At 69.5% G+C, this 57671-nt stretch carries 49 protein-coding genes, 3 pseudogenes and 2 CRISPR repeat arrays; of the genes and pseudogenes, 33 read left to right on the top strand and 19 right to left on the bottom strand.

Annotated elements, in window-relative coordinates:
- Positions 1–843 precede the first annotated feature (843 nt).
- From ACIOJE_RS28900 to ACIOJE_RS28890, 3 genes and pseudogenes are all read left to right on the top strand, one after another.
- The gene (locus tag ACIOJE_RS28900; RefSeq protein WP_400780061.1) at positions 844–1725 is read left to right on the top strand and encodes a hypothetical protein; all 882 of its coding nucleotides are present in this window, start codon (positions 844–846) and stop codon (positions 1723–1725) included.
- Between the two features lie 568 nt (positions 1726–2293).
- The gene (locus ACIOJE_RS28895) at positions 2294–3187 is read left to right on the top strand and encodes an endo alpha-1,4 polygalactosaminidase (RefSeq protein WP_400780137.1); all 894 of its coding nucleotides are present in this window, start codon (positions 2294–2296) and stop codon (positions 3185–3187) included.
- 106 nt (positions 3188–3293) lie between these two features.
- Positions 3294–4110, top strand: a pseudogene (locus ACIOJE_RS28890) (transposase); the annotation flags it as partial.
- 33 nt (positions 4111–4143) lie between these two features.
- On the opposite strand, the gene ACIOJE_RS28885 reads toward ACIOJE_RS28890, so the two are convergent.
- Positions 4144–6027, bottom strand: a complete 1884-nt coding sequence (locus tag ACIOJE_RS28885) for a DNA/RNA helicase domain-containing protein (RefSeq protein WP_400780059.1) — start codon at positions 6025–6027, stop codon at positions 4144–4146.
- A gap of 891 nt (positions 6028–6918) precedes the next feature.
- Here ACIOJE_RS28885 and ACIOJE_RS28880 point away from each other — a divergent pair.
- The 4 genes from ACIOJE_RS28880 to ACIOJE_RS28865 all read left to right on the top strand — a co-directional run bounded on the left by ACIOJE_RS28880 (position 6919) and on the right by ACIOJE_RS28865 (position 11190).
- A complete protein-coding gene (locus tag ACIOJE_RS28880; protein ID WP_400780057.1) occupies positions 6919–8022 on the top strand; it encodes a bifunctional DNA primase/polymerase in 1104 nt (367 codons plus the stop codon).
- Complete coding sequence (locus ACIOJE_RS28875) at positions 8019–9650, top strand: phage/plasmid primase, P4 family (RefSeq protein ID WP_400780055.1); 1632 nt, start codon at positions 8019–8021, stop codon at positions 9648–9650. Before ACIOJE_RS28880 ends, ACIOJE_RS28875 begins: the two co-directional genes overlap by 4 nt.
- Positions 9647–10051 (top strand): DUF6009 family protein, encoded by a 405-nt coding sequence (locus tag ACIOJE_RS28870; RefSeq protein WP_280686140.1) that lies wholly within the window; start codon positions 9647–9649, stop codon positions 10049–10051. The genes ACIOJE_RS28875 and ACIOJE_RS28870 overlap by 4 nt, the downstream gene beginning before the upstream one ends.
- Before the next feature lie 602 nt (positions 10052–10653).
- Complete coding sequence (locus tag ACIOJE_RS28865; RefSeq protein WP_400780052.1) at positions 10654–11190, top strand: hypothetical protein; 537 nt, start codon at positions 10654–10656, stop codon at positions 11188–11190.
- 55 nt (positions 11191–11245) lie between these two features.
- On the opposite strand, the gene ACIOJE_RS28860 is transcribed toward ACIOJE_RS28865, so the two are convergent.
- From ACIOJE_RS28860 to ACIOJE_RS28845, 4 genes are all read right to left on the bottom strand, one after another.
- On the bottom strand, positions 11246–12091 hold the full coding sequence (locus ACIOJE_RS28860) for an IS5 family transposase (protein ID WP_400780050.1): 846 nt from the start codon (positions 12089–12091) through the stop codon (positions 11246–11248).
- A gap of 41 nt (positions 12092–12132) precedes the next feature.
- Positions 12133–12555, bottom strand: a complete 423-nt coding sequence (locus tag ACIOJE_RS28855; RefSeq protein WP_400780048.1) for a hypothetical protein — start codon at positions 12553–12555, stop codon at positions 12133–12135.
- 2 nt (positions 12556–12557) lie between these two features.
- Positions 12558–13472 carry a DUF6192 family protein gene (locus ACIOJE_RS28850; RefSeq protein ID WP_400780046.1) on the bottom strand — a complete coding sequence of 305 codons (915 nt, stop codon included), beginning with the start codon at positions 13470–13472 and terminating at the stop codon, positions 12558–12560.
- Positions 13473–13978: 506 nt separating this feature from the next.
- Positions 13979–14767, bottom strand: coding sequence for a hypothetical protein (locus ACIOJE_RS28845; RefSeq protein WP_400780044.1), 789 nt, complete (start codon positions 14765–14767; stop codon positions 13979–13981).
- A gap of 313 nt (positions 14768–15080) precedes the next feature.
- Between ACIOJE_RS28845 and ACIOJE_RS28840 the strand changes: the two genes are divergently transcribed.
- Entirely contained in the window at positions 15081–15269 is a 189-nt protein-coding gene (locus ACIOJE_RS28840; protein ID WP_400780042.1) for a hypothetical protein, read from the top strand.
- 99 nt (positions 15270–15368) lie between these two features.
- On the opposite strand, the gene ACIOJE_RS28835 is transcribed toward ACIOJE_RS28840, so the two are convergent.
- On the bottom strand, positions 15369–16367 hold the full coding sequence (locus tag ACIOJE_RS28835; protein ID WP_400780040.1) for a winged helix-turn-helix domain-containing protein: 999 nt from the start codon (positions 16365–16367) through the stop codon (positions 15369–15371).
- Positions 16368–16514: 147 nt separating this feature from the next.
- On the opposite strand from ACIOJE_RS28835, the gene ACIOJE_RS28830 reads away from it, so the two are divergent.
- A complete protein-coding gene (locus tag ACIOJE_RS28830) occupies positions 16515–16898 on the top strand; it encodes a hypothetical protein (RefSeq protein WP_400780038.1) in 384 nt (127 codons plus the stop codon).
- Positions 16899–16993: 95 nt separating this feature from the next.
- Here the strand turns inward: ACIOJE_RS28830 and ACIOJE_RS28825 are convergent, their stop codons facing one another.
- Entirely contained in the window at positions 16994–17368 is a 375-nt protein-coding gene (locus ACIOJE_RS28825) for a hypothetical protein (RefSeq protein WP_400780036.1), read from the bottom strand.
- A gap of 394 nt (positions 17369–17762) precedes the next feature.
- On the opposite strand from ACIOJE_RS28825, the gene ACIOJE_RS28820 reads away from it, so the two are divergent.
- Positions 17763–17933, top strand: coding sequence for a hypothetical protein (locus ACIOJE_RS28820; protein WP_400780034.1), 171 nt, complete (start codon positions 17763–17765; stop codon positions 17931–17933).
- A gap of 311 nt (positions 17934–18244) precedes the next feature.
- Complete coding sequence (locus ACIOJE_RS28815; protein WP_400780032.1) at positions 18245–18883, top strand: nucleotidyltransferase domain-containing protein; 639 nt, start codon at positions 18245–18247, stop codon at positions 18881–18883.
- A 102-nt stretch (positions 18884–18985) separates the two neighbouring features.
- Here ACIOJE_RS28815 and ACIOJE_RS28810 read toward each other — a convergent pair whose 3' ends face one another.
- A complete protein-coding gene (locus ACIOJE_RS28810; RefSeq protein WP_400780030.1) occupies positions 18986–19480 on the bottom strand; it encodes a hypothetical protein in 495 nt (164 codons plus the stop codon).
- A 725-nt stretch (positions 19481–20205) separates the two neighbouring features.
- On the opposite strand from ACIOJE_RS28810, the gene ACIOJE_RS28805 reads away from it, so the two are divergent.
- From ACIOJE_RS28805 to ACIOJE_RS28795, 3 genes are all read left to right on the top strand, one after another.
- Positions 20206–20826: a DUF6939 family protein gene (locus ACIOJE_RS28805; protein ID WP_400780028.1), complete on the top strand. Its 621-nt coding sequence runs from the start codon at positions 20206–20208 to the stop codon at positions 20824–20826.
- Positions 20827–21740: 914 nt separating this feature from the next.
- A complete protein-coding gene (locus ACIOJE_RS28800) occupies positions 21741–21992 on the top strand; it encodes a hypothetical protein (RefSeq protein ID WP_400780026.1) in 252 nt (83 codons plus the stop codon).
- 120 nt (positions 21993–22112) lie between these two features.
- The gene (locus ACIOJE_RS28795) at positions 22113–23345 is read left to right on the top strand and encodes a hypothetical protein (RefSeq protein ID WP_400780024.1); all 1233 of its coding nucleotides are present in this window, start codon (positions 22113–22115) and stop codon (positions 23343–23345) included.
- Positions 23346–23664: 319 nt separating this feature from the next.
- On the opposite strand, the gene ACIOJE_RS28790 is transcribed toward ACIOJE_RS28795, so the two are convergent.
- The gene (locus ACIOJE_RS28790) at positions 23665–23820 is read right to left on the bottom strand and encodes a hypothetical protein (protein WP_400780022.1); all 156 of its coding nucleotides are present in this window, start codon (positions 23818–23820) and stop codon (positions 23665–23667) included.
- Between the two features lie 346 nt (positions 23821–24166).
- On the opposite strand from ACIOJE_RS28790, the gene ACIOJE_RS28785 reads away from it, so the two are divergent.
- Positions 24167–24307, top strand: a complete 141-nt coding sequence (locus ACIOJE_RS28785; RefSeq protein WP_400780020.1) for a KOW motif-containing protein — start codon at positions 24167–24169, stop codon at positions 24305–24307.
- 333 nt (positions 24308–24640) lie between these two features.
- Here the strand turns inward: ACIOJE_RS28785 and ACIOJE_RS28780 are convergent, their stop codons facing one another.
- The 3 genes and pseudogenes from ACIOJE_RS28780 to ACIOJE_RS28770 all read right to left on the bottom strand — a co-directional run.
- Positions 24641–25162, bottom strand: coding sequence for a transposase (locus ACIOJE_RS28780; protein WP_400780018.1), 522 nt, complete (start codon positions 25160–25162; stop codon positions 24641–24643).
- A gap of 96 nt (positions 25163–25258) precedes the next feature.
- Positions 25259–25591 carry a hypothetical protein gene (locus ACIOJE_RS28775; protein ID WP_400780015.1) on the bottom strand — a complete coding sequence of 111 codons (333 nt, stop codon included), beginning with the start codon at positions 25589–25591 and terminating at the stop codon, positions 25259–25261.
- Positions 25592–26650: 1059 nt separating this feature from the next.
- Positions 26651–26816, bottom strand: a pseudogene (locus ACIOJE_RS28770) (transcriptional regulator); the annotation flags it as partial.
- Between the two features lie 6 nt (positions 26817–26822).
- Here ACIOJE_RS28770 and ACIOJE_RS28765 point away from each other — a divergent pair.
- The 9 genes and pseudogenes from ACIOJE_RS28765 to cas2e all read left to right on the top strand — a co-directional run.
- Positions 26823–27139 (top strand): annotated as a pseudogene (locus ACIOJE_RS28765) (short-chain dehydrogenase); the annotation flags it as partial.
- Between the two features lie 921 nt (positions 27140–28060).
- A CRISPR array of direct repeats spans positions 28061–28394; the repeat unit is 29 nt; unit sequence CGGCTGACCCCCGCGGGTGCGGGGAGGAG.
- A gap of 511 nt (positions 28395–28905) precedes the next feature.
- Positions 28906–31731 carry a CRISPR-associated helicase Cas3' gene (cas3, locus tag ACIOJE_RS28760; protein WP_400780013.1) on the top strand — a complete coding sequence of 942 codons (2826 nt, stop codon included), beginning with the start codon at positions 28906–28908 and terminating at the stop codon, positions 31729–31731.
- Between the two features lie 215 nt (positions 31732–31946).
- Complete coding sequence (gene casA, locus ACIOJE_RS28755; protein ID WP_400780011.1) at positions 31947–33548, top strand: type I-E CRISPR-associated protein Cse1/CasA; 1602 nt, start codon at positions 31947–31949, stop codon at positions 33546–33548.
- Complete coding sequence (gene casB / locus ACIOJE_RS28750; protein ID WP_400780009.1) at positions 33545–34372, top strand: type I-E CRISPR-associated protein Cse2/CasB; 828 nt, start codon at positions 33545–33547, stop codon at positions 34370–34372. The genes casA and casB overlap by 4 nt, the downstream gene beginning before the upstream one ends.
- A 48-nt stretch (positions 34373–34420) precedes the next feature.
- Complete coding sequence (gene cas7e / locus ACIOJE_RS28745; RefSeq protein WP_400780007.1) at positions 34421–35593, top strand: type I-E CRISPR-associated protein Cas7/Cse4/CasC; 1173 nt, start codon at positions 34421–34423, stop codon at positions 35591–35593.
- Positions 35590–36435 (top strand): type I-E CRISPR-associated protein Cas5/CasD, encoded by an 846-nt coding sequence (gene cas5e, locus ACIOJE_RS28740; protein ID WP_400780005.1) that lies wholly within the window; start codon positions 35590–35592, stop codon positions 36433–36435. Before cas7e ends, cas5e begins: the two co-directional genes overlap by 4 nt.
- Complete coding sequence (gene cas6e / locus ACIOJE_RS28735) at positions 36432–37088, top strand: type I-E CRISPR-associated protein Cas6/Cse3/CasE (RefSeq protein ID WP_400780003.1); 657 nt, start codon at positions 36432–36434, stop codon at positions 37086–37088. The genes cas5e and cas6e overlap by 4 nt, the downstream gene beginning before the upstream one ends.
- A 59-nt stretch (positions 37089–37147) precedes the next feature.
- Positions 37148–38071, top strand: coding sequence for a type I-E CRISPR-associated endonuclease Cas1e (gene cas1e, locus ACIOJE_RS28730; protein ID WP_400780135.1), 924 nt, complete (start codon positions 37148–37150; stop codon positions 38069–38071).
- 43 nt (positions 38072–38114) lie between these two features.
- On the top strand, positions 38115–38435 hold the full coding sequence (gene cas2e / locus ACIOJE_RS28725; protein ID WP_400780001.1) for a type I-E CRISPR-associated endoribonuclease Cas2e: 321 nt from the start codon (positions 38115–38117) through the stop codon (positions 38433–38435).
- A gap of 86 nt (positions 38436–38521) precedes the next feature.
- Positions 38522–40199: a CRISPR direct-repeat array (repeat unit 29 nt; unit sequence CGGCAGACCCCCGCGGGTGCGGGGAGGAC).
- A 351-nt stretch (positions 40200–40550) separates the two neighbouring features.
- On the opposite strand, the gene ACIOJE_RS28720 is transcribed toward cas2e, so the two are convergent.
- Positions 40551–41945 (bottom strand): endonuclease domain-containing protein, encoded by a 1395-nt coding sequence (locus ACIOJE_RS28720; RefSeq protein WP_400779999.1) that lies wholly within the window; start codon positions 41943–41945, stop codon positions 40551–40553.
- A gap of 193 nt (positions 41946–42138) precedes the next feature.
- Between ACIOJE_RS28720 and ACIOJE_RS28715 the strand changes: the two genes are divergently transcribed.
- Positions 42139–42690 (top strand): hypothetical protein, encoded by a 552-nt coding sequence (locus ACIOJE_RS28715; protein ID WP_400779997.1) that lies wholly within the window; start codon positions 42139–42141, stop codon positions 42688–42690.
- A 101-nt stretch (positions 42691–42791) separates the two neighbouring features.
- Here ACIOJE_RS28715 and ACIOJE_RS28710 read toward each other — a convergent pair whose 3' ends face one another.
- The 3 genes from ACIOJE_RS28710 to ACIOJE_RS28700 form a co-directional block, all read right to left on the bottom strand.
- Complete coding sequence (locus tag ACIOJE_RS28710; protein ID WP_400780133.1) at positions 42792–43169, bottom strand: Tn3 family transposase; 378 nt, start codon at positions 43167–43169, stop codon at positions 42792–42794.
- A gap of 168 nt (positions 43170–43337) precedes the next feature.
- Positions 43338–44009, bottom strand: coding sequence for a response regulator (locus ACIOJE_RS28705; RefSeq protein WP_400779995.1), 672 nt, complete (start codon positions 44007–44009; stop codon positions 43338–43340).
- Complete coding sequence (locus tag ACIOJE_RS28700; RefSeq protein WP_400779993.1) at positions 44006–45289, bottom strand: sensor histidine kinase; 1284 nt, start codon at positions 45287–45289, stop codon at positions 44006–44008. Before ACIOJE_RS28700 ends, ACIOJE_RS28705 begins: the two co-directional genes overlap by 4 nt.
- 133 nt (positions 45290–45422) lie before the next feature.
- Here ACIOJE_RS28700 and ACIOJE_RS28695 point away from each other — a divergent pair, with 133 nt between their 5' ends.
- Together ACIOJE_RS28695 and ACIOJE_RS28690 are read left to right on the top strand one after the other, a co-directional pair.
- Positions 45423–46334: an ABC transporter ATP-binding protein gene (locus ACIOJE_RS28695; protein WP_400779991.1), complete on the top strand. Its 912-nt coding sequence runs from the start codon at positions 45423–45425 to the stop codon at positions 46332–46334.
- Positions 46331–47182 carry an ABC transporter permease gene (locus ACIOJE_RS28690; protein WP_400779989.1) on the top strand — a complete coding sequence of 284 codons (852 nt, stop codon included), beginning with the start codon at positions 46331–46333 and terminating at the stop codon, positions 47180–47182. The genes ACIOJE_RS28695 and ACIOJE_RS28690 overlap by 4 nt, the downstream gene beginning before the upstream one ends.
- Before the next feature lie 200 nt (positions 47183–47382).
- Here the strand turns inward: ACIOJE_RS28690 and ACIOJE_RS28685 are convergent, their stop codons facing one another.
- On the bottom strand, positions 47383–48309 hold the full coding sequence (locus tag ACIOJE_RS28685) for a helix-turn-helix transcriptional regulator (protein ID WP_400779987.1): 927 nt from the start codon (positions 48307–48309) through the stop codon (positions 47383–47385).
- A gap of 105 nt (positions 48310–48414) precedes the next feature.
- Here ACIOJE_RS28685 and ACIOJE_RS28680 point away from each other — a divergent pair, with 105 nt between their 5' ends.
- The 5 genes from ACIOJE_RS28680 (at position 48415) to ACIOJE_RS28660 (ending at position 53965) form a co-directional block, all read left to right on the top strand.
- Positions 48415–49113 carry an SDR family NAD(P)-dependent oxidoreductase gene (locus ACIOJE_RS28680; RefSeq protein WP_396246230.1) on the top strand — a complete coding sequence of 233 codons (699 nt, stop codon included), beginning with the start codon at positions 48415–48417 and terminating at the stop codon, positions 49111–49113.
- A gap of 245 nt (positions 49114–49358) precedes the next feature.
- Positions 49359–50837, top strand: a complete 1479-nt coding sequence (locus ACIOJE_RS28675; protein WP_400779984.1) for an MFS transporter — start codon at positions 49359–49361, stop codon at positions 50835–50837.
- 131 nt (positions 50838–50968) lie between these two features.
- Entirely contained in the window at positions 50969–52048 is a 1080-nt protein-coding gene (locus ACIOJE_RS28670) for a tyrosine-type recombinase/integrase (protein ID WP_400779982.1), read from the top strand.
- Entirely contained in the window at positions 52045–52371 is a 327-nt protein-coding gene (locus tag ACIOJE_RS28665; RefSeq protein WP_400779980.1) for a helix-turn-helix domain-containing protein, read from the top strand. The genes ACIOJE_RS28670 and ACIOJE_RS28665 overlap by 4 nt, the downstream gene beginning before the upstream one ends.
- Positions 52372–52537: 166 nt before the next feature.
- Positions 52538–53965, top strand: coding sequence for a hypothetical protein (locus tag ACIOJE_RS28660; RefSeq protein ID WP_400779978.1), 1428 nt, complete (start codon positions 52538–52540; stop codon positions 53963–53965).
- A 263-nt stretch (positions 53966–54228) separates the two neighbouring features.
- Here the strand turns inward: ACIOJE_RS28660 and ACIOJE_RS28655 are convergent, their stop codons facing one another.
- Together ACIOJE_RS28655 and ACIOJE_RS28650 are read right to left on the bottom strand one after the other, a co-directional pair.
- Complete coding sequence (locus tag ACIOJE_RS28655) at positions 54229–55644, bottom strand: hypothetical protein (protein ID WP_400779976.1); 1416 nt, start codon at positions 55642–55644, stop codon at positions 54229–54231.
- A gap of 234 nt (positions 55645–55878) precedes the next feature.
- Positions 55879–56853, bottom strand: coding sequence for a tyrosine-type recombinase/integrase (locus ACIOJE_RS28650; RefSeq protein WP_400779974.1), 975 nt, complete (start codon positions 56851–56853; stop codon positions 55879–55881).
- A gap of 127 nt (positions 56854–56980) precedes the next feature.
- On the opposite strand from ACIOJE_RS28650, the gene ACIOJE_RS28645 reads away from it, so the two are divergent.
- Positions 56981–57514: a hypothetical protein gene (locus tag ACIOJE_RS28645; protein WP_400779972.1), complete on the top strand. Its 534-nt coding sequence runs from the start codon at positions 56981–56983 to the stop codon at positions 57512–57514.
- The last annotated feature ends 157 nt before the right edge of the window (positions 57515–57671 follow it).

The raw sequence follows: 57671 nt of genomic DNA, 5'->3' as shown, positions 1-57671 counted from the left end.
GAACGAGACGCTGCAGGGCTGGCAGGTGTGGCCGCGGTACGCGGGGAAGCGGCTGTCGCGGCTGGGTGGACAGCACGTGCGGGATCGTTTCCGGGTAGAGCGCGCTCGGCCGTTCGGGTGAGAAGCAGGTCTTCTGATGGCTACCTTCTGTAACCCTATGAGTTACTCGTAGCGATTACACCCGGTGGGCCGCCCATCCCTTGCCGGGGGAATGCGTTGGACCTCAGGAGACAAACATGTGCTCCCGGTCCGGCAGCCGTCGGGCGCCCCCGGTAAGGAGCCAACGTCATGTCGGCTGTCGTGAACGCGACGGCCTTTGGACGTCGACGGTCCCCGTTTGACCGGAGGGGACGTCATGACCTCAGCGACTGACCGCCTGACAGCAGGGCCGGCGGCGACGGACGCGACCGTGCCGGTCGGGGCGGGCCCACCGGGATCGCGGTCACCCCGAACGGCAGCCGCGCCCACGTGGTGAACAACGCGGCTGTCAGCGTGAACGTGATCGACACCGCCCTGAGCAAGGTGGCATTCACCCCAAACTCTCTCTCCTCCTACGTGAGCGACAACGGCGCGAACACGGTGAGCGTCGTCACGACCCCCGCCGGCCGTCAGCCCGAATCAAGGACCCACCGGAGGCGGTGCCGGGGGCTCTGCCATCGCTGACGCACGGACGTTCACCCCCTGCGCCCCCGACAGCCGCAGGCCGGGTGCCCGAACAGGTGCGACCAGACCACACCAGAGGGCTCAAGCCACCACGAGCCTGGTCCCAGCACACCCTCGACCCGTTCCCGGACACGCCGCACGCAGCCCCGTGAACGATCCACTCGACACCAGGGAGAAGCGATGAACCACAGCAAGCTGGCGATCCGAACGCTGGGCGCTCTCGGGGCGGCCGCCCTCATGGTCACCGGTGTGGCCGCCACCCCGGCAGCCGCGCAGACGTTCGTCCCGTGCACCACCGACGCGCTGGCGAGCGCCATCACCAACGCGAACACCTCCGGCGGCACGCTCGCCCTGGCCCCGGGCTGCATCTACACCCTGACCACCCCGCTGCCGTCCATCCAGAACACGATCACCATCAAGGGTGACGGCGCCACCATCACCCGTGGCCCGGCCGCGTCGGCCTTCCGCATCCTCACGGTCGACTCGACGGGAAACCTGGACCTTCGCGAGGCCATCATCACCAACGGTGACGCGACGGGAGGCTTCGGGGGCGGCATCCGCAACGACGGAGTCCTCACTGTCAGGCGCAGCCTCATCCGTGACAACCACGCCGACTTCTCCGGCGGGATCGGCGGCAACACCGGGTCCACCACGCACGTCGACCGCAGCCTCATCAGTGGCAACAGCGCGCTCCACAACGGAGGCGGTCTGGGCAACGACGGCGACATGACCATCGACAAGAGCACTGTCGTCAACAACAACGCGCTCGAGCTGGGCGGCGGAGTGGCCAACGACGGTACGCTGAACGTCTCGCGAAGCTCCGTCTACGACAACTCGGCATCCGGGCCCACGGGTGCGGGCGGCGGAATCGCCAACTTCGGCGGTGCCGGCGCCACCACCACGCTCACCCTGAGCAAGGTCGTCAGCAACTTCGCGACCAACGCCCCTGGAGGCGTCTACAACGACAGCGGCAGCGTCACGCTCAACTTCACCGCCGTGCTCGCCAACAACCCGACCAACTGCTTCGGCAGCCCCACCACGGTCCCCGGCTGCGTGGCCTGACCCACCGAGCCCGCTGTCCGCAGCCTCCACACCTCGCCGGCGGCCAAGACCTTGGCCGCCGGCGTCGATCACCGCCCGGTCCCTGACACCGCCGACAACCAGATGCTGCTGTCCGCCGACCCCGATGACGCGATCACCCTGCTGCGTCTGCTTCTCGCACGGAACCTGGCTGCCCGGTAGCACCGCAGCCGCACTACTACGCGGCCTCGCCGCCCCATCGACGCCCTGCCCGACGAGGCAGGCGATCAGGGGGCACTGCGCCTGACCGCTGCCGCCGCGAAGCGGCCGTGGTTCTTCCGGCCGGGACGAAGGCTGCCGCGCTGCGCTCTTCCACGCCGATGCGGCGCCACTCGACGTTCTCATACGATCAAATCGCGGGCGCACGACGGCGGTTCCGTCGCCCGGCGCGATGCGCCTGATCCTCCCTTTTCCCCGGACATTCCTCGATTCCCCTGTCGTCCCGGTTGTCCCTTCTCGGGAGGAAAGCACCGGGGTGGTCCTTCGTGTTTCCGGCACCGCACGGGGGGAGCTGCCCTGAGGACATGCCCTGTCATCCTGGAGTTCGATGATGCCCGTTGACCATGGTCGATCCCGCAGGTCGCGGGTCAGGATCGCCGCAGCGCTGACGATCTCGGCGGCAGCCGTTCTCGCAGTCTCTTCGTGCAGTTCCTGCGGCGGAACCGCGGAACCGGCGGTGACGATCTCGCCTTCCACGTCCGAGGGAACATCGGCATCGGCGACGGCCTCGCCCGCCGTGACGGTGCCTCCAGTGCACGCCGGGTTCGACTACCAGATCGGCGGGCCGTACCAGCCGCCGGCCGGTGTGTCCGTCGTCAGCCGCGACCACGGGGTGTCCCCGGCACCGGGGATCTACAACATCTGCTACGTCAACGGCTTCCAGGCCCAGCCGGACGCAGAGCAGGAATGGGACCAGGACCTGTTGCTCCGGGACCAGGCTGGCAACGTCGTCCACGACACCACCTGGAACGAGGCGCTGCTGGACATCAGCGCGGACACCAAGCGTCAGCGGATCGCTCTGAAGGTGGACGGCTGGATCGACGAGTGCGCCACCAAGGGCTTCAACGCCGTCGAGCCGGACAACTACGACAGCTACACACGGTCGGCCGGACTGCTGGGCGCGGCCGACGCCGAGGCGTACCAGTCTCTACTCGTCGCGCACGCCCACGGACAAGGCCTTGCCATCGCCCAGAAGAACGCGGCGGAGCTGGCCCCGGACCGGCAGCAACTGGGCCTCGACTTCGCGGTGGTGGAACAGTGCGGCACGTACGGCGAGTGCGACCGTTACACCCACGCGTTCGGCGACAGCGTATTCGACATCGAGTACGACGAGCAGGGCCTCCAGGCGGCGTGCACGACTTGGGGGACCCGCATCAGCATCGTGCGGCGCGACCTCAACGTCGTTCCACCGAGCAACCCCGGCTACCTGCGCCAGACCTGCTGAACCAACCCCGTCACCCGCTCGTGTGCCTGCAGGGTCTGTCCAGTCGCTGGACAGACCCCGGCCTTCGTCTGATCATGTGCTCCGACCAAGAATGCGCGTGACCAAGATGAAGGCCGTGAGGGTGAGTCTGCTGCCAGATGCCGTCCGGAGGGAACCGTCCGCGGAAGCGTCACGTTTCCGGGGCGAGTTCTACGAGCGTCTGACCGCCCGGCGTGACGAGTTGTTCGAGCTGGTGGACGCCGTGCTGTGTGCGGACGGTGCGGTGAAGTCCCCGGTGGATCTGACGCTGTTGCCCGAGCACCGACGTGGGCACGGAGCGATGTACGGCGGCTTACACCACGGCCGGATCGACGTCGGTCGGCTGCGGACCGGGCGCCACCCGCCTGGCCCGGGTCCTGCGCGACCTCCCCGTCGAGCTGGTCGGCCGCATCCGCTCCGACTGTGTCATGCGCCTGCCGAAGCCGCCGCGGATGCACGGCGCCAACGGCCGGGCGCCCAAACACGGCCCGGAATTCCGCTTCACCGAACCGGAGACCCGGCCCGAACCCGCGATCACCACAGCCACCGACACCGCCCCACTACGGTAAAGGCCGAAGCCCAGGCATGGGACCGGGTCCACCCACGGCTCCTCCTGGCTCGACCACGACGGTGAACTACCCTTGGCCGAAGGGACGTTGACGCGGTCAAAGATCGAGTATCTGTCGAAGAACCGGGATGCCCCTCCGGTGCGGTTGTGGTCCTCGAAAACCGGCTCTGCCCCCGCCGATGTGGACCGTTGCTGGCAGGCATCTCTTCACCGCTTCGATCTGGATCACCTCTTCCGCTTCGCGAAGCAGATCCTCGAATGGACCACCCCGAAACTCCGCACTCCCGAAGCGGCGGACCGCTGGACCTGGATCCTGATCGTCGCGCGCCGCGGTCTCGGCGAGGTCCGAGGGCACGTCCTCTTGGCGGTGTCAGGAGCCGGGCAACAGGGAGGCCAGGTAGTCCTGGGTCTCGGGGTCGGTGGAGTAGAGGCGGGTGCCGTGGGTGGCCCGGGTGGCGAGGACGCGGTAGGTGTTCAGCGCGTACCTCAGGTATCGCCGTGGCGACAGCTCCCGCAGTTGTCTCGCGTCGTGGCTGACCTCGGGGTGGGCCTGCCAGCGGCCGTCACGGCGGACCAGGTCGGCGCCGAGGATGACGGCACCGAAGGCGTATTCGAGACCCTGGGCGGTGTAGATGCAACCGACCTGGTCGTGGCCTCCCTCGTCGGTCGCCCAGAAGGGGCGGGGCGGGACGTCGGGGAATCCGGGGACGGGCCGCTCGGCGCGCAGGTTCCAGGGGCGGGCCCAGGAGTGCTCGTCCTCGTCCGGGCCGTGCCACCGGATGGCGACCTCGGGCTCCAGCGGGGGGACGGCCTCGGCGTTCCAGGGCCAGCAGAACCCGGCGGTGATCCGGGCGCTACGGCCCTGCGCCGCATGGTCGTCGACCCAGGCGGCGAGGGCCTGCGGGTCCGGTCCCAGGGCGAGGTCGTAGCCGCCGCTGTTCCACGGTTGCGGGGTCCGGTCTGCGGAGAAGAGGAGGTCGACCCACTGGTGGTAGGCCTGGGAACCGTTGCAGCGGAACTGGGTCTCCAGGTCGACGCGCCGCATCACGGCCCCGGACTCGCGGGCGTGGCTCTCGAGCTCGTCCAGGGTGATGCCTTCGGTGGGACGCACGATCTGACGCTCGTCGAGGAACAGGACCAGGACGCCGACCCGCTCGAGGAGGTTGCGCAGGGAGGCGGGGAAGCCGGAGGTTCGCTGCTCGGGGTAGGTCTCGGCGCGGTGGGCCTCGTCGAGGAGGACGACACTGCTCTTGTCCAGCCCGCTGGGCGGCTGCTGCTTGAACGTCGCGACGAGGCCGCGGGACTCGTCCTGCAGCAGCCGCTGGAGCTGTTTGGTGAGGGCGCCTGACGTGGTGAGCAGACGGGGGTTGCGCCGTTCCATGCGGCACAGCTCACCCATGAGGCGGGCCGCGATGGCGGTCTTGCCGGTGCCGGGGCCGCCGGTGACCACGACCAGGCCGCCGGGACCCTTCCCGCCGGCTTCCTTGACGGCGTCCAGGATCGCGCGGCGGGCACGGTCCTGCTCGCCGACGAGGGGGAACCGGTTGCGGCCCTCGATGTTGTCGGCGAGTCGCTGCAGGGCGCGTTGGGAGGGCCGGTGCTCGCCGGCGAGGAAGCGGTCGATGGCGTCCTTGGGCGCGGGCGTCAGGCCTCGGCAGTGGAGACGGTCCGCCAGTTCGTCGGCGGGGACGCCGTCGGCGATGTCGTCACGGCCCAGCAGCGGGAACTCGGCGCTGGGCGAGTCCGGGGGCAACACGGCACGCAGATGCCCGAGCAGTTCGGCCCCGGCGTTGTGCAGGAGCGCCACGCCCCGTGCCTGGATTCCGGTTCCGCCGACGGCCCAGTCCCTGAGGTAGTGGGCGTAGCCGCCGACCTGCCGGGCGGGGTGCGGCAGGGTCCGTTGTCCGACTTCCAGCATTCCGGGTTCGCCCGGTGCGGGCACGGCCCACGTCCACTGCTTCAGCTCGACCACCACCACCGTCAGCTCGGCGTCCGTGTCCTGGCCGACGACGGCCATGTCGACGCGCTCGCCTGTCCCCGGCAGCGACAGCTCCAGCAGGACGTCGAGGTCTCCCAGGCCTGCGCGCACCAGGGCGTCGAGCAGCACCGGCCAGCTCCGCCGCCAGCTGCCGATCTCTTCCTCACCCGGGTCCATCCCCCGTCGGCTGCGGAAGCGTGCGACGCACTCGTCGACGAACTCCGGCCGGACGCTCTGCCGTGCCGCCTCGCTGATGGTCCCCCGGTGTACGTACATGACCGATGAATACCACCGGCGTCCGACAGTGGGGTCTCCGGGGCTTCCCGATCGGCACGGGCACCCCTGGCCGGCCACTACTCCGAAAGTAACGGAATGTCCGTACCAGAGTCGCTTGGGTCGCTTCGGTAGCTGGCAGGAGCGCTCACGCGCTTCTCGGGGGCCTTTCACCGGTGTCTCTCCCGCTGACAGCGACTGAGCCTCTGCTGAGCGACCCAAGCGACTGGAGTGACCCGACTCCGGAACCACGGGCACGTACGTTCACCTGGGGAACAGACCACCGGGTGCGGGCGCTGGGCTGTGCCTTGGCGGCAGTCACAGCTACTGAAGCGACCCAAGCGACCGAACCGGCGGCTTCACCTCGCACCTGACACGCGCGACACGCCGGGCCCTGACCCTCGAGAGACTCGGTCGCTTTCAGTCGCTGGGCTTCGGTCGCTGGGTAAAACACCAGGTCAGAGCCTATTCACCTACCCCATCAGCGACTCAAGCGACTCAAGGTCCGGTATATGAAGACATTCCCGTGTGCGTGTGCGCGTTATAGACCCGGGCTTCAGTCGCTTCAGTCGCTGTTTGTTGGGAAAATCGGCTTCGACCTGCGGAAACGTCCCCGGACCGAAAACAGCGACCCAAGCGACTCGGTCGCTGCCCCGGGGTTCGGTCGCTCAGTTTCCCCGCAAGTCCCGGTGGTCCGGGACCGTATGTGCTCGCTCGGCTAGTCTGTGTGAGCTATCTTCTGGACTTCGGTCGCTTCAGTCGCTGATCCAGCACCAACCAGTGCTCTGACCTGGCTTTTTGCTGTCAGCGACCGAACGAGCGACTCAAATCCGGGCAGCTACCGAGCTACCGAAGAAGCTGCAGCAGCTACCGAACCAAGGGGAAGGGACCAGCGTGACGGCGCCGAAGGCCGTGGGGAGCGACCGAACGGAGCGTCAGCCGGACGCACTGGCCGTCGCGCGCTGGTGTGCCGCCCAGGGCTGGCCGGTCCATCCGCTGGCCCCGGGACGCAAGACCCCGCCGGCGAACTGCCCCCCCTGCCAGGACTCCCCCCACTCCCCCGCCGAGTGCCCCTGCCCCCGGGTCGGTCGCTGGTGCCATGGCTTCCATGCCGCCTCCACCGACCAGGACATCATCGGGGCCTGGTGGCGGTTCAACCCGGGCTTCGGCACCGGGGTCGCCTGCGGCCCCGCCGGCCTGGTCGTGATCGACGTCGACAGTCACCCCGCCGACGTCCCCGCCCGGGACCGGATCCTGCCGGGCATCCCGATCCACGACCGCGTCGACCTCGACGGCCTCGAGAACGGCTATCACACGCTCGCCCTGCTCGCGGCCCTGCGCAAGGCCCCCGACCCCTCCCAGGACACCGGAACCCTGCGCGTGCGCACCCCCTCCGGCGGCCTGCACATCTGGTACCGCGACGACGCCCACCACCGCTTCACCTGCTCCACCGGTTCCTCCACCGGCCGGGCCCTCGCCTGGCAGGTCGACGTCCGCGCCCACGGCGGCTACATCGTCGCCCCTAGCACCGTCACCATCAGCGGCACCTACACCCCCCTGCCCGGCGTCACCACCCCCGCCCCACTCCCCCAGTGGCTGGCCGAGGAACTCATCCGTACCGGGCACCTCAAGGACCGCCCCAGCCCGCAGCCCACGCCCCAGCCCGCCGTCCCCGACCGTGCCCGCCAGGCCGTGGTCGCCGCGGGCGGCGGCAAGCGCGGCGCCGAACGGGTCCTCGACACCGTCCTCCAGGACGTCACCGACTGCGCCACCACCCCTGAGGGAGCCGGCTTCACCGGCAAACTCAACCGCGCCGCTTACACCGCGGGCGGCCTCGTCTCCGCCGGACACCTCACGCATGCCGCCGCCGAGCGACTGCTCGCCGACGCCGCCCGCGCCGCCCGCCCCTCCCAGGACAGGCAGAGCTCCGCCGTCATCCGCTCAGCCCTCGCCGCCGGCGCCCGGCAGCCCCTGCACATCGGGAAGGCGCGAGGATGAGCGACAGCACCCGCAAGAGGACGGTCTTCGATCCCGTGGCCGCTGCCCAGCAGATCCTGGAGTACCCGCCGGTCCCGGGGCCCTCACAGGCCCCCTGGCACGGCACCGCAGTCCAGGAGAGCCTCCTCGACGCCCCCGCCCCCGCCCCCGCCGCAGAGCCACAAGGACTCGTCCAGCCCCTCCAGTCGGCCCCGGTCGCCGACCGGCCGGACCAGGCCCCGGCGGGCCCCCAGGCGAGCCCGCACGGCCTCCTGCCCGACTCCCTGTCCGACCGCGGCAACGCCAAGCTCTTCGTCCACCTCTACGGACGCGACTACCGCCACGTCCCCGGCATCGGCTGGTACCGCTGGGCCACCCACCGCTGGCAGCTGGACGAGGACGACACCGTCCTGTGGGCCGCCGGCGAGATGGCCGAGAGCGTCGCCACCCACGACCCCCGCGGCGTCTACACCAACGCCGACCTGCGCCGCCACCGCCGCCGGGCCCTGTCCACCTCGGGCATGAACGCCATGCTCGCCCAGGCCAAGTCCGCCCCCGGCATGGTCCTCAACGCCTCCCTCCTGGACGCCGACGCCTACGCCCTGTGCACCCCCGGCGGCGTCGTCGACCTGCGCACCGGCGCCATCGTCCCGCCCGACCCCAAGGTCCACCATCACTCGCGCTCCACCACCCTCGCCCCCGCCCGGATGCCCACCCCCCGCTGGGACCGCTTCCTCACCGACACCTTCGGCGACGACAGGGAAGGCCGCCAGACCCGCGACTTCCTCCACCTGCTGCTCGGCTACTCGATCAGCGGCGACGTCGGCGCCCAGGTCATGCCCTTCCTCTACGGCCAGGGCAAGAACGGCAAGTCCGTCCTCCTGGACGTCATGATCCAGCTGCTCGGCGACTACGCCGACGCGGCCCCGCCCGGCTTCCTGATGGCCAAGACCTTCGACGGCCACCCCACCGACCTCGCCGAACTCCACGGCCGGCGCATCATCGTCTGCTCCGAGCTCAAGCCCGGAGACCGCTTCGACGAGGCCCGGGTCAAGCTCCTCACCGGCGGTGACAAGATCAAGGCCCGCCGGATGCGCCAGGACTTCTTCTCCTTCGAGCCCACTCACAAGCTCTGGCTCCTCGGCAACCACCGCCCCGAGGTCGGCACCGGCGGCTTCGCCTTCTGGCGCCGCATGCGCCTCATCCCCTTCGAACGAGTCGTCCCCGAGGAACGCAAGATCGACAACCTGGCCCACGTCCTCGTCGCCGAGGAGGGCCCCGGTATCCTCGCCTGGCTCATCGACGGCGCCCGCCGCTACTTCGCCGGTGAGAAGGATCTGGCCGGACCCCAGGCCGTCCAGACCGCCACCACCGCCTACGCGGAGACCGAGGACCACGTCGGCCGCTTCCTCAAGGAGGCCTGCCTCACCGGGGAGGGCATGCGTGCCGAACAGTCCCAGCTCTTCGGTGCCTACACCCGTTGGTGCGGCTTCGAGGGGGCCAATCCCGTATCCGGCCGCGCGTTCGCCGCACGAGTCCGCGAGACACTGGGTATGACCTCTCCCAAGGAGATGGTCCTGTCCAACAGCCGCAAGTACTACCCGGGCATCGGCCTGATCACCGACGACACAGAGGAGCAGAACGCGTGAGCGCGCTGATCGATCCGGCCGAGCTCGCCCACGAAACCGACCTCGTCTGGCTGGAGGACACCTCCGACCTCGACTACGTCCGTCAGTCGCTGGACCGGCTCACCACCCGCCGCGGCCGCCCCGCCTACCACCGCGACGGCCGCATGGTCGGCTACGCGATCCTCGGCCCGGATGCCAGGTCCTCCCGAGCCTCCGGCACCTTCCGCCGCCGCGTCTTCTGGCTGCTGCCCCACGACCGCGACCAGGACCCGGACGGCCTGTACTCCACCGGCGCCCCCTCGGAGGCCGTTGACCCGCGCACCGTCGCCCCGGGCGTCAAGGGCTACAAGACCGAGCGCTCCGAGGGCGGCCCGGCTTCGCCGGCGATGCTCGAGCTGGGGATAACGCTTCCGAAGGCCTGAGGCCCGCTACGTACGGTGGGGTGCGGGCCGACAGGACCCTGGTCTGCTCGGCTGGGCCGGAGATCAGGACACCGACCGCCTCGGCACGCTGGGTCATTGCCGGGCGCTGCGCGACCCGCTCCTCGCGGATCGTATGCGGCACCTGGGTACGGCCGCGCGGCGACGACCGGACCTCCGTGCCGTCCCGGTCGGCCGTCGCCGCCAGCGTGCGCGCCGCCGTGGACTCCTTGCTGAGCCGGTCGACCTCAGCCTTCAGCGCCGCCACCCGCACCCGCAGGCCGTCCAGCTCGCTCGTGTTCCCCATGGTTCAGGACCCTCCCCGAAGGTGCTGAACCCGAGCAGGCCCGACGTAAACCGGTTCAACCTGTCGAAACCGTCGTGGAGGTTGATTCGGAGCCGTACGACGTCCAGTGGGCGCCGAGCCCTTCGAGGAGGAGTCGGGCAGGGCGCTCCGTCAGTGGCTGTGTTTGAACTTCCGATGCTGGTCAGGGCCCTCGTCGCTGGGCCTGTAATGAAGAGCCGTTCGGATCGCCGTCACGGTGATGGCGATCCGAACGGCTCCTGGGCCGACCGGGTGGAGGCGCGGGTGGTAGGAACATGCGGTGACGTTCTACGAGGACATGAGTCCTTACACCTACTGGAACGGTGGAGAGTCCTTCACCGACATGACCACGGGCTACCGGTCTCTGACGTTCGAGCCCCCGTACGAGCGCTTGAACGTCGGCTGGTTGTCGGGCGATCAGCCGTGGGCCAGCGGCGTGGTGCCGACGGGCTTCATCGAGGCGCTTGAGGCCGTCCTTGCCGTGCAGGCCGTCAACGAGATGCTGGGCCTCCACGAGTGCGAGCTCTGCCCGCCCTCGGACAAGCAGCCGCCCGAGTCGTACGAACCGCGGCCCGGACATCAGCGAAGCAGCGTCGGTACAGGTGAGATTCGTATCCCGGACAGGCACGGAAGAGCGTTCGCCGCTCCAACACTCATCGGCCACTACGTCATCGACCACGGATACAAGCCGCCCAAGCCCTTCATCGAGGCGGTGCTCGCATTCGATCCGAGCGGCCACATGCCCGCACGATATCCGTGGGTTCACTTCCCCTGGGTCCCCGAGGACGCGATCCACTACGACGCTTCGGTCGAGTAACCCGTAATTTGTCATACCCGGCTCGGACACACGCTTCCAGGATTCCGGGCTCGTCTCACGCGGCGAGTGCGGCCCGGGGGCGTGCTGTCGTTGCCGCGGTGCGGGTGAGGCGTCGGAGCATGAGGGTGATGGCGCTCCACGCGAGGTGGGCCTCGGCGTGAGCGGGCAGCCTCTCGTAGTCGCGGCAGTTTCGGCGGGCGCGCATGAACCACGCCAAACTGCGCTCCACGACCCACCTGCGGGGCAGGACGATGAAGCCCTGAGCGTCAGGGGGCCGTCTGACGATCTTCAGGGTGATGTGGAGTTCCTTGTCGGCCCAGTCGACGAGTTCGCCGGCGTAGGCGGAGTCGGCCCAGACGATGGTGATCTCGGGATGGGCGGCGTGCAGGCGGGTGAGGAGTTGCCGGGCGCCGTCGCGGTCGGCGACGTCGGCCGGGGTGACCAGGAGGTCGACCAGCAGGCCGCCGAGGTCGACGGCGAGATGCCGTTTGCGGCCCGTCAGTTTCTTGGCCGGGTCGTAGCCGCTGGTGGCCTTGGGCACGGTGTCGGCGGCCTTGACCGACTGGCTGTCGACGACCAGGGCCACCGGCCAGGCGCTGCGGCCCGCGCGCAGGCGGATCCCGCGTCGTAGCAGGTCGAGGATCCTGGGCAGGGTGCCGTCCTTGGCCCCGCGGGCGAAGAACCCGAACACTGTCCGCCACGGGGGCGGGAAGTCGGCGGGCAGCGAGCGCCACTTCGCGCCGTTGTCGACGATGTAGAGGATCGCGTCGACGATCTCGCGGCGCGGGTGGGCTTCGGGGCGGCCGCCCCGGGCCGTTTGGCAGGCCGGCACCGGGAGGAGGGGTTCGAGCAGGACCCACTCGGCGTCGGTGGTGTCCGAGGGGTAGCGGCGCTGACGCACTTCGGATACCGCCTTCCACCCGCGGGTCGGGATCAGGACGATCAGCGGCCGCGGCCCTCGCGGGCCAGGATGTGCAGGGACGCCCGGACGCCGCCGAGCTGCTGCAGGACCAGCTGGACGTACTCGTCGTCGGGGAACAGCGCGGCGTGCGGGGAGACGGTGGCGCTGATCAGGCGGGTGATCCGGGTCAGCTCGGTGAGGAACTGGGCCTTCTCGAACGCGATCAGCTCGGCCGGCTCCTCGCTGAACTTGAAGCCGTCGCGGCGGGTCCAGATGAGAGGGGCCATGTGCTCGGCCGCGGTGATCTCGCGGACGTAGATCAGACCGCGGCGGACCTGGCTGGCGTTCAGACCGGTCGCCGCGATCAGCTGCCTGGTGGTCAGCCCGGCGGGCCTGGCCTCGCGCAGCGCGACCCAGACCTGGTCCGCGCAGACGTTGGTGGCCAGCCGCTTGCGCCCGGGCACGGCTACTCGCCCCGCAGCAGCGCGGCCAGGGCCTCGTCCAGGCCCGCATTGCCGGTCGTGACCGCGGACTCCACCCAGTCCGACGCGCCGCGGACCCGGGCCAGGTTGCGCTCGACGGTCGCGCGCTCGTCGTCGGTGAACACATGGCCCCGCAGGGACGGGACGATGCGGCCGATCTGGGCGACGAACGCCGAGCACGCCCCGATCAGGTCGACGAACTGCATCGTGGACTGGATCTGGTGCAGCAGCGGGACCGGCGCGTTCACCGCCTCCGCGGCGGTGACATGGGTGACCTCGGCCACCTGCTGGGCGTGCTCGACCTGGGCCCGGTTCACCAGGTGGCGGGCCGTGGTGTCGGTCATCGCCTTGAACGCCACCGAAGGCCGGCGCAGCAGGTCGGTGGCCACCTGAGCGGCGACCGTCTCGTCCGCGACCAGGTCGTGGACCTGCTCGATCTTCTCCTGCACCGTCACCGGGGTGTCGACGTGCCAGCCCAGCACCCGCTTCGCGGAGTCCGGCGTCCACCGGCCGGCGCCGGTGCGCTCGTCCATCGGCGGCGCCAGGATCGTCTCCAGGCGCCGGTCCTCCTCGACCGACGCGAGGATCTTGTGGACCGTGTGCGACACCCCCACCTGCCGGTGTCCGGCGGGCCAGCGCGAGGACGTCCAGCGGTAGGTCTCCACGGTCTTGTAGGTCAGGCCGATGTCCGCGGCGAACCGCTCCAGCGCCGACGTCACCGTGGACAGGCCCTCCACCAGCGAAGGATTGTGGCCGCCGACCTGACGCATCGGCGCGATCTCCAGCGCGATGTCCCCGATCCGGAACTGGCACCGCCTCATCTGCTCGACCAGGTCGCGACCCTCCGCGACCAACTCGTCGTACCGCTGGAGCGACACCGCCCCGACAAGCTCCGACACGTCAACCACCCACCCCACCGGCCAAGGGCACGGCACCGGCTGCCGACCGACAACCCCCAGCCCGCAGCCAGAATCAGGGCCGACACGCCAACGCCGGAACGGAGCGCGGAAGCACACCCGCGCAGAAGCAGGCCGACGGCATCACTACGGTTGCGAGCCCTCCACCGCACGCCCCGACCGCAGCCTCCACGCCCTCGTCCGGCACCGCCCCGAACAGAACACCGCCCCCGCCACCCGCTCCAACCCCACCGTCCACGACACCCCGCACACCGGACAACGCGCCACCACCGCCGCCCGAATCGCGGCCACCTTGACACGCGAACGCCGCACCGACCGCCAATGCGCCGACCGGCACCTCGACGAACAGAACACCGCCTCCACCCGGACACCAGCCCTCAGCCGGCCACCGCACGCCGGACACGACCGCCCCACATCACCGGACACCCCGGCAGCGTAGAACTCCCCGAACCAGTCGGTCTTGTCATGCTCGACTCAGACACAGGCTCTCAGGCAGGAACGTTGTTGATGACGGCCTCGGTCAGCGGAGAGAGCTGCTTCGCCAGCTTGTCGAGGTCTGCGGTCCGACCATCGGACCACTGGGCCATACCGACGAGCATGCCGTGCCCGTAGGCCGCGAAGCCCTGCACGAGGCCGCTGTCGGCCGGCAACTGGCGCAGGCCCGAGTCCTTGGGCGGGATCTGGACGGCGACCTCGTAGGCATCGGGGTGGGAGCCCAGAAGGGTCATCAGGTGCGCGATGTCGCCCTGGTCCTTCATCGTGAACAGCGCCAAGTTGTACTGGTTGCCCTCGGCATCCTTGTACAGCGCCAGGTCGACGCCGAGACAGCCGCGGCCCTGTGTGATCAACCCGGCGAGGGTCGGCGCCACGGTGTCCGGGCCGGTGTAGTTCGGGTTCGCCACGTCCGCCACCAGCGTGTACCCCTGCACCAGCGCCGGAAAGACGGACAGTGGGATCGCCGAGGCCGGAGCGTCGGATGCCGCCGACGAGGCGCCGATCGGCGGCGTCGCTGCGTGCGGCGAGGGAGCGGACGATGTCGGCGCAGCAGGTGCAGGCGCGGCGGCCGGTGCCGGGCCCGACGGCCGGATCACGTATGCCGCCGCGCCTGCTGCTACCAGCAGCGCAGCGGCCGCCGGAAGCAGCAGCCGGCGTCGCGAGTTTCGTCGCACGGGCTGGCGCGCCCGTTCGGCGGCACTCGGTTCCCGTACCGCGTTGTTCTTCTCAAACTCCTTGACGAACTCTTCCCACAGGTCGTCACCGGATTCACGCATGCTCACAGCTTCTACACCTTAATGATCACCGCCACCGCTGGGAAGACCCGCCCCTTGCCGTTGCTGGTGAAGGTGCTGCCGAACCGGATGGTGCAGACGTGTCGCCAACCAGCACGGGGTTCGACTCGGGGGCGAACCGGCGGCGCCTCTCGTCAAGTGCTCGCGTCCTCCGACCGGATGACCCCGCGTCACCGACACGGAAGTGGAGCCAGAACCCGGGTTTGGGCAGCAGATGTTCACCGCTTCGGACAGCACCGCTGCGACTGGGGTATTCGAACAGGGGCTGAACTGTCCCCGCTGGTTCGGAGCGGAACGCGCCGTGCAGGCACCTTTCACCCTCGGCTGCGACGACGTCTTCGAGTTCGTCAACGCCTACGGCGGCCTCTACGTCCTCCTCGGCGCCCAGGACCGGGAGTTCACCGTCGACGGCACACGACAGCCCACCCCCGGCGGCCGCGGAATGGCCTTCGACCGCAACCCCACGTGTGCGTCGACGGCGGCACCCTGACCACCGGCGTCCGCCTCCGCACCCACGTCGCCCTCGACCACCTCACCGGCACGCTTCGCCCCAGGACATGACGGTCGGCCGGCCCCGGTGCCGACGCGCTCAGCCGTACACGGCGGCCAGGTCACGGCCGCGTTGGCTCAGTTGGTAGTAGACCCGGTGCTGTTCCCGGGACTTCAGGACGAAGCCGGCCCGATGCAGGGCGGTGAGGTGATGGGAGACGGCGCCGGGGGTGAGCCAGTGGCGGTGGGCCAGTTCGGTGGTGGTGCGCGGGGTGGTCAGGTCGCGCAGGATGCGGCCTCGGGTGCCCGCCATCTGGTCGGCGGCGGGTCTGCCCGCCGGCCTGCCGCCGTCGTCGGCGCCAGGGTACGCGGGGTAGGAGATCACCGCCTGCTGCGGGCCGGCTCCGGGGAGCGGGTCGATGGCCACCGACAGCGAGCCGTTGAAGACCGATGGCGCGAGGATCAGCATGTCGGTTTCCGGTACGTCGATGTCGAACGGGACGTCGATACGCAGGTGGTCCCCGTGCCAGCCGATGCGCGGGTCAAGGCCGGGGAAGACGTCCGCGAGGCCCTGCCGGGACATGGTCCGGGCGCGGCGGGCGATGTCGCATTCGATCCGGCTCTGCAGCACGGACCACTGCCGGGCGATCGCGCCGTCCCACAGCTGCGCCAGTTCACCGGCCGCCCGTTCCGCGAACGACGACTCCCCGCGCTCCAGCGCGTTCAGCAACTCCCGTGGCGCGCCGGCGGGCGGGGCGCGCCGCACGGCCGGTTCGTGCAGCATGAAGTCGAGTTCCCGGGCCAGCCGGTCCGGACTCGTGGTGGCGACGGCGTGCAGTTCGCTGTCCAGCGATCCCTGCGCGACCGTCGGACGGGGCAGCGTGAAGTCCGGGATGTAGTGCCAGTGCCCGGCGAACAGCCCGCTCAGCACCGTCAGCCGTCGCTCCCGCAGGGTCTTTCGAAGCCGCGCGCTCAACTCCCGGGCCTGCGGCTGTACGGGGCAGTACTCGAACATCACCCCCTCGATCAGCGCATGCAGCGGCGAGACCACGAATCGCGTGTTCGCCCAGCCCTGCGCCCCCATGCCGATCCTGATCACGGCCGCCCTCCCCCGAATCGCCACCGCCCCGGTGCACACACTAGGCCGCCGCCGCAAGCGCATTCGAGGAAATCGAAAAGACTTTACCGGCCTCCGGCGCCGCCGCTTCCATGGGTCCACCGGCCAAAAACCACGGAGGGAACAAGCATGGGCATCGGCAAGAAGACCAGGTTCGGCCTGGCCGCCGCGTTCGGCACGGCCGCCATCCTCGCGCTGGGCGTCAACCCGGCCTTCGCACAGGAGGGCAATTTCACGGTGGGCAGCGGCTCCTGCGTGGCCGTCGAGGAGATCCAGCTCCAGTCGACCAGCACCGGGTGGCACGACCTCATGGAGAACAACCCGATCCAGGCCTCGGCGACGGACCCGTACTGGTGCCGCTTCAGCCTGATCGACAACGGCACCGAGGTCTGGCACTCAAGCGGCGCCGGCTCCGGCTGGTGGGCCGACGGACCCGGGCACAACATGCAGGCGTGCGTCGAACGCTGGTACAACGGCACCCGCCAGACCCACACCTGCGGTCCGCTCAACTGAGCCCGCGTGCCCGGCCATCGCGCCCCACACCCGATGGCCGGGCACCGGCACGTTCAGCGCTGCATCACCGCTGTATCACCGGCGGTTCAGCCGACTCACGGCGCTGGTCGGCCCGAACGGCGCCTGGCACCCGGGAAGCGGACGCACGCCTGCCGCCCATTGGTGAACTGGCGCAACTGTCCTGACGGGTGAACGTCGGGGCGGGCTCCCTGGCAGCAGAGCAGACGGCCGTCGCGTTCCAGCTGCCGTCGAGCCTGGATGAGACAGTCGAGATAGTCGGTCCCGCTGATCTCGGTGAGCGAGTCGCCGTCGAGGAACGCGATGAGTGCGGTGGAGGGCTGGCCGACGTAGATGGTCACAGACTGAACCAGGCCATCGCAGTCCACGGTCTGAAGACCGACCACTTCCGTCCACTGCGGCTGGGGAACGTTGCTGTCAGAGGTTCTGTCCTGCTCGAACCGGCTGTTCATGTCGACCGTGATCGTTGCAGGAAGGAAGCTCGGGAAGCGCTTGCACAGCCAACAGGACGTGCTTGCGGAGGAGCTGGAAGCCCGCGCGGGTCACCCCCGAAGATCGTCCCCGTGCGGTACCGGCCGGTCCACGGCGGGCCCAGCGGCGCCTTCCGCCGTGCGGGCAGCTGGGCGAACCACGCCACGCTCGGCGTTGTGCTCGCTCGGGATGCCTCTCCGGCCCTCTCCCCCGCCGCCTGCCGGGATCGTTCCCAGGATCCGACCGGACGAATTTTCCGCGGAAAATTCGGTGGCGTCGGGCTGCCGGCATCACCGGTGTCCAGGCCGTCGAACCGGCTGCCCGGGACCGCATCCCGCGGACTCGTCCGGGTCCGACCGCGGCAGCGGGCTACGCGTGAGCCTGGCCTTCGACCCGGCGCACGTCGGTACCGGCTTCGTCTTTCCTGCAGATCTCGTCGACCTGAACCTGCACGACCCGGACTGCCCCGTGCCTCCCGGGACGGGGCAGGTCCTGATCCGGGACCACCGGAGCGGCCCGGAGGCAGCGGACGTGCTGTACCGCTGATCCCTGCCGGGCCGGATGAGCCCGGTTGTGCCAGCGGCCTCCGGATTTTCCGCAGAAAATTTCGCTACCAGGAGATCCGTGGACGGCTCAGCGGTCCGGACCGTCCGCAGCTCGTCGTCGCGCCGTGGGGCATCCGCCCTCGAAGGCAGCTCTGGCAGACCCGGATTTTCTGCGGAAAATCGGAGCCGGCGGAGCCGGGCCCGTCGGGCTGTGCCATCGAACCGTGGCTGGTGCCACCGAACGTCGATGATCAGGTGCTTCTGCTACTGAAGAGTCGACCGACAGAGCGGGGCCGGCAGTAGGTTGTCACGATGACCGACTCTCTGCCGCCCGGCGGCGTTGTGCTCGAAGCGGACGAACTGGATGCCCGGTGGGCGGACGCATGGCGGCCGGAACGGGTCGCGAAGCGCTTGGACGGGGTCAGTGTGACCTGGTGCGTCGCAGCCGGTTGGGCGCTGGACTTGTTCCGCGGGAGGCAATCGCGGCTGCACGGCGACCTGGAGATCGCGGTGCCGACGGCGGGATTCCCGGAGATTCGGGACCGCTTCCCCGAGTACGTGTTTGACGCGGTGGGTTCGGGGCGAGTCTGGCCGGCGGCGGGCGCCGGGGCACTGGCGGCCACGCACCAGACCTGGCTGCGTGATCCGGGAAGCGGGCAGTTCCTGTTCGACGTCTTCCGCGAGCCGCACGAAGGCGGGACCTGGATCTGCCGGCGGGACGAGAGCCTGCGGCTGCCGTACGACACGATCATCGAGCGGACAGCCGACGGGATCCCCTACCTGGTGCCGGAGCTGGTGCTGCTGTTCAAAGCGAAGGCGGCGCGGCCCAAGGATCAGGCGGACTTCGACGGCGTGCTGCCGCTGCTGAGCCAGGCACGCCGGGACGTCCTCCGCGGGTGGCTGAAGCGCGTGCACCCCGGTCATCCGTGGCTGGCGGAGCTGGCGGGGTAGTACTTGTTGGACGGCCAGGCGTAAGCGTCCGGAGGAATCAGGTATTCCCAAGGATCACGCTTCAGGTCCAGCTGAAATCGGGCCCGGTCACGTCTCAGACCGTCAGCGGACGCTCCACTCGCCGCTTGGGAGGCAGTCGTGCATCGTGCCGGCCCAGTCGTCGAACGGCGCGACGAGGAACGCGCGAGTCAGGAGGACGTCCCCCGCCCGCTGCGCGCGCAGCATGAAGCCGGGTTCGTCCGACACCGCGTCGCCTTCGGTGGACACCGCAGGACTCATGCCGTGCTCGGCCACGTAGTCGAAGACCCGCTCAGCGAGCTCGGACGGCACCTGCCCGACCAGCCGGAGGGTGTCCAGCCACACCTGCGGACCCTGCAGGGCGTCGACGGCCACGCAGGCCAGAATGCCGGGCTCCCGGTAGGAGAGCGTGACAGCTGGCAGCCATGCGGGCGCGGTCGACGCACGGAAGTCGGCCCGCTGGGTCAGGACGCCGTGCCGTGGCTCGGCCTGGAGCGTGGGGCTGGTGACCCCCCGGGCTTCCATGGCGGCGACCGTCTGCTGGTGGCTCATGCCGAAGCGCAGCGGCCCCACGTTCACGAACGGCGTGTAGTCCCAACGCGCCCGCCCGGTCTCGTCGACAACCTGCCACCCGCGGCATCAGCTCCCTTCGTCCTGTGCCCCGCTCGGCATCGAGGGCTCAGAACCCTGCAACCCGTGGCATGGAGTGCCGCAAACGGATGGCCGCAGTACCCGGCCGACCATTCCGGTCAGAGTGTCAGCGAAGCAGGGTAACCGCGGTGGTTCATCTCGGGGCGACGAGGTGCCGGTTGCGGGTCGCGTCTTCCGGGGACAGGGGGCACGAAGTCGCCGGCAGGGTCGTCGAGGCGGACCTCAGCTGCGGTCCGGTGGCACGGGACAACCGGGTCACCTCGACGCAGCCCAGCCGCGTATGCGCCCAGACCCTGTCCGCTCCCCCCGCCGGTGACTCCGTAGGACAGCGCCCCGGCCGTAGACCCCTTCTCCGACGGGCCCCGGATTTTCCGCAGAAAATTCTCCGCGCGGACCGCGGTCACTCCCCCGGCGGACCCCGACCGGCACCGAGAGGTACGCCAGGTGCTCCGGCCTCCCCTCGATGTCCAGGGGGCGCGGCGTCGAGGTAGCGGGCGCACTCTGCGTGCGCCTCGATGGTGATGAAGCCGCTCGAGTTCTCGAAGTCGACGAAGACTGGCGTCGACGGCCACAGGAACACGCGCGCCGAGTGCTGGTCGGCGGTGCCCGCTCCCATGGGCAGGGCGGGATGTCAGTGGCATCGGGGATGCTCGGTGGCTGATGTCATCAAGCCAGGGGGCCTCCAGGTGTCGATCCGTATTGCCAGCCGTCGCCGTTCGGTGGCGTCACTGACCGCCGCGTTCCCCGGCGCGGAGATCATCGACGTGACCTCCAAGGCGCCGGACCCGTGGGTGCGGTTGAGCCCGTTCTATCCGCACGGCGGCATCCCGGTCCCCTACAGCGACGGAGTGACCAGCCAGTCGGTGGAGGGGATCTGGCAATCCCTCAAGGTCTTCCACGACTCCGACGTCGACCCCGCGAAGCTCGCGGTCACCACGATGAAAGGGCTGAAGCGGACGGTGCGCCGATACGGCACCGTCCGCGGCCACCGAGCCGGTCTGCTCGGCGATCGGCTGCTGCCCTATGAAGCGGCTCGGCGCCGGATCTACCTGCCGGCCTATCGGTGGATCCTCGAGCACCGCGTCGCCGATCTGGTCGAGCTGATCAGGAACGAGGAGAACGTCGTGCTCCTGGACTACACCACCAACGGGGACGTCAACGATCCCGCCAGCCCGCTCTCCCACGCCGCGCTCATCCAGTTGCACATCGAAGGGCGCTGGCCCAGTGAAGACGATGCTGAGGCTTCCAGCGGGATCACCGGTCGAATGCCATGAGTGGTCCGGCGACGGAAGCGTCGGGTGGGCGGTGGGTGCCGTGGGCTCGCAGCCGTGGTCAGGAACATGTTGACCCGCTGATTTTCCGCGGAAAATTCTGGAAGGGCTTATGGCAGCTGAGGCTGGGGCCGCGGTCCTCCCCGGTCGGCCTCACCTCGCCGAGTCGGGCGCGATGGCTGACCGCACTGGGCGATGGGAGCCGACGACACTGATTGCCCGGCACTCCCAGGTTCGGGGAGCCTGACTCCCTGCCGTCTCGAATTTTCCGCGGAAAATCCCGTGGGCCGAGCAGAGCCAGTGCCGATTCGTCCGGCCACTGAGCGACAGCTCAGGAGAGTGCCCCGGACAACCGGCTGCCCGTCCTCGGAGCACGGCCTACGGTCTCCGTCCTCGCCTCGGTGGGCCCAGGTTCCGGATCCGGACCCAGTTGTCTCGGTCGGTCAGGAAGGCGGGCACGGCAGTACGAGATGTTCAGGCCGGGGGAGTCGGCCCTGACTTTGCGGGGACAGATCCTGCGCACCTGGACTTCAGCGCCTCGGCCAGCGTGCCGCAGGCGCCGGGGACGAGGAGTGTCCGGCCGCGCGGGCCTGCGGCCTCCAGGAGGTTTGTCGAAGCTCCTGAAGAAGCACCGCGTGAGGATCCTGCCGAATGGTCATGATGACGGCCACGGCGGCGACGGCGCCGAGTACCCAGGGAAGTCCGCTCCCCCGACGGCTCCGGATTTTCTGCGGAAAATTTCCTGCAGGCCCTCGGCGAGCTGCGGCAGGTTCGATCAAGCATGCCCGCGCCTCCCTTCAGGTGCCGAACGAGCCCATCCGCACCGGACGGATTCGATGTTCCACCGTCAGTACCGGCCAGGTTCCCTTCGCGCGATACTGAACGCAGTTGGACACGATCGGTGGGGGAGCGAGCGCGTGGACGACGAGCAGACGGTACAGGGCGTCTCGAACCGCATCATCAACAGCACCGTCCACGGTGACGTGTACCAGGCCGCCAGCCTCTACACCGTGTACCAGCACGTCGTACGGACGGCAGCCACGTGGCCGCACCTGGTGGGGCGGATCCCGCCGCAGGCCACCTGCTTCCAGGTCCGCGGCGAGTCGGAACGCCTGGTGCGCGCACTCGACCAGGGCGGGAACACGGTTGTGGTCGCACCGGCGGCCTGAGTGGTGGTGGGCCTGGGCGGGGTCGGCAAGACCCAGCTCGCCGCCCACTACGCCTGAACCCGCTGGCACGGCGGCGAGCTGGACGTCCTCGTCTGGATCACTGCGGCCACCACCACGGAGGTGGTGGCCGGTTTCGCGGCGGCGGCCGCCGAGTTCCTCGGCACCGGCACGTCCGATGCCGAGCAGGCGGCACGGCAGTTTCTGGCCTGGCTCGAACCGGGGCGGCGGCCGTCCTGCCGCTGGCTCATCGTCCTGGACGTGGCCGATCCGGCCGACCTCACCGGGCTGTGGCCGCCCGCCAGCCCACAGGGGCGGACCCTGGTCACCAGCCGGCGCCGCGACACGGCCATCACCATGGGCCGCCGAATCGTTCCGGTCGGAGTATTCACCCCGGCCGACTCCCAGTCCTACCTCACCGGTGCCCTCGCCGCCGCCGACCGACAGGAAACCGACACCGAACTCGCCGCCCTCGCCGACGACCTCGGTCACCTCCCGCTCGCGCTCTCCCAAGCCGCGGCCTACCTCATCGACACCGGCCTGCCCTGCAGCACCTACCGCGCCCTGCTCGCGGACCGCGCCCGTACGCACGCCGAGGCCGCCCCCGACCGACTGCCGGACGACCAGCCCCACACCGTCGCCGCCGCCTGGGACCTGTCCATCGAACGCGCCGACTCCCTCCACCCTCCTGGCCTGGCCCGCCCCGTGCTCAGGCTCGCCGTCTTCCTCTCGCCCAGTGGCATCCCCGAAGCCGTCCTCAACAGCCCTCCCGTCCTCGCCCACCTCTCGGCCGACCGGACCCCGACGCCGGAGTGCGCGCCCGGTACCCAGCGCCCGGTCGGCGCGGAGCACACGCGGCTCGCCCTGAGAGCCCTCCACCGTCTCAGCCTCATCGACCACCTTGCCGACAGCCCCCTCGAGAGCGTCCGCATTCACCAGCTCGTGCAGCACGCCGTCCGGGACACCCTCACTGCCCCGAGTTCACCCGCACCGTGCAGGTCGTGGCCCGACGCCCTCACCGCGGCATGGCCGGCTGAGGACCACACCGACCGGGACCTTGCCGCCGTATTACGCGCCAACACCACCACGCTCAACGGCTGCGCCGGGGACCGGTTCTGGGATCGGCGGGACGGCGCTCCCTCGGTCCCGTTCCGCAGCGGACGCAGCCTCATCGAGGCAGGTCTGAACCGGGTGGCCGTACACCACTGGGCCGAGTTCACGTCAACCGCCGAGCAGCGCCTCGGGGCCGACCATGGACACGGTCATCGCACGGATCAACCTGGCGGTCTCCTCGCGCCAGGCCGGACAGCTCTCCGACGCCATCGCCGTCGGGCGGCGCGCGGCGGCCGACAGTGAGCGCATCTTGGGCGGTACTCATGATCTTTGGATTTTCCGCGGAAAATTCCTTGTGCCCGGGTGCGGCCGCGACGTGTTCGGCCTGCACAGGAGTGGGCGCGTGAACCGAGACGCCAGCACAGCGCCTCGGCCCGAGCCCCGTCGGATACCGCAGGATTTTCCGCGGAAAATCGCGATGCGTAGCCGGGCAGGGAGGCAGCGTGATCCGTGAGGCCGAAGAGCACCGTGCGGATGATCAGGGCGGACATCCGGTACCTCAAACCGTGTTCGGCTCCGCTGGCGGGGCCGGTGCACCTCTGACGCTGGACAGCCTCAGGTCTCAGACGTCATGGCGCCAGCGATCGGCGGTGAACCGGAACAGCGCAACCTCCGGGTGGAGCGGCACCACCTCGGTGGGGCCCAGATCCCAGACCCGGACCCAGTCGTCTCGGTCGGTCAGGAATGCGGGCGCCGTCCGGCCAGGCTTCGGCTTCATCGCCAGGCAGTATGAGACGTTCAGGCTGGGGGAGTCGGCCTTGGCATTGCGGGTCGGATCCTGTGCACCCGGACCACTGCCACCTCGTCCCACCGCAGCCGATCCAGCAGGGGCACCAAGGTCTGATGTCAGCCGGCCTGGATACCCGCTTCCGAGGACATCGGTGAGACCAGCAGAAGATCACAGGCTTGGACTGCCTGTCGGTGCTGGCGCGCGCTCGCCGAGCGACGGGATGGAAACAGCCCTGGCGCGGGTGACGAGTAGGTGGCAACGGGATCGGTGGTACCCCACGCCACGCGACGGGTCGGCCCGACGGTAAGTTCGCTCCGCCAGCAGCGGCCAGCGAATGAACCACCCGAGAGGAGAGGTCACGTCGCACGAGGCGGATACCCAGGTTGGTGATGCGGTAAGGGTCACGGGCGGTCCGTTCGCAGACTTCACGGGATCCGTGATAGCCATCGACTCCGGCAGGGGCGCGTGTCGCTGACCGTGGACATCCTCAGCGATTCGTGCACTATCGATATACCCCTGTCGGATGTTGTGAGGAGTGCCTGACTCTCGGTCAAATCCACCAAGTCAAAGTGGTCGGTCACAGCCACAGGAAACGGCACGAGGGGTGGAGGAGCGCGGGAAGGGCCGTCAAGGCCCGGGGCCGGCGGCAGCGGGACTTCCGCGATCGGCGTGGTGAGGTGCACCCCCGACCGGGCTGTCACGGTCGGCGCCCGGCTCGGGCTAGGGCAGCGGAACGGACGGTCCCGTATCCTTCTTCGGTCTGCACCAGAACCCGAGCTCCCCCGTGGTGCTGCCAGCTCTGATCCGCTCACGGGGAACGGCTGGTCGGTTTCTTGATCATGCGTGGCTGCGTCCTTCGGCGTCGCCTGGGCAGCAGTCGGCGGCGGAGTTCCTCGCAGACGCTGGCCATCGCCTCTTGGAGGCCGGCAAGGGTGGCGGCGGTCTGAACGACCACGGCGCGGCGGATCACCCGGACGGTGGTCAGGTAGGAGACGCGGTCCGGATCGACCGCGGGGCCGGTCATCGCGGCGGTGTTCATCACCCGCAGGGCGTGATGGACCGCCAGGAGTGGCCAGAGCTCCTGGCGGACGCCGCTGGCGGTGCGGGACCTCAGCAGTCCGGAGGCGCCGAGGTGGTTCTTGATCTCGTCGAAGGCCATCTCGATCTCCCGTCGCTGCCGATAGAGGCCCACCAGCTTTGCGGCCGGGTACTTTTCGTGGCCGAGCAGGGTGGTGGCCAGCCACGACGGTTCGCCATCGACGGCGAATGGGATCACCCGGAACACGATCCGGGCGGGGAATGGGCGGCCGACCTTCTTGGCCCGGAGCATGTTCTATGTCTTCGGCCGCATCAGGCTGAGGTAGCTGCCGTCCGGGAGCTCCTCCTGGAACATGCGAGCTTCGTTCGCGCCAGCCGAGCCAGCAGGTCAGCGCTCTGGCTGGCGAAGTTCCGGTAGAAGGCCGCGCTCCAGAACCTTCGGTCGGCGATAACCAGGTGGTCGGCCCGACCGGCGGGCCAGTGGCAGCGTGAGACGGTTCTCGCCGTCGCGCCAGTCGCCCATTTCGGCGTCCACCAGCGAGTGGGTCCCGATCTCGGCCAGGACCACCGTGCGGACCTGCGGGAAGCCGGTGAGCGTGCGGCCCTGTAGCAGCTGGCCGTCGAAGGTGCTGCCGTTGCTGAAGCTGTCCGGTACGTCGATCTGCGTGCCGTCGACGGCCGGCAGCCGCAGGCCCCGCCAGAAGACGCCGGGGGTGCCCACGTCGGCGAGGGGGCCCGTGAACTTCCGGACGAGTCTCCAGCAGCTCCGGGCCGAGCCTGGCCCCGGCCCGGTATAGCGAGAACTTGTTCACCCGCTCAATGCCGTGCTACCCGGCAGGCCCACCGAGAGCAGGTGTATGACCTCCTCGTATGACTCCCGGGAGAACAGGCAGAGCGCGAACACGAACTAGAGAACCAGCCGAGCGGGCAGTATTCGCCGCCTCCGCTCGGCCCGGCTGTGCTCGGCTATCACCGCGTCAACCAGCTCGGGCGTGAATAACCGACTGTCAGGAACCGACGTGATCCTGATGGCACATCCGGGACAGGTAGAGGCCCTTCCTTCCTCCAGACACACCGGGCAGGCGCGCAGGACCGGAACACCCCGCAGGAACGGCGCCGAATCGACGGCATCCTGGTACATCTTCGGTCTGGACGTCAGAACCAGCGGGTCTCGGGCCCCGAACGCTCGTTCAGCGCTTTCACGGCACCCGCGCGGGCCACCGGGAGCAGCTCGTCGGATCCGTCCAGTACCGGAACGGATCCGTTGGCCCTGCACCAGCGACCTCGCCATGGGCTGGGTCGAGGCCGGTGGCGGGTTCTCCCTGAGTCCGACCCGCTCGGTGTACGGATCGGACGGGCGGAGGGAAGCCTTCGGTGACCGCAGGGCCCGATGGAAGCTGATGCCTTGAGTGAACGTGAGTTTTTCCGCCGAACGATGAGACACGCTCAATTCGTTGAACATAAAAGACATGTGTAAACGATCATTAGAGATGAAGCTGGTGATTCCTTGTTCGCTTCGTCCTGGCGTCCGACCTCGCTGCCAGGAAGCGCTCCATTTCGTAGAGGAGCGCTGGGTTGGTCCGGCCCCGCGTCTCAACCAGGATGGCGCTGAGGTCCTCCGCGCGGGAGGGACGGCATCTGCATGCGGGGGAGCGAACGCACGACCCGAGGCTGACCGCCCTGCTGGGCGAACTGCACGCCGGGGCAGCGAGGGGTTCCGGCAGCTCTGGCAGACGCATCCGGTCCACGCTCCCTGGCACCGCACCACGACCGTGGACCACGGGTAGCGGTCGGCGGAGCGGCGCAGTCGCGCCACCACGATGTGCCCGAACTTCTCGGTGCCGGAGCTCGCGTGGTTTCGCCCTTGCCCAGGAAGCGGCGCCGGGCCAGGTTCGTCGCGTCCCGCGTGCGAGGTCGCCGCCGAACAGTGTCTGGGTCAGCAGGTTCCCGCCGGCATTGCGCCGCTGACTTGGAGCACCAATCCCAACCCCCAATTCACCCCCGGCAGCGGTGGCGCCGCCACCTACTGCTCGTCTAAGGCCGCCTCAATGCCCTCACCGTCCTCTACGCCGGGACGCTGGCCGCCGACGGCTCCAAGGTCAACTCGCTTGCCCTCGGCCTGCGGGCCACCAATCTCAACCCCCGGGCCGTCGCTGTCGGCGGCGACCCGGGGGAGGCCGCGCAGGGCGTCCTCTGCCTGGCACTGGCGCCCGACGACGGCCCCATCAGTGGCTTCTTCTCCTGGGACGGGGCGCCTGTGCCTGGGTGACTGGCGATCAGTCATGGGCTGCGGCGGACTATCGGCAACCGCCGCGACGAACGCGTCGATTCGGATTTTCGGGAGGCCTGCTGAGATTACCGCAGGTGACTGGCGATTCCTGTCAGGGCGGCAGCAATCTGGAGCAGACGAACCAGGACCAACAACGACCGCATCTTTCCGACCTTCTTGAGCAAGCGCCTGAGTTTTTTCATATCTCACTTCTTCTTGCCTGGATTTGGTGACGTCCAGCGGAAGCGGAGAAGTGCGCCGTTGTTGCAGCCTCCGCACTGTATAACTTTGTCTGATCTGTGCCTCGGTAGTGCGGAAAGACGCCAGGGGCTGGTCAACGGATGGTGAAGATGGAGAGTGCGGCGCGCGCTATGAAGGGCGCGCCCCAGGGGCGTGGGGGCGCCGCGGGTGGTGAGCATGTCGCACCGAAGGGTGGAGTGATGTGTACCGCGCCATCAGGTTGACCCCCGCAGGTGCGGGGAAGACTGGGGTGAAAATCGCCCTATTTGGGACTGTATAACGGCTGACCCCCGCGGGTGCGGGGAGGGACTATGGATCCTAGCTTGCGTCGGGGAGTGAGGGTTCACTGTTTCGTTTTCCTGGCCATTGTCATCTAGTCGTGAATAGTCAAATATCTATCTCGGACTTCCGTTGTGGGATGTCGTATGCGTGTGCGCTGACTCGGGATGGATGTTCGATTTTGCTGGATTCCGTGTGGGTCTCGTCCGGGCCGTACTCGGCATCGAGACGGACCGTGTTGTCGCCGGGCAACGGGCCGAGGCTGCCCGGTAGATCCAGGGTCGGAACAAGCAGTGGGGTTCGGCCGCAGACCCGTGCCTTCGGGGTGAACACGTTCACCAGTGCCCCCAGTCGGCCCCAGGGCCGGGAGCCGGCGGCCGGGTCGAGGCGGACACTCATTCACGGCTGACCCCCGCGGGTGCGGGGAGGAGCTGGGAAGCGGCGGCGCCGCAGTCGTCACCAGCGGCTGACCCCCGCGGGTGCGGGGAGGAGCACAGCCGGGACCGGACCTTACGGGTTTCGAGCGGCTGACCCCCGCGGGTGCGGGGAGGAGACACGGACCTGCGGGTGGGAGACCTTGCCGAACGGCTGATCCCCGCGGGTGCGGGGAGGAGAAGACCATCCTGGAGTTCATCAAGCACCAAGGCGGCTGACCCCCGCGGGTGCGGGGAGGAGGTACCCCCGTCCAGTACGACGTCTGGGATGATCGGCTGACCCCCGCGGGTGCGGGGAGGAGATCACCAGAGGAGCGTCCTCACTGGCTTCGTGACCTGCGGCGCGGCGGCGGCTTTGCAATTTCTTGACCATGTAGGTGCCTAATGGCTTGTCGACGCGCTGCTCGGTGCGCTCACATGATGCCATGGGCCATCAGGCACCCGGATTTGGTAGCGCCGGGGAGGTCGACTGGGCCCGCACGGGGCGCCCGTTGCTGTGCAGGGGGGCGGGCATTCGTTGAGCTCGTATCCGTGTGATCCGTGGCGGTGGACCCATGACGGTGTGAGGTCGACTTGATCGTAGAGGTTCCCGGTGCTCTACCAGGTCTTGCGGCAGCCAAACAGTCCAACTTACGGGGTAGTTGAGCCTGGCTGAGGGTGTCGGAATTGTTACACGAACTGCCCGTGCATGCCATCAGATGACCGTGGCCTCGGGTGATGCGTCGAGGGGCCTACCCGCAAAGTCCTTGCATGCCGTCGATCCTGAGGAGATGACCGCGCAGATTGGCAGTGGTAGCTGATAGATCTTCAGGCATGAATGAGAGCAAGTCCATTGGCGACTTCGGGCCTGCCGATCCAGACTCCCGCCTGTGGGGCAAGAGTGCAGGCCTGCCCGGTCCGTACCCCGTGATCTGCCACCTCCTGGACACCGCCGCCGTAGCGGGCTCCCTGTGGGACGCGGTCCTGAGCGAGCGCGTGCGGGAGCGGATCGCAGGGGCCATGGGCGTCACCGAGTTCGAGGCCCGGGAGACGGTGATGCTGTGGGCCGGGCTGCACGACATCGGGAAGATCTCGTTGCACTTCCAGCAACAGGTCGCCGAGGAGTTCGCGAAGGTAGTGGGGGACCCAGCGTACGCGGAGGACAACCCGGCGGCGAAGCGCAGTGGCTACCTCAGGCACGAGACGGCGACGCACTGGGGGCTGGTCGAGTTCTTCAAGCAGTGCGGCTACCCGCTCCGCAAGCCGGTCAAGAAGTCGCCGGCCCACCAGATCGCCCAGCTGCTCGGCGGGCACCACGGGTGCTTCGCCCCCACGCTGCAGGTGAAGGAGATCAACAACCCGTCCGGCTACCAGCCCGGTCTCGGCACTGCCGGAGGGTGGCGGGACCAGCGGCTCGCTCACGCGCACGCGGTTCGTCGGACGGTCGGGGCCGAGAAGCCGCTGGAGTGGGTGCTGCCCGGTGAGCTGGCCGTGGTCGTTGCGGGGCTCGTCGTAGTGGCCGACTGGCTGGCCAGCCAGGTCGACGTCATCGAGCCGCGGATGCCCGCAGAGGGCTGGAAGGCCGGCGACGCCGAGCTAGCCGAGCACTTCGAGGCGGCGGCCAAGGCCACACCGAGGTGGGTCCGCGAGGCCGGTCTCGGACGTGCGGCATTTCCGGACAAGCGGTTCTCCCAGCAGTTTCCGTTCCCCCCGAACAAGCTGCAGGCCGACGTCGTGGAGCACCTGTCCGCAGTGGTGAAAGGGCCCGGACTGCTGCTGGTCACCGCCCCGACCGGGGACGGCAAGACCGAGACCGCCCTGCACGCGGCGTCCGCGATGGCAAGGGCGTCGGGCGCCTCCGGGGTCTACTTCGCGTTGCCGACGATGGCCACGGCGGACGCGATGTTCACGCGGGTCCGCAGGTTCGCTGAGCAGAACATCGAGGGCGACCGCGCGCTCACCCTGCTGCACAGCATGGCCTGGTTGAGCCCGGACTACGCCCCCGGCGAGGGGGCGACGGACGGGACGGCCGTGCTCGCGGACACCGAGGCCGGTCAGTGGTTGCGCACCGGGCGGCGGGGACTGCTCGCGCCGCTCGCCAACGGCACCATCGACCAGGCGCTCACCGGTGTGCTCCCGGTCCGGTACGGATTCCTGAGGTTGTTCGGTCTCTCGAACAAGGTGTTGGTGGTGGACGAGGCGCATGCCTACGGCCCGTGGATGCACAGTCTGCTGGTGCGGATGCTGGAGTGGCTCGGGGCGTTCGGTGCCCCGGTCGTGCTGCTGTCGGCGACCCTGACCGGCAAGGCGGCCTCGTCGCTGGTCGACGCGTACCGGCGCGGTGCAGGCTTCCGCGAGCCCACCACCGTGGAGCCCTGCTACCCGGGCTGGCTCTTTGTGGACGCGGGCAGCGGAGCGGTGTCCGAGCCGCGTGAGGTCGGCAGCAGCCGGGCTCGAACCCTGCGCGTGGAGACCCGCCAGGTGTACTGGGATGTCCGGGACCAGGACGCCGCGAAGAAACCCGGACGGCAGGGGCGCCGTGAAGCTTTGCGGGAGATCCTCGCGCCCGTCACTACCGAAGGCGGCTGCGTCCTGGTCTGCTGCACCACCGTGGACGAGGCCCAGCGCACCTACCGCTACCTGCAGTCCGTCCTGCCCGAACTCGCCGCGCGCGAGGGCGGCCTGCGGCTGCTCCACTCCCGCTTCCCCGCCCACGAGCGGCAGCGCATCACCGCCGAGTGCGAGGCCGCCTACGGGAAGCCCGCGAACGACGCGGCGGCGGGCGTACCGCGCGAGGGGTCGATCCTGGTGGCCACTCAGATCGTCGAGCAGTCTCTCGACCTGGACTTCGACCTGATCGTCTCGGACCTCGCCCCGCTCGCGCAGCTCCTCCAGCGAGCCGGCCGCGGCAAGCGCCACGAGCGCCCCAACCGTCCGGCATGGACCGGCAAGCCGGCCGAGCCGCGCCTGATCGTGCTGGAACCGCTCGACGACAAGGGCCGCGTGGCCGCGCCCCGTACCTGGGGCACCGTCTACGATGCCTCCCTGCTGCGCCGTTCCAGCCTGCTGCTCGAGAAGCAGTCCGGCGGCGCGGTCGAGGTCCCGGGAGACGTCCAGCGACTCGTGGACGAGGTCTACGCGGACGACTTCGGAGCCGAACTGGAAAAGGCCGCCTCGGCGGAGCTCGAGCGAATGGACGCCGAGCGTATCGCCTCGGCGGCGGCCGAGGAACAGATGGCCGAGATCACCCGGATCCCGGCACCATACGACGTGGTTGACGACCTGTCCCTGCTCAGCGAGCGCAGCTTCGCCGTTTCGGACGATCTGCTGACCACCCGCCTCGGGGCGGACAGCGGTCGTGCCGTGTGCGTCTTCGAACGGGAGGACGGGTGGAGCCTCGCTCCCGACCATGACGTGCCGCTGCCCACGGCCGCAGCGAACCGGGAGGACATCGCGCTGATCATGCGACACACCGTGCCGCTGCCCGGCCGCTGGCTTGCCGGCCGTACCGACGAGAACGCCGTGCCGAAGGCCTGGAGCGGCCGGCCTCTGCTCGCCGACCTGGCGCTGCTGCGCATGCACTGTGACGGCGATCGGTGGACGGGCCTGCTGGGGGAGCGGCAGCTCGTGTACTCGAACGTGGGAATTTCCGAGAACTGACCTCCTAGGCACCGCACTTGGAACTACGTTGGCTGTGCCAGTCCCGGACAGGGTTGTCGCCCGTCCGGGACCAGCGTGACCCCCGCTTGCGCGGGGACAGGACCGCCAACGCGGCCGTTTCCTAGGCACCGCACGGCTCACCCCCGCTCGTTCGCGGGGACCGCGCAGAGCCTACCCACCCTGTGATCACCCGCACTCGCCTCGCCGGAGGCCGCATGCCATCCGTACCACCCGCCTACAACCTCTTCGACGAAGCGTGGATCCCTGTTCGGTGGGTTTCTCGCAGTGAGGAGGACGACGCGGACTCCACCGCCACACACCCACCCGAGGTCGGCCTGCGTGAACTCCTGCTGCGCGCACACGAGATCGAACAAATCGCGATCGCCAGCCCGCCGGCGCTCTCCGCGCTGTACCGCGTCCTGTACGCGATCAGCGCCCGCGCGACGGGACTCGACCAGGCCTTTCTCGACGAGGTCGATCCCAGTGACTGGTCGGACCGTCGTCTCGGCTTAGTAGCGGAGGGCTGTTTCGACCCGCAGCAGGTAGGCGAGTTCGTCCAGCGCAACCGCCCACGCTTCGACCTGTTCGACCCCGTACGTCCATTCCTTCAGGACCCGCGACTGGCCGAGCAGTGCGACCCCGCGAACACCGCCGGCGTCGACAAACTCATCACCACCCGCCCTTCGGGCAACAATCACTCCTGGTTCGAGCACGTCAACAGCACCGCCCCCGAGCTGCCGACCCCCGCCCAAGCAGTCCTGCATCTGCTCGTGTGGCACTACTACGGCCCTTCCGGACGGTGCTCCAGCCGCACCGTCGGTGCCACCAGAGCAGCCGGCAGCAAGGCCGGCCCGCTGCGCAGCACGCTCTCCTACCATCCGGAGGGCGACACGCTGTTCGAGACGCTCCTGGCCGGACTGCCCCAGCCTGGCCGTGACGTTCGTCCTGACAACGACCTGTGCCCGTGGGAACGCGAGGAACTGCCCGACCCTGCGGCCGCCCCGCCGCCGCTGAAAGGCCCGTGCTCCGCACTCACCGCCCGTTCCCAGCACGCGCTGCTGCTCATGCCCGATGCCACCGGCAGGTACGTCGAGGACGCGTTCATCACCTGGGCCAACCAGTTCAAGATCTCCCGAGAGGGCGATCCGTACCTGATCTGGCAGACCAGCAAGGAGGGCAACCCCTACCCGCGCCCTGCCGACTCCCGCCGTGCGCTGTGGCGTGATCTGGACGCCCTGCTGCTCAAGAATCCTGCAGGCAGCACGAAACCACGTCGTCCCGAAGTGTTCGTCACCGCGCTGGAAGTCTCGGAGGAACTGAGAGTGCGGGCGCTCGGATTCGAACAGGACGGCCAGGCCAAAGACGTCCAGTTCGTCGACGCGGTCACCCCGCCCGTACTCGGCCTCGCGGAGGATAAGGAACCCACTGTCGCCGTCGAGATCGGCTGCCTGCGTCTGCTGGGGGAGCGGTACGGCAACCGACTCGACCGGGCCGTCAAGAAGGCCTGGGCCGGCTTCACCGAGGCCCCCAGGATCCGTGACTGCACCTGGGCCGTCGACGCTGCCGCCCGCTACTGGCCCGCCGCCGAGGCCGAGTTCTGGAAGCGCCTCAACGAACGGGACTTCGACGGGGCCGCCGTGGCTTTCCGCAGTCTCGCCGAGCGGGCCTACGACACCGTCACCTGCGGCGCCTTGGGAACCATGCGCGGAGCCAAGGCCTGCACCACCGCCCGCATCGAGCTGTACGGCGGGCCGGTGAAGCGCCCCGCCAAGACCGGCGGCGCCGGAGGCCGCACCACCAGCACGGAGGACACGTGAGCAACACCACCGCTATCCCGGGCCCCGCCAAACCCGCAGACGACGAGGTCCGCCGGCCGAAGGAACCCGTCCTGATCCCCTCGCTGGGACGGGCACGTATTTTCACCGCCAGGATCGACCAGCGCAGCCACGACGACCCCGGCGTACGCGCGGCCCTGCGCCGCGGCGTGGGCAAGGACCTGGACGCCGTGCCGTTCATGCACCGCTTCGTGGCCTCCTGGCTCACCGACGAGCAGACGCGCAGCCGCGACGTCCAGCGCGCGTTCTACACCGTCGCGTCGCTGATCGCCGCGCAGAGCCGCGACCAGTACGCCGCCGCGAAGGCCGAGACGTCGAAGGAGAGCCAGGCGCCGAAGGACGAGCCGAAGAGCGAGGGACCAGCGACTGCCGCGGCGGCACCGGACATCCTCGGCGACCCGGCCGGCCGCGCGGAGGGTACGGAACCCGCCACCGCCAAGCGGATCCCTCCGCGCAGTCTCGGCCACGCCTTCGCCGACGGCGTCCTCAAGGGAGGCCAGGGAGCCGGCCTGCGGGAGTCCTCGGCCGAGACCCGCCTCAACCTGCTGACCCGTCAGAGCATCGACGGGCTGCACCGCCACCTGCCCGGAGCCGTTCGGCAACTGCGCGGCTGCGACGTGGAGATCGATTGGGCCCAGCTCCTTGTCGACCTCTGCCAGTGGCGGCGCCGCTCCGGCGCCATCAAGCGGACCTGGCTCCAGGACTACTACCGGGCCCTGCAGAAGGACAGCGAGCGCAGGGCCCGCGAGCACGACGACGACCAGGCCGACGCCGTCGGCCCGGACGGCGCCGAGCCTGAGGCCTGACCAAGTCCGACCCCTACCACCCACACACACCAACCCAAGGAGCAGAGCATGCCCGGCCCCGACCGCACCACCGCCCGCTTCCTCGACATCCACGTCGTCCAGAGCGTCCCGTTCGCCAACCTCAACCGCGACGACAACAACTCCGTCAAGACCGTGCGCTACGGCGACACCGAACGCACCCGCGTCAGCAGCCAGTCCTGGAAGCGCGCCGTACGCGAGTACTTCCAGGACAGCTTCGGCGAGCAGGCCCTGCGCACCCGCCGCATCGGCGCCCGCGTCACCCGCCTCCTGCAAGAGGAACGCGGCTGGCCCATCGGGCTCGCCCAGCGCGCCGGCCAGCACGTCGCCGCCGGCAGCAGCATCAAGTTCGAGACGGCCAAGGATTCGCCCGTCATCACCACCAACGCCATGGTCTACGTGCCCGAGAGCGCCGTCGCCGAACTCGCCGACCTCGCCGAGGAGCACCGAACCGACCTCGAAAACGCGAAGGACATCAAGAAGACCAGCGATAAGAGCGTCCTACCCAAGGACACCATCGACGCGATCCTGCGCAGCCGCAACGGCGTCATCAACCTCTTCGGCCGCATGCTCGCCGAGGTCGACGATGCCGGCGTCGACGGCGCCGTCCAGGTCGCCCACGCCCTCACCACCCACGGCAGCGACGTCGAACTCGACTACTTCTCCGCCGTCGACGACGTCACCTCCGCCTGGGGCGACACCACCGGCAGCGCCCACATGGGCCACGCCGAGTTCAGCGCTGGCGTCTTCTACCGCTACGCCACCGTCGACCTCGCCGACCTCGAACACAACCTCGGCGGCGACCGCGACGCCGCCCGCGAACTCGCCGCCGGATTCGCCGAGGCCTTCATCCTCTCCCTCCCGCGCGCCAAGAAGACCGCCACCGCCCCCCACACCATCCCCGACCTCGTCCACATCGCCGTCCGCAGCGACCGTCCCCTCTCCTACGCCGCCGCCTTCGAACAGCCCGTCCCCTCCCAGGAGAACGGCGGCTACGCCCCCGCCTCCCGCGCCGCCCTCGCCCGCTACGCCACCGCCGCCAACAAACTCCTCGGCAACCGCGGTACCGTCACCGCCGCCTGGGCCAGCCTCGAGGACAAGGACCTCGACGGCCTGGGCACCCGCGTCGACTCCTTCCCCCAGCTCATCGACACCGCCGTCGACGCCGCCTTCGCCACCGCCCCCGCCGAGGCCGCGGTATGAGCCCCGCTACCACCAACACCCGCGGATTGCTGCTGCGCCTGGCCGCGCCGCTGCAGTCCTGGGGCGAGACCAGCCAGTTCAACGAACGCGACACCGCGCCCTTCCCCACCCGCTCCGGCGTCATCGGCCTGCTCGCCGCGGCCCTCGGCAGGAAGCGCGGCGACGACATCAGCGATCTCGCCACCCTCTCGCTCACCGTGCGTACCGACCGCGCGGGCGTTATCCTGCGCGACCTGCACACCGTCGGTGGCGGGCTGCCTGCGGCGCGGACCGTCACCACCGCAGAGGGAAAGAAGCGCTCCGGCGCCACCGCCACGCTGCTGTCCCACCGCTACTACCTCGCCGACGCCTCCTTCACCGCCGTCATCACCGCGGACCCGGGGCACCTCGACGAGTGGGCGGAAGCACTCCGGAAGCCGCACTGGCCCCCCTACCTCGGCCGGCGCTCCTGCCCGGCCGAAGGGCCGCTGCTGCTCGGCCCCGTCGACGACCCCCTGCACCACCTCGTCCAACTGCCGATCGCCCGACGAGTCTGTACGGGAACCAAGACCGTCGACATCGTCTTCCACGGCGACCAGCCGCTCGACCGCCTCGGCAACCACCCCCAGCCCGGCGACCACCCCCAGCCCGGGGACGACGACGGCCGCACCCCCGCCGGAGAGGTCACCGACGACCCCCTCACCTTCCACCCCCGGCGGCGGGCCTACCGCGCCCGCCCCCGCTACCAGCGCACCCTCACCCTGCCCGCCAGCCGCTGCAAGGGCCTCGCCGCCGACTACCTCACCGCCCTCGGCGACTACCTCGACCAGCACACCATCCGTCCCGAAAGCGTTCCCGCATGACCTTGTGGCTGACCCGCATCATCCCCGACCCGCGCAGCCGCGACGCCCGTCGCGACAACGCCGGCGCCGTCGACCTGCACCACCGCATGATGTCGCTCTTCCCCGACCACGTCGCCGACGACGAACCGCGCCGCCGCCTCGGCGTCCTCTTCCGCAGCGAGTCCACGCCCGCCGGTGACCAGATCCTCCTGCAAAGCGCCCGGCAACCCGACCTCGACCGCCTCCCCACCGGATACGGCCAGGCCGCGACCAAACCCCTCACACCACTCCTGGACGCTCTCCGGCCCGGCCTGCACATCCGCTACCGCATCGCCGCCAACCCCATCCGCAAGCCCGGCCGCACCACCCGCGAGCTCTACCAACTCAAGGCCGTCGTCCCCCTCCAAGGATCCGCCGCCGACGACTGGTGGACCCGTCAAGCGGAGTCATCGGGCCTGAACCTCGACACCCTCCACTCCAGCCCCCTCGACGCCGCCCAGGGACACCGACACAGCGACCAACGGCCCGTCAAGCACGACCGCGTCCTCTTCGAGGGCACCGCCGTCATCACCGACGCCGACCGCCTGCGCACCCGCCTCACCGACGGCATCGGCAAGGGCAAGGCCTACGGCTGCGGCCTCCTCAGCATCGCCCCCCACCGGAGGCCGCAGTGACCGGCCGCCGCCCCGACCCCGGCTCCGCGCGCCGCAAACTGGCCGCCCCCACCGTCGCCATGCTGCCCCGGGTCGCCGACTCCCTCTCCTTCCTCTACCTCGACATCGTCCGCATCGTCCAGGACGACACCGGCGTCTGCGCCGAAGTCACCAGCCCCCACCGCGGCACCGAAACCGTCTACCTCCCCACCGCCGCCCTCAGCTGCGTCCTCCTCGGCCCCGGCACCTCCATCACCGCCCGGGCCCTCGCCACCTTCGCCCGCCACGGCACCACCGTCGTCATCGCCGGAGCCGGCGGCGTCCGCTGCTACGCCGCCACTCTCCCCGACTCGCTCACCACCACCTGGCTCGAACGCCAGGCCCGCACCTGGGCCGACGACAGCACCCGCCTCGCCGTCGCCACCGCCATGTACGAGCAGCGCTTCGGCCGCGGCACCGTACCCACCGGCAGCAACCTCAACAAGCTCCGAGGCCTCGAAGGCCAACGAATCAAGGCCCACTACCGCCTCCTCGCCCAGCAACACCGCATCGGCCGCTTCCGCCGCAACTACGACCCGGATTCCTGGGACACCCAGGACCCCGTCAACCTCGCCCTCTCCTCCGCCAACACCTGCCTCTACGGCATCGTCCACGCGGCCATCCTCGCCCTCGGCTGCTCACCGGCCCTCGGCTTCGTCCACAGCGGCAACCAGCAGGCCTTCGTCTACGACATCGCCGACCTCTACAAGGCCGAACTCACCATCCCGCTCGCCTTCTCCCTCCACGCCTCCCCACAACCGGAAGCCGACGCCCGCCGCGGCTTCCGCGACGGCCTGCGCCTGTTCCGCCTCCTGCCGCGCATCGTCACCGACATCCAGCGCCTGCTCGCCCCGGACCAGGACATCACCGTCCCGGACCCGGAGGAACAACTCGTCGACCTGTGGGACCCGGTCTCCGGCCCCATCCCCGGCGGGGTCAACTACGCGGGGGAGGAGCTGCTGTGAAGCGCTTCCATACTCTTCGCTCGCGCTTCGCCGGGGGGTGGCCATGGCGACTATGACCGTCCTGTCCGCCACCGCAGTCCCCGACCACGTACGAGGCGCCCTCACCCGCTGGCTCATCGAAGTCACACCCCAGCTCTACGTCGGCACCATCTCCGCCAAGGTGCGGGATGAGCTGTGGCAGGCAGTCAGCGGATGCGTCGGAAGTGGCGTGGCAGTCCTGGTCCATGCGGCAGCCAACGAACAGGGCTTCGAGCTGCGGACTGCGGGTGAGCAGCGGCGAAAGCCGATTGACTTCGACGGGCTGACGTTGGTCGCGATGGTCGGCGCGCAGGGCGTCAATGGTCAAGGAATGGCAGAGGCGTAGAAACGTTGCAGGTCGGGAAGTATCCGCCCCGCGCCCCGCGCCAGCGGGGGTCAGCCGTGTCTGGGGTTGAAGCCCCTGTTTCCGCAGGTGTCCGCCCCGCGGGTGCGGGGAGGACGGCACCGAACTGCGGGACCTCCTCGACGCGAACGGCAGACCCCCGCGGGTGCGGGGAGGACCGACTCCCGGGTCTCGCCCACCAGGGCGCGGACGGCAGACCCCCGCGGGTGCGGGGAGGACAATCCGGCGGCGATGATCAGGGCGGCGGCGGGCGGCAGACCCCCGCGGGTGCGGGGAGGACAATCCGGCGGCGATGATCAGGGCGGCGGCGGGCGGCAGACCCCCGCGGGTGCGGGGAGGACCTCCCGGACGACGAGCCCGGGGACGAAGCCGACGGCAGACCCCCGCGGGTGCGGGGAGGACATGCTGGACGCCGCCGAGCAGCACGGCAACGGCGGCAGACCCCCGCGGGTGCGGGGAGGACGGCCGCTCCGCCGCGCGGGTCCGGCCGGAGGTCGGCAGACCCCCGCGGGTGCGGGGAGGACACGGTCCTGGCCGCGTGGTGGTGGATCTCGGGCGGCAGACCCCCGCGGGTGCGGGGAGGACGCCAGATCGGCGGGGAGAAGTCGAAGCAGTGGCGGCAGACCCCCGCGGGTGCGGGGAGGACGGCCGCTCCGCCGCGCCGAGACCCACCGGCCGCGCGGCAGACCCCCGCGGGTGCGGGGAGGACGCCACACCGCATACGGCACGGCCCAGCCCGGTCGGCAGACCCCCGCGGGTGCGGGGAGGACGATCCATCGCACGACCCGTACACCTCGCACCCCGGCAGACCCCCGCGGGTGCGGGGAGGACGACCACCAGCCCGAGCACTGCGACCCGGCCAACGGCAGACCCCCGCGGGTGCGGGGAGGACCCTCCCATCGTGTGCGGCACCCCCGCCGCCAACGGCAGACCCCCGCGGGTGCGGGGAGGACCGGGGGCGGGGGGACGGTCATCGGTAGGCGTCCGGCAGACCCCCGCGGGTGCGGGGAGGACAGGCCCGCGCAGCGGCCCAAGACGCCACCCACCGGCAGACCCCCGCGGGTGCGGGGAGGACGGCCGCGCGCACAGGGAGCCGGTGTGCCCACACGGCAGACCCCCGCGGGTGCGGGGAGGACACCAGGGAGCGGCCGGGCCGGTACGCCTACACCGGCAGACCCCCGCGGGTGCGGGGAGGACCGCCTCAACCGCCAAAAGGGGGAAGTGATCATCGGCAGACCCCCGCGGGTGCGGGGAGGACCACGCGATGGTCAACGAGTACGTTGCCCGAAACGGCAGACCCCCGCGGGTGCGGGGAGGACGAAACCGCCGAGCCGGTTCCCCCGCAAGCGGATGGCAGACCCCCGCGGGTGCGGGGAGGACGGTTGCTCTTGGTCGCCAGGCCGTAGACGGTGCGGCAGACCCCCGCGGGTGCGGGGAGGACCCCTGAATCGACGCCACCATCTGCCGGACCTGCGGCAGACCCCCGCGGGTGCGGGGAGGACCTTCTGTCACCCCTTCCCCCGTCCCGTCCCGCCGGCAGACCCCCGCGGGTGCGGGGAGGACGCGAGCGGGTGGACGTCGAGGTCGCGTTTCGGCGGCAGACCCCCGCGGGTGCGGGGAGGACGAAGGCCTCCCAGCGGGCCTGGTCGTCGGGGTCGGCAGACCCCCGCGGGTGCGGGGAGGACGCGGGTTCGGTGATGCGGTCGATCGCGCGGGGCGGCAGACCCCCGCGGGTGCGGGGAGGACCCTTCGCGACCTGCGACGGAGAAGCGGCTTTGCCATTTCTTGGCCAATGGGTCGAAGGTCGAGCAAGTACAGATTTCGTGTTCCTGATGGGCAAGTTGTTGAGGTGTGAAGGACCGCTGACGCATCGTGTCATGGTTGGCTTGGTGAGGGCCACTGGCGATCCACGAGGGCTGACGGGGCTGACGTCAAGGGCGTGTAGTCAGGCGATCGACCCCTAAGAGCAGACGAAGGGATGGGGCGGGAGAACCCGACTTGCTCTGCGTCGGCGTTCGCGTTTCCGTGCATCAGCTGTCGCTGCTCCAAGGGCGTCAGCGGTGTGCCGCGCGGGTGGAGCGGGTGCCGTCCCCGGGTTCAGCTCCGCAGCTCTGTGCGCAGCGCCGGGTAGCGCAGCTCGAGGCCCAGGATGGCTGCGGGTGGCCGCTCGTGGTAGCGGACCCAGAACGGTGCCGCTCCCTGTTCCGCCTGGGGGCGGCAGCGGTGGCAGAGCAGGCCGCGGGTGAGGCCGGTGTGCGGGTCGTGGTCCTCGGTGTGGGCGGGGCGGCCGGCCTCGGGGGCGGAGCCGCAGATCGCGCAGCGTCCCCGGTGGTAGGCGAGGAGGCGTTCGGCGGGGCGCTGCCGGTGGTCGTAGGGCGGTACGGGCCAGGAGAGGTAGGCCGGGTCGGAGGCGTTCCAGCGCTGTTCCCACTGGGCCCACAGCCGTTTGCGGACGGCGCAGCGCTCGCAGTCGGCGGGGCAGCCGCCGGCGGTGGGCGGGCAGATCGGGGCGGTGCCGAGGGCGTGGAGCAGGTCGAGGCGCAGGCGTTCGAGGGGCGGGGCGTCCGGCGGGGCCCAGCCGTCGGCGCCGGGGGCGGGGAGCGGGTGGTCCAGGAGGACGGCGGGGGCCATCGCGAGACGGTCGGGGGTGACGGTGTTCGGTTCGAAGATGAGCTCCGGTACGCGTGCGGCGATGGCCTTGACGATGCGTCCGGGCATGGTGTTGGAGTCCAGGCGCCTGCCGTTGCGGCTGGTCAGTAGCGGGCGGCGGCCGGTGTCCGGGTCGCGGCCGTCGACGCGGTGGGGCAGGTAGTCGGCGATGGCCTGCCAGACGTCGCGGGAGGGCTGGTGGGTGATGGTGCCGTCGCCCTTGGGCGCCGGGCAGGCGAGGGTGCGGGTCCGGTGGTGCGGGTCCTCCTCGTGCAGGTCCTCCAGGTCGATGCCGACGGCCTGGCGGGGCCTCAGGCCGTCCAGGAGGAGGTGGACGAGCAGGCGGTCGCGGTGCGGGGCGGTGTCGTAGGGGCCGCGACGCCGGCGGCCGGGCAGGACGTCGTCGGCCGCGAACTGCATCCCGGCCGCCTGCTCCAGGGTGAGCGGCGCGGTGCGCGGCAGCGCGGTGGGGGCGGGGCGCAGCGCGGCGGCGTTGAACGGGGGCTCGGGGATGTGGCCGGCGCCGGCGGCGTAGGCGTAGAAGGCGGCGAGGGCGGCCAGGCGCCGGGCCGGGTTGTGCAGGGAGACGCGCGGCGCCAGCGGGCGGCGGGAGGGCCGGTCGGGGTTCGGGCGGCGCAGGGCGGGGGCGTAGGCCCAGGTGGATGCCGTCGACGCGTCGGCGTTCCAGGCGCCGATGCCGGTGGTCTCCTCGGTGAAGTACAGCCAGTCCCGCAGGTCGGCCTCGTAGCGGGTGGGTGTGGTGCCCTGCAGGGCGCGGCCGTGCTTGCCGAGGCCGGCGGCGAGCCACTGGGCGAGGACGTCGTAGGGGTCGGGCCTGGTCACCAGGAAACTGTATGCGCGTGCGGCAGGGAACCGACGGGCTTGCGGACACCGGTCTCCCCGCGCAGCGGCCGGCCGGGTCGTGATCCGAGGGGAAGAGGGTGGTTCCGGCTGCGCCGACGGCTCTCGCCTCGTTCACGGACGGGCCGGACGTGCTACGTCGAGTAATCTCTCCGAGTCGGATTCCGGACATCAGATGAGAGCCGCCGCGAACGGGGATGGAGTGCAACGTCAGGCGCTGGTGGTCGGCGTGGAGGGTACGGCTGCGAGCCTCGATGACGAGGTGCCGTCCAAGTGGCAGCCGCTCGCATACGCGGCCCCCTATGCGCAACGCCCGCGCGAGGTCCTGGGCGCGCAGTACTCCTACGTCGTCCTGGAGCCCGACCCGGATCCCGCATCGACTGCGGCCGCGCTTGGTGACGCCCTGACGGGAGCCGTCACCGGCGGCGCCGACTTCACCGTCATCCACCTGCTCGGACACGGCGAGCCCACCCGTAACAGTCACGGTCTCCAGGTCGTCGGAGGGGATGGGCGGCTCACCGAGGCCCTCTCCCGCTGGGTCGATATGGCCGAGAACCTGACCGTGGAAGGGGATGGCGAGCCGGCCGTCCTGCTCGTGCTCGACCTCTGCCATTCCGGCACGGTGGTGACCGAGCACCTGCGATCGTTGGTCCGGTCGGAACGTCGGCGGGTATGGGTGTTGGCGGCCTGCCAGTCCGACCAGTCCGCCTACGAGGGGCGCCGTTAACAAGCCGCGAACCAGGTGACAAGTAACCCGCGAGTAACCTTCGAATCGAAGATTGGCCCCTTCAAGGACGTGGCGAGGGGCCAAGTGGTGTGCGCTGGTGTTCAGGTCGCAGCCGGCTCCAGTTCGGGGTCGGTGGAGGCAGGAACCGCGAGTTGGAGGCGGCTGCCCATATTCAGCCGGACCTCGCCGTAGGGCTGGATGTGCATCCAGAACAGCGGGGTCAGGGCCCGTTTGTCTTCGTCGGTTAGGACGTCGGCCCATTCGGGGTCGGCGAGCATGTCCTGGATCATCAGGGTGTTCACGAAGACGAGCGCCGTTTGCAGGAGATGGAGCGCGAGAACGGACAGTTCTTGCTGGTCACGGCGGTTGGAGGAGAGTTCGCCGCTCTTGCCGAAGAAGATGATGTCGTTGGCGCCGTTCCAGCCCTCGACGACGTTGAGGCCCTCCTGGATCTCGCGCTGGAGGTCGCGATCGCGCAGGTAGCGGGCGATTCTGTGGAATCAGGTTTGTCAAGCTTGGGGTGCTTTTGTCGCCCCCATCCACCATCCAGATCACTGAGGCTTCCAGCCGTCGTACCCCGCGCGACAGGGCCAGGCCCCGGAGGCGACGATCCGTTTAGGTGCGGGGTGGGGAACCTGGTGCGGTGTTCAGCGGGGCAGTGTCACCAGGCCCGTCTCGTAGGCGAGGATGACGAGTTGCACCCGGTCGCGGGCGTCGAGCTTGGCGAGCAGCCGTGTCACGTACGTCTTGACGGTGGCCACGCTGATGACCAGCTCGGCGGCAATCTCGGTGTTGGACAGGCCGCGCCCGACGAGGGTGAGGATCTCGCGCTCCCGGTCGGTGATGCCGCTGGCCCTCCGGGACACGGGAGCAGGGGCGGATGGGGCGGGCTCGGGCCGTCTGGCGAACTCGGCGATCAGGCGGCGGGTGACGCTCGGCGCGATCAGGGCGTCCCCGGCGGCGACCACCCGTATCGCGGTGAGGATGTCGTCCAGTGCCATGTCCTTGACCAGGAAGCCGGAGGCCCCCGCGCGCAGCGCGGCGTAGACGTAATCGTCGTCGTCGAAGGTGGTCAGCACGACCACGCGCGGTTCTCCCGGGCCCGCGGTGACCAGGCGGGTTGCTTCGATGCCGTCCATGCCGGGCATGCGGATGTCCATCACCACCACGTCAGGGTGCAGCTCCTCGGCCAACTGGACCGCCTCCGCCCCGGTTCCGGCCTCCCCGACGACCTCGACGTCGGGTGTGCCGGAGATAACCATCTCCAGGGCGGCGCGCACCAGCGGCTGGTCGTCGACCAGCACGACGCGGACGCTCATCGCGCTCCGCCCGCCACGGGCAGCCGGGCTGCGACTCGGAAGCCGCCGCCGGTCCGGGGGCCGGCGTGGAACTCCCCGTGCAGCATGGTGACCCGCTCGCGCAGTCCTGCGAGGCCGTAGCCACTGCCCGGGGTCGTGCCGTGGCCGCGGCCCCGGTCGGTGATCTCGACGGCCACCTCGTCGTTCGTCCGGCAGTCGATGGACACCTGGCAGGAGGTGGCCTCGGCGTGGCGTACCACGTTGGCGATCGACTCCTGGATGATGCGGAAGGTCGCCAGGTCGACCTCTGGCTGCAGCGGGCGCCGCTCGCCCTGCCATCGGACGTCGACCCGCACGCCCGCCGCGGTCGTCGCGGCGGCCAGCCGGTCGAGGTCGGCCAGGCCCGACGGCTGGTGCAGCGGGGCGGTCTCGGCGCCAGTGTCCTGCTCGGCCTGGCGCAGCGCGCCGAGCATCCGTCGCAGCCCCGACAGCGTCTCCCGCCCGGCGGTCTCGATCTCGGTCAACGCGTCGCGCGCTCGGTCCGGCCGGCTGTCGATGACCCGCCGCGCCGCACCGGCCTGCAGGGCGACGATGCCGATGCTGTGCGCCACCGTGTCGTGCATCTCCCGGGCGATCCGCAGCCGTTCGGCGGTGACCGCCTGCGTGGCCACCTGAGCGCTCAACACCGCGGCGTGCTCGCGGGATTGGCGTATCGACCGGCCCACCAGCCAGGCGATGACGGCGGCCAGGACACCCTGGTCCGAGACGCCGATGTGCGGCAGGCTGGTGGTCAGCTGGAAATGATCGATGACGAAAACGGTCCCCGGCGCCGGAGCACCGTCGTACGTGGCGGTCGTCAACCCGAAGGTGTTGTCGGGCACCATGCCCAGGTGGGTGATCAGCACGACCAGCACCAGGGCTAGGGCGGCACGCGAGGTCCGGCACGGCCGGGCGGCCGTGACCAGGCAGAGCGCGACGTCGACCGCCAAGAGCGCGGTCAGTGGCAGCTCTACGTTCGCGCGCGTCGCGTCCGTCACCGCGAGGGTGGCGACGAGCAGCAGGGCGATCGACAGCAGCGGCCGCCGGCGCAGTAGGGCGGCGGCGCTGAACGCGACGAGGGACGCGGCGGTGAGGAGTGCCCAGTCCCGGTGCCCGGCGGTGCCACCCGCGTGGGAGACGGGATGGTCCGGCTTCCCGCCGAGTACAACCGCGGGGTACGCGACCGACACACACCAGGCCAGGGCGGTCCACGCGCCCGGTGGCACGCGCTTGAGCAGGGGCAGGGTCGGTGTCACGGACATGCGGTGATCGTAACCAGGTGCCCTCCCGCGGGCATCGGACCACGGTTGTACAACCAGGGTCGACGGGTGCCGCGACGGAGTGTCAGTTCTGGTCCGATGCCCGCCCGGCCCCGACCCGGGCACCGTTGAGGACATGATCGAAGTCCACGAACTGACGAAGCGCTACGGCAAGAAGCCGGCGGTCAACAATCTGAGCTTCACCGTGAATCCCGGTCACGTCACCGGGTTCCTCGGCCCCAACGGAGCCGGCAAGAGCACCACACTGCGGCTGATCCTCGGCCTGCACACCCCCACCAGCGGGACGGTCACCGTCGACGGCCGCTCCTTCCGCTCGCTACCCCGGGGTCTGCGGCATGTCGGTGCGCTGCTGGACGCCGGTGACATGCACGGCGGGCGCAGCGCGCGGGCCCACCTGCGCGCGCTGGCCCGCAGCAACGCGATCCCGCGCAGTCGGGTGGACGAGGTGCTGCGCGAGGTCGGTCTCGCGGACGCGGCGGACCGGCGGATCGGCGGCTTCTCCCTCGGCATGCGCCAGCGCCTCGGCATCGCCGCCGCGCTGCTCGGCGACCCGCCGGTGCTGCTCTTCGACGAGCCGCTCAACGGACTCGACCCAGAGGGCGTGTACTGGGTGCGTGGCCTGTTCCGCCGGCTGGCCGGCGAGGGGCGCACAGTCTTCGTCTCCAGCCACCTGATGTCCGAGATGCAGCACACCGCCGACCAGCTCATCGTCCTCGGCCGCGGCGAGCTGATCGCCGCGGAGAGCCTGGCGGAGTTCGCGGCCCGCGGGACAGGCCGGAGCGTGTCGATTCGCACACCGGACCCCGCCAGCCTGTCGCCGCTGCTGACCGCCGAGGGCGCGTCGGTCCAGCGCGAGGCCGACGGGCAGCTCACAGTGGTCGGGCTCAACACGGACCAGATCGCCGAGATCGCCTTCCAACACCGCATTCTGCTGAACGAGTTGACCAACCACACCGGCTCGCTGGAGGAGGCGTTCATGGAGCTGACCGCCGACAGCGTCGAATACCTCGCAGGAGAGACCCAGTGACCGCACCGACGACGACGATGACCGTGGCGCCCAACGCGCCGACTCTGAAGCCCAAGGCCCGCTTCGCCGACCTGTTCGCTGCCGAGTGGATCAAGCTGTGGTCGCTGCGCTCGACTCCCTGGGCCTTCGCCGCCACCGTGGCGGCGGTCCTTACGGTCACCGTCACCGCCGCCTATGCCGACTCCCAGAACTGGGCACAGTACGACGAGCAGCACCGGGAGTACTTCCGCATGTTCGGGACGGTGGGCGACTCGTTCCCCACCGGCGCCGCCACACTGCTGATTCTCGGTGCCGGCGCCATCGGTGCCATCACGATCCTCGGTGAGTACACCACCGGCATGATCCGGACCACCTTCACGGCCGTCCCGGCTCGCCGTTCGGTGATGGCCGCGAAGGTGGCGGTGGTCACCGTGACCACGACCGTCCTCGGTGTGGCCTTGGCGTTGGTCTCGTTTGGTGCGGCCCAGGGGATTCTGTCCGGTCAGGACGCCGCCGTCGGCTTCGGCCATCACGGTGTTGTGCGCCTGCTCGTCGCGTCCGCAGTGCTCGCTCCGGTGTCCGCACTCGTGGGCATGGGGCTGGCCGCAGTCATCCGGCACAGCGCGCTCACCATCGTGGCCACGATCACGCTGCTCTTCGTCCTGCCCTCGCTGTTGAACAGTCAGAAGCATCTCACCGTGAGCCTCCTGCACATGACGGTCCTTCAGGCCTGGAGGCGCATCGGCTACGAGCAGGCCACCACGACGATGTGGCCGTGGACGGTGACGGGCGCCTGCACCGTCCTCGCCATCTGGGTGCTGGTCGCCGCGGTGCTGGCCATCTTCACCTCGAACCACCGGGACCAGTGAGCGGCGCTCCGCTGGACCTTCTCCCAGGCGCGGGCCGATGTAGCCGGGCTGATCATGTGGGACGCGAACGTCGACTCCACGATCCTCCGGGCCCATCAACCCGCGCCTTTCCCTCTGCTTGCGAACAGGTGAATCGCCGACACCATTTCGAACCGGAAGGTGGCTCACCTTCGCGGCCTGGTCCGTCGTCTCGACGCTGATCACCGCGACCGTGATCCACCGCCGAGGTCTTTGAGACGCGCGACCTGTGACACCCAACCGGGCTGGCTTCGCCCGACGACGGTGGTGAGCTGGAGTTTGGTCTCGTCCTCGCTGCCCGGCGCGGCGGTCATGATGACGATCTTGAGCTCGGTGTCGCCGTCGGTCAGAACATCGCAGTCCACCGTGACCGGGCCCACCGACGGGTGGTCGACCGTCTTGCGGACCTCGCGGTTCGCGGTCACCTCTCCCTTCGCCCACAACTCGGCAAACCTCTCGTTGCCTGCGTTCAGGTCGCGGACCAGCGCGGCCAGGCGACTGTCCCGGGGGAAGCGGCCGGTGGCGCGGCGCAGGTCGGAGACGAGGGCGGCGTCGGTGGTGTCGGGGTCCGTATCGGTGACCGGCCACAGCACGAGGGGGGTGTGATCGGCGCCCACCGGGAACCTGTCGCGGGCGAAGTTGCGCATCCGCGGCGGCGAGGCCAAGGGGTCGCCCAGCAGGGCGGCCCACCCGTGGTTCCACCACACCAGTTGCCAGTCCGCCGCGAACACGGCAACCGGTACGTCTCCGAGGCGGACGAGCACTCGTTGCATACCGGGCGGGAGATGGTCGCAGATCGTGCCGTCCGCCGGCGGCACGATCTGGGCCAGGCGGTAGAGGTGGTCCCGCTCGGCGGTGGACAGCTGGAGGGCGCGCGCCAGGGACGCCACCACCGACGCCGAGGGTGTCGTGGCCCGCCCCTGCTCCAGGCGCACGACGTAGTCGACCGACACTCCGGCCAGGTCGGCCAGTTCCTCGCGCCGCAGCCCGACAGCCCGGCGCTTGCGGACGACCGGCAGCCCGGCGGCCGACGGGGGCAGCCGGTTCCGCCATGTGCGGATCGCCGCGCCCAGTCCGGCCCCGGGGGGTGTCGTCGTCATGCTCTTCATCCTCCTGCATCCCCGATCACATGCGGGGGCGCAAGGGTGGTACTGGTCTTCCCACCGTCGAAGCGTCCCTGGTCCGGCTCCCTCGTCAAGGCAACCATCGAAGGCATGACGATCACTTTCATCACCGGAGCCAACAAGGGCATCGGCCGCGAGACCGCCCGCCGCCTCATCGCGTGCGGTCACACCGTTCTCCTGGGAGCCCGCGACCGTGAGCGGGGTGAGGAGGCAGCCGCCGCGCTGGGCGCACGCTTCGTCCCCATCGACGTGACCGACGACGCGTCCGTGGCCGCCGCCGCCGCGGACGTCGCCGAGCACGAGGGCAGGATCGACGTCCTGATCAACAACGCGGGGGTCCAGGGACCCTTCGGTGATCCCGGCGACCTCACCGCCGCCGACGCCCGCGCCGTCCTCGACGTCAACGTCATCGGCGTGGTCCGCACCACCACCGCGTTCCTGCCACTGCTGCGCCGCTCGGACGACCCCGTGATCATCAACGTCAGCAGCGGCATGGGCTCCCTCGCCTTCACCCACGACCCCGGCCGGTCCGAGTCGCACGTCGTCGCGCCGCTGTACGCCTCCTCGAAGGCGGCGCTGACGATGTTGACCACGCAGTACGCCAAAGGGCTCAAGGGCATTCGCGTCAACGCCGCCGACCCCGGCTACACCGCGACCGACATAAACGGTCACAGCGGCTCCCAGACCCTCACCGAGGGCACGGACGCGATCGTCGCCCTCGCCACCGAGGAGCCCGGCGCCGGCACCGGACGCTTCATCGACCGCCATGGCGAGATCGCCTGGTCCTGACACCGGCGGTGCCGGGTCACCGGCCCTGAAGAACAGAACGGGCAGAACATCGAGACCGGTTGGGCGGGAGAACCGCCGCTGCTACTGGCGTCGGCGGAATCTCCGGCAGAAATCCGCTCTCCTTCAGTGCTCCAGAGGCGGGCAGCAAGCTTCACCTGGCTGCTGACCGCCGGCATGGGCCCGCAGACCCGTCAGCCGCCCCACACCCGGCCGGATACGGCCCAGCCCTTTCCGAGTCAATACCGATGTCTTCGACTGCAACGCGCCGGATGGGCGGATGGGGGGTCCTCGTCCTGGTCGCGCTCGCGCAGTTCATCGTGATCCTCGATACGACGATCGTGAACGCCGCGCTGCCCTCGATCGAGAGTTCCTTCGGCCTCAGCCCAGAGAACCTCCAGTGGGTCGGCACTGCATACACACTGGTATTCGACGGTTTCCTGCTGCTCGGCGGACGCCTCGCCGACCTGTTCGGACGCGAGCGGTGGTTCATCATCGCCGTGGTCCTCTTCGGGCTTGCTTCGCTGGTGACCGGCCTCGCCGTCTCGGACGGCATGCTCATCGCCGCTCGCGCGGTCCAAGGTCTCGCGGGTGCGCTGCTCACACCGTCGGCGCTGTCGATCGTGCTCGTCTCCTACGCCGAAGGGCATCGGCGTAACGTCGCGCTCTCGGCCTGGGGCATCGTGGCCTCCGCGGGTGGCGCGGTCGGAGCGCTGCTCGGCGGTGTGCTCACCCAGTTCCTCAACTGGCGATGGAATTTTTCCATCAATGTGCCCGTGACGATCGTCGTGCTGGCGATTGCGCCGAAACTGCTGCCCACGGATGAGCGACAGGCGACCGATCGGCAGCTCGATATTCCCGGTGCGATCGTCATCACGGCCGCGGTGATGGCGATGGTGTTCGGCGTCGCTGAGGCGCCGGCCCGGGGTTGGGGTTCTTCCTCCACGCTCGGGCTCATCATCGGCGGCCTCGCGCTGCTGGCGCTCTTCGTCGCCGTCGAGCTGCGCAGCAAGAACCCCTTGGTGCCGTTCGGAATTTTTAAGATCCGCAACGTTCTCGGCGCGAACCTGGCGATGATTCCGATCATCGCCGGAGTATTCAGCTCCTTCTTTTTCTCCTCGCTCTATATGCAGGGAGTCCTCGGCCACACGCCGACACTCACTGGTCTCGCGCTCCTCGTGACTCCGGCGTTCATCATGATCGTCGGATCGCAGGTCCCGCGGTTGCTCAGGGCGTGGGGATACAAGCCGATCCTCTTCGTTGCCTCGGTCATCATCGCGCTCTCACAGCTTCTGCTCGCATTCATACCGGCGGACGGCAACTACTGGGCGAACCTGCTGCCCGGTTTCGTCCTGCTGGGCATCGGCGCGGGCGCGGTATTCGGTCCGATCACGGTCGCGGCAACCTCCGGCGTCCACTGGTCGCAGACCGGCCTGGCCTCTGGCCTGGTGAACACCTCGCAGCAGCTCGGCGGTTCCCTGGGGCTGGCGATCCTGACCGGCGTGTCCACGTCGGTTGCGACGTCCTTCGACGCCAGCGCCGGGACAAAACGGCCGTGCGGCAGCACTCGCTGCTCAGGTCCACGGGCACCAGACGGCGTTCCACATCTCCGCCGCTTTCTTGGTGGTCGCTGCCCTCGTCGCCGCGTTTGTACTCAAGCAGAAGGGCCAGGAGAGCGTCGCCGAGTGTGCGACATCCCGCGAGTTCTCCTGAGCCCCGCTGAGTGACCGAGGCCGTGGCCAGGGGCTTCTTCCTCCTTCGAGTGTTCTGCTGGCCTGTGACGTAACTTCAGGATTCTTGAAGCGTTCTCAGCTTGTGCGACCGATTTGCGGTCCGGTCGAAGGCGAGGAGGCGCGAGTTGGCGGCGCTGGCGGTGGTGCGGGACCTGCGCGAGTACCGGGATCCGGTCTCGGCGGAGGAACTGGAGCGGTTCGAGACCGATGTGCTGGCCGGGTTCGTGCTGGCACGGGCGTCGGCGGGGCTGACGGACGGTACGATCCGCGGCGACGTTGGGCACCTGGAACAGATTCGCACGTGGTTCGGCCGGCCACTCTGGGACTTGGAACCGGCCGCCGCGGACGCATACTTCGGGCGGGTACTGCGGGGCTCGCCCAGCGGCACCCGTCTGGCCCGCTCCCAGGCTCTGAGCACGTACTTCCTGTTCCTGGAGCTGCGGCACAAGGTCGAGATCCACCAGATGACCGGGCGCGTGGTCGAGTGCCCGATCGACGAGATGAACCGCCCGCGCGGCTCCAAGGACGCCCAGCTGCGGATCCCGCCGACCGAACCGGAGGTCGGCCGGCTGTTCACTGGCTGGGGCAGCGAGCTGGCGACCTGCCGCAAGTTCGCCCCGACTGCCAGGAACTACACCGCCGCGAAGCTGATGTCCCAGGTCGGGCTCCGGGTGAGCGAGGCATGTGGGCTCGACCTCACCGACATCAAGTGGGAGCTTGGGCGGTTCGGCAAGCTGCACGTCCGCCTCGGCAAGGGCGCCCGCGGCTCGGGCCCGCGCGAGCGGATGGTGCCGTTGATCAACGGCGCGGATCGGACGCTGCGGTGGTTCATCGAGGACGTCTGGGGCCAGTTCGACGACGACCACACCCGCCCTGGCGCCCCGCTGTTCCCCTCCGAGCGCAAGAACGCGGATGGCTCCTCGCGCCGGGTCGGCGATGATGCCCTGCGGAACGGCCTGGCCGCTGCCGTTGCGTCTCATCTCCCAGGCTGGGCTGAGAAGTTGACCCCGCATGTCCTGCGGCACTTCTGTGCGTCGGAGCTCTATCTGGGCGGCCTGGATCTGGTCGCAATTCAGGAGGTTTTGGGACATTCCTGGATCGCCACGACGATGAGGTACATCCACGTCCAGCAGACCCGGGTCGAGGACGCCTGGCTCGCCGGGCAGCAGCGGGCCGCGAAGCGGCTGGAAGGACTGATGGGATGAAGTGGAACCTGCGGCTGACCGCCGCGAACAAGGGCATCTGGAAGGCGTCCGAGCTGCAGCGGAGCCTTGCCGAGCACGGCCTGGTGATCTCTGCCGGGAAGATGTCCGGGCTGTGGTCGGGCCAGCCGGTCTCCCTCAAGCTGGAGGACCTGGACGTCATCTGCGTCGTGCTCGGCTGCGACATCGGCGACCTGCTGCTGCCCGAGCCGGACAAGGTCCCCCGCCCCGGACAGCAGGAGACCGGACGAGTGGCCGTCGGCTCCACCCTCTCCCCGGGGGTAGCGCCCAAGCGCCGCGACGGCCGCTCGCTCCCACCGGACTGACAGGAGCTGCGGCGCGATGGGCAAGATCGGCGACACGAAGGCTCCGGCCTCGTGCGAAGGCTGCTTCGCCTGGGGGCAACTGCCCGGGCGATTCTGCCGCGGCTGTTACACCTACGGCCAACTGCACGCCGTCGGAAGGTGCTTGGGCTGCGGACGCGAGGTTCCCGTGGACGACAGGCACGGCTACTGCCGCCTCTGCCGGGCCCAGGCCACCTGGGCAATCAAGGCCAGTGGCAGGGCCTCGGTACTGGAGCCCTATCTGCAGCGGGTGTCCTGCCAGCAGCTGTTCTTCGCGAACCTGCAGCGACCCCGCAACGGCGGGCCGCCGGTCGGCAAGCAGGGGCGCCGTGTCCTCAAACGGCCCTCGGAGCCTGCCCCACCGCTCAGGCCGACAGGCTGGATCCAGCCCCCGCTGTTCGCCGCAAGCCGCGACTACCGCCACTTCGACCGGGACCGGCACGCCGACCTGGCCAACCCCGACCTGATCCACGCTCGTCGGGTGGCCCGGGCGCTGGGCGAGGCGCGCGGGTGGAGTCGCTGGGTGGCCAGCGACGTGGACCGGGCGCTGGTCATCGTCCTGTCCGCGCACGCCGAGGGCGAGTCGATCCGGTACTCCGAGATCTTTCCCGCACTGCGAGGACGCGGCCTCTCGGTCGGTCGGACCGCTGAAGTCCTGGACCAGATGGGCCTGTTCGCCGACGACCGCGCTCCGGCGGTCGACCGCTGGCTGGAGCGCAAGCTCAACGTCGTGACCCCGGGCATCCGCGGCGTGGTCGAGTCCTGGGCCCGGACCCTGCTCGACGGCGGGCCCAGGTCCGAGCCCCGCGCGCGGCAGACCGCGTGGGTCTACCTCAACGAGATCCAGCCGGTGCTGCTGGAGTGGTCCGGCCGCTACGACCACCTGCGGGAGGTTACCCGCGAGGACGTCATCGCAGCCAGGGGCGCCGCTGGCGGCAAGCAGCGAGAGAGCCGGATCGTCGCGCTGCGGTCGCTGTTCCGCCATGCGAAGAAGAACGGACAGGTCTTCCGCAACCCCACCTTGCGGATCCGCGTCCCGCGCCAGGACGGTGGCATCATCCAGGCACTGCCCCAAGCCGACATCGACCAGGCCGTCGTTGCCGCCACCACCCCGGACATCCGGCTCATCATGGCCCTGGCCGCCGTCCACGCGGCACGGCCCAAGATGATCCGCACGATGCGGCTGGACGACGTCGACCTCGGCAACCGGCGCATCACCGTGGGCGGGCACGTCCGCCTGCTCGACGACCTGACCCACCGAGCCCTGCTGGACTGGCTCGACTACCGCCGAACCCGCTGGCCGAACACCGCCAACCCCTACCTGCTGATCACCCAGAAGACCGCCGTCGAACTCGGCCCCGCCGGCAGGCTCTGGACCACCCGGGCCACCCGCAACCTCACCGCCACCCTCGAACGACTCCGTGTCGACCGCCAGCTCGAAGAAGCTCTCACCCACGGCCCCGACCCGCTCCACCTCTCCCTCGTCTTCGGCATCGACGAGAAGACCGCAATCCGCTACGCGAACTCCGCACGGGCCCTCCTGGAGCAGACCGCCGAAGGCGGACCCGCGTCTTGACGCAAACCCACGGGCCCATCCCCCAGAATCAAGACAGTGGACCCTCGGGTTCGCGGTGAAGACCCTTCAGTTTCCGTGAACCCACGGGGCTCAAGGCCCTGCTCTCCCAAAGCTACGGCGAAGTGACAAGTAGCTCTCTGTAGCGGGAAAGCAGCCACAGCCTCGGTGTGACACCCGGGTTGTCTCCGTTTGATGGTATTGCGATTCTTGCACTGGTCATCATCGAATCCGGGCTACCGATATGGAAACGCCTACAGGCGGTGTCAGAGGTGAGCGAATTCTTGCTCAATCTCGCTGAGGTTGCGTGGGGTGCTAGCAAGTTGCTCCACGAAGGCAAATTTGCGGCCCCTGAACCAACGGTTGGTCTTTCCTGCAGCGAGGCCAAGGCCGGGAAGAAGGGCGCCCAGCAGAGGAGAGCCAACACTGATCAACTCCTTAGCTGCCTGCATTGCCGACCCTCTCATCGATGACTGCTCGGACAACTCGGCTTCGAATCGTACGCCGTACGCGGAGAGTTCGGTGCAGGCTCGGGCGACGTCGTCGCGCTTGCCCTCGGCAATAGCACTGTCCACACGGGCACAGTACTTTCGGAATCGCCGGGCAGATCTGCTGTCCCTCGTTTCAAGGGTGATCTCCAGGACCTCGCTGGGTCTCGTTGCGCGACTGAGTACGTTTTTGAGGACCAGAGGGATTCGAATCTTGAATGCCTCATAGCCGAGCATCTCGTTAGTTTGTCGATCACGGGCGTTTTCGGCATCCCCCACCAGGGTTGCCACCCGTTCGGCAAACCCGCGATTCTGCGGTGTCTGAACAAGCTCACTTCGTAGTGCATCGGCCCCATAAGGGCAGCCGATCAGGTCGGCCAGGAGTAGATACACGCGCGTTCGATAGATCAAGTGCGAAGCGAAGAACTCCGGGCCGCAGGGTACACGGTCCGTTCCATGCGGGAGCCAGTCGGAGTCCAGAAATCTATCATTCGGATCGATCCTGGTAACGGCTGCCTGGCTATTCGTGAGGTTATCCACGGTCGACGGGTAATAGACGCGTTCATCTATGATCCCGTATTTATGCCCGGTGCCGCCTGCCACTTCCAATTCGATCTCTCTCAGGTGACGCAGGACGTTGTCACCTTCCAGCGGGACTTCCAGTAGAGCGCCGATTTTTTCGATCATACCCTGCGAATCTGCAGCCTCAACGGCTGTCGCCTTAGCTAAAGCAAGTACCGCGAATACCTCATCCCAGGAAGTTTTTTCTGTTACCGTTCGCGCGATCCGCTGCACCTCGGCCACCATCGGATCAGCGTACAAAACGCGCCCCCCTTCGGGGCCGGTCAAAATCTCCTCATAGAGAACAGCGGCGTTAACGAATTCTGCTACCGCGAGCAGTGCGAATCGAGGCCGGCGAACCCTCCTGTGACCTTGCCGCAAGATTTCTTGCAAGGTGAGAGGCATCGTCTGATCAATCCGAGGGAGAGCAATACGTTCCCCTCGACTTGCCTCTGAAAAGTAACGCAACGCCTGATCAACGGTTGCGTTGTCAAGCAGGATCCGAGATACGTGGCCTGGAGCGTCGTGTCTCACCGCTGCTTCCTGTAGCACGCCTGCAGCACGCACCGGATCGTTGAACAGCCGCCGAAGGCGCTCATTGTCCTGTGCGTGCTCTTCTTCACGAGATCTCATGGCCTCATCATGGGCGGTCGGGTGTCTCTCGTGCAGCGGATCTCAGGAACCTGTCCGGTCGATTACGTTCGATGAGTGGAGCGCCGAGGTCGCAGGTTCGATGCGGCGCTACTCTCGCAAACGGTCCTTTGCTAGCGGTGGGGATGTGCTGTACGGCAGTTCTACGCCCGGCGTGAGCTCTTCCGGGCAGAAATTGATCTTCTCCACCCGATCGGGCGATGCCTGCGGTGCCGCTCAGCGCCGGGCGTCGCCGGGCGCGAGGAGGCCGGTCACCTCGGCGATCGCCTCCGGGGACGGCTTGAAGTACCGGCGGATGTTCTCCGCCTTCTTGTGGCGGGACTTGGCCATCAGCATCAGCTCGGAGGTGCCCTGCTCGCCGAGGTGGGTCAGCGAGGAGTGCCGCCACTCGTGCAGGTCCCAGCCAGTGCCCGGCCCGGCCAGGGCGGTGTGCTGGTCGAGCAGCGCGCGGGCCTGGCCGTAGGAGAGGCGGGCCAGGCCGGTGTCCGGGCAGACGTCCCGGGCGGAGAGCACCTTGCCGGGGCCGGGGCGGCGGTGGGTGACGAATACCGGCCCGCGGGTGCGACCCTTGAGCAGGCGCGGCAGCAGCCGGGCGGTGCCGGCGTCCCAGTACACCGTCTCCAGCACGTAGTCGGCGCGGGTCGCACCGCGGCGGCGGACCTTGGGCTGGGCGCCCTTGGACTTCACCGGGCAGCGGCGGCCAGCCAGGTCCAGGTCCTCGATGTTGACGTCCAGGATCTCCTCGGAGCGGGCGCACGTCTCGTAGAGCATCCGCCAAAGGGTTTTCTCGCGCAGGTGAACGTCCCGGCGGGCGATCAGCCGGTCGATCGCCATCTTCGAGCGCACCGGGGTGTCGGAGTCCGGCGGCGCCATCCGCTTCGCCCAGGCCGGAACCGCCGGCCCGTCGTAGCCGCGCACGGCGCACCAGCTCGTCCAGGACAGCACCGCACCGCGGCGGGCGTTCCAGGTGTTCACCGCCGAGCTGCCCCACAGCAGCTCCAGCGCCTCGCCGATCTCGTCGTCCGCCACGGCGGCAAGCGGACGGCCCTCCCCGATCCGCTCGGCGGTCTTCCCGACCGCGATGCCGTAGTTCCGGACGGTGTTCGGGTTGGCGAGCGAGTCGAGGAAGGCGTCAGCCGCCGTCCGGACGGTCAGCGCCTTCCCGGTCGGCAGCAGCAGGACCGCGGGCACCGTCTCCCCCTTGCCACAGATAACAGGGCCGCTTCACGCAGCGTACGGAAGACGTCCCCGCAGGTCGCGCTCAGTAATACCGCAGATAATAGGGCGTTATCTGTGGAATGACTTCACGGCCCGGCCAGTGCCGACGACCCGCCAGGTGCCGACCAGCGGCGATCCGGGCTTAGCGCACGATCTGGCACGGATGTTCCTCAACCCCCAGGCCCAACGGGCAGCCGAAGCGGAGGTGGTCAGGCAGGGATACCCGGCCGCGGTCCTCGCGCAGCACGGGATCAGGTTCAAGGAGAAAACGTGGGAGTTCCTGCTCGCGCTGGCCATCGCTGCGACTCTGACGACGCTGGCCGCACTCAACCTCACGGCGAACGGGACCGGCCGCCTCCTGTCCTGGATCGTCGAACCGGTCGTCCTGATCGCCGTCGGCTCCGTGACCGCCAGTCAGGTGTTCGCCACCCGCTTCACCGAGGCGGCCTTCCGGAAGTCCACCGACCCCACGGTGCGGAACATCGACGCACGAGCCGTTCTCGCCGCCGCGAAGGCCGGGTTTCCGTCCTGGGTGCGCCCCGTGGTCCTGGTGCGCTTCCCGCTCGCGACCCTGGGATCGCTCCTCGTCATCCTCCTCCTGATGACTCCGACGGCCGGCGCCTACTTCCATTAGCCTCGGCTTTTACGAGGTGGGCTGTCCGAGCCGTGAGCAAGAAACGAGGAGTGCCGCTGACCTGGGACGATAGGGCTTGTCTAGGGCTCTTGTCGTCGTCAGGAAAGCTGCACTCCTCAGGTGAAGAAGCGTAGCGGGTTGTACCCGTCCGTCCGCG

Origin of the sequence: Kitasatospora sp. NPDC087861 (assembly GCF_044742585.1) — a bacterium.
Lineage (GTDB): Bacteria > Actinomycetota > Actinomycetes > Streptomycetales > Streptomycetaceae > Kitasatospora.
This window is presented reverse-complemented; position numbering and strand designations above follow the sequence as displayed.

What these genes read in the sequence shown, in the direction of transcription:
- ACIOJE_RS28900 (WP_400780061.1), top strand. Translation starts at nt 844, where the DNA reads ATGAACCACAGCAAGCTGGCGATCCGAACGCTGGGCGCTCTCGGGGCG.
- ACIOJE_RS28895 (WP_400780137.1), top strand. Translation starts at nt 2,294, where the DNA reads ATGCCCGTTGACCATGGTCGATCCCGCAGGTCGCGGGTCAGGATCGCC.
- ACIOJE_RS28885 (WP_400780059.1), bottom strand. Translation starts at nt 6,027, where the DNA reads ATGTACGTACACCGGGGGACCATCAGCGAGGCGGCACGGCAGAGCGTC.
- ACIOJE_RS28875 (WP_400780055.1), top strand. Translation starts at nt 8,019, where the DNA reads ATGAGCGACAGCACCCGCAAGAGGACGGTCTTCGATCCCGTGGCCGCT.
- ACIOJE_RS28830 (WP_400780038.1), top strand. Translation starts at nt 16,515, where the DNA reads ATGGGCATCGGCAAGAAGACCAGGTTCGGCCTGGCCGCCGCGTTCGGC.
- ACIOJE_RS28825 (WP_400780036.1), bottom strand. Translation starts at nt 17,368, where the DNA reads ATGAACAGCCGGTTCGAGCAGGACAGAACCTCTGACAGCAACGTTCCC.
- ACIOJE_RS28815 (WP_400780032.1), top strand. Translation starts at nt 18,245, where the DNA reads ATGACCGACTCTCTGCCGCCCGGCGGCGTTGTGCTCGAAGCGGACGAA.
- ACIOJE_RS28790 (WP_400780022.1), bottom strand. Translation starts at nt 23,820, where the DNA reads ATGAAGCCGAAGCCTGGCCGGACGGCGCCCGCATTCCTGACCGACCGA.
- ACIOJE_RS28785 (WP_400780020.1), top strand. Translation starts at nt 24,167, where the DNA reads ATGAACCACCCGAGAGGAGAGGTCACGTCGCACGAGGCGGATACCCAG.
- ACIOJE_RS28780 (WP_400780018.1), bottom strand. Translation starts at nt 25,162, where the DNA reads ATGCTCCGGGCCAAGAAGGTCGGCCGCCCATTCCCCGCCCGGATCGTG.
- cas3 (WP_400780013.1), top strand. Translation starts at nt 28,906, where the DNA reads ATGAATGAGAGCAAGTCCATTGGCGACTTCGGGCCTGCCGATCCAGAC.
- casA (WP_400780011.1), top strand. Translation starts at nt 31,947, where the DNA reads ATGCCATCCGTACCACCCGCCTACAACCTCTTCGACGAAGCGTGGATC.
- cas7e (WP_400780007.1), top strand. Translation starts at nt 34,421, where the DNA reads ATGCCCGGCCCCGACCGCACCACCGCCCGCTTCCTCGACATCCACGTC.
- cas5e (WP_400780005.1), top strand. Translation starts at nt 35,590, where the DNA reads ATGAGCCCCGCTACCACCAACACCCGCGGATTGCTGCTGCGCCTGGCC.
- cas6e (WP_400780003.1), top strand. Translation starts at nt 36,432, where the DNA reads ATGACCTTGTGGCTGACCCGCATCATCCCCGACCCGCGCAGCCGCGAC.
- cas1e (WP_400780135.1), top strand. Translation starts at nt 37,148, where the DNA reads ATGCTGCCCCGGGTCGCCGACTCCCTCTCCTTCCTCTACCTCGACATC.
- cas2e (WP_400780001.1), top strand. Translation starts at nt 38,115, where the DNA reads ATGGCGACTATGACCGTCCTGTCCGCCACCGCAGTCCCCGACCACGTA.
- ACIOJE_RS28715 (WP_400779997.1), top strand. Translation starts at nt 42,139, where the DNA reads ATGAGAGCCGCCGCGAACGGGGATGGAGTGCAACGTCAGGCGCTGGTG.
- ACIOJE_RS28705 (WP_400779995.1), bottom strand. Translation starts at nt 44,009, where the DNA reads ATGAGCGTCCGCGTCGTGCTGGTCGACGACCAGCCGCTGGTGCGCGCC.
- ACIOJE_RS28700 (WP_400779993.1), bottom strand. Translation starts at nt 45,289, where the DNA reads ATGTCCGTGACACCGACCCTGCCCCTGCTCAAGCGCGTGCCACCGGGC.
- ACIOJE_RS28695 (WP_400779991.1), top strand. Translation starts at nt 45,423, where the DNA reads ATGATCGAAGTCCACGAACTGACGAAGCGCTACGGCAAGAAGCCGGCG.
- ACIOJE_RS28685 (WP_400779987.1), bottom strand. Translation starts at nt 48,309, where the DNA reads ATGAAGAGCATGACGACGACACCCCCCGGGGCCGGACTGGGCGCGGCG.
- ACIOJE_RS28680 (WP_396246230.1), top strand. Translation starts at nt 48,415, where the DNA reads ATGACGATCACTTTCATCACCGGAGCCAACAAGGGCATCGGCCGCGAG.
- ACIOJE_RS28675 (WP_400779984.1), top strand. Translation starts at nt 49,359, where the DNA reads ATGTCTTCGACTGCAACGCGCCGGATGGGCGGATGGGGGGTCCTCGTC.
- ACIOJE_RS28665 (WP_400779980.1), top strand. Translation starts at nt 52,045, where the DNA reads ATGAAGTGGAACCTGCGGCTGACCGCCGCGAACAAGGGCATCTGGAAG.
- ACIOJE_RS28655 (WP_400779976.1), bottom strand. Translation starts at nt 55,644, where the DNA reads ATGAGATCTCGTGAAGAAGAGCACGCACAGGACAATGAGCGCCTTCGG.